42 protein-coding genes (1 of these 42 running past the window's edge) are annotated in these 57,671 nt (G+C 34.9%); 36 read left to right on the top strand and 6 right to left on the bottom strand.

The annotated features are described in order from the left end of the window. Positions 1–9 precede the first annotated feature (9 nt). The 11 genes from NLJ00_RS20965 to NLJ00_RS20915 all read left to right on the top strand — a co-directional run bounded on the left by NLJ00_RS20965 (position 10) and on the right by NLJ00_RS20915 (position 13,226). Positions 10–975, top strand: a complete 966-nt coding sequence (locus NLJ00_RS20965; protein WP_180856713.1) for a DUF4861 family protein — start codon at positions 10–12, stop codon at positions 973–975. 278 nt (positions 976–1,253) lie between these two features. Next, positions 1,254–2,444 (top strand): glycoside hydrolase family 88/105 protein, encoded by a 1,191-nt coding sequence (locus tag NLJ00_RS20960; RefSeq protein WP_256635284.1) that lies wholly within the window; start codon positions 1,254–1,256, stop codon positions 2,442–2,444. Positions 2,445–2,466: 22 nt separating this feature from the next. Continuing rightward, positions 2,467–3,687, top strand: coding sequence for a glycoside hydrolase family 88/105 protein (locus NLJ00_RS20955; RefSeq protein ID WP_180856711.1), 1,221 nt, complete (start codon positions 2,467–2,469; stop codon positions 3,685–3,687). A 485-nt stretch (positions 3,688–4,172) separates the two neighbouring features. Continuing rightward, positions 4,173–4,673, top strand: coding sequence for an IS110 family transposase (locus NLJ00_RS20950; protein ID WP_256635283.1), 501 nt, complete (start codon positions 4,173–4,175; stop codon positions 4,671–4,673). Then, complete coding sequence (locus NLJ00_RS20945) at positions 4,633–5,142, top strand: IS110 family transposase (protein WP_256635282.1); 510 nt, start codon at positions 4,633–4,635, stop codon at positions 5,140–5,142. The genes NLJ00_RS20950 and NLJ00_RS20945 overlap by 41 nt, the downstream gene beginning before the upstream one ends. A 49-nt stretch (positions 5,143–5,191) precedes the next feature. Continuing rightward, entirely contained in the window at positions 5,192–6,787 is a 1,596-nt protein-coding gene (locus NLJ00_RS20940; protein ID WP_256635281.1) for a glycoside hydrolase family 43 protein, read from the top strand. A gap of 26 nt (positions 6,788–6,813) precedes the next feature. Next, complete coding sequence (gene pelA, locus NLJ00_RS20935; protein ID WP_256635280.1) at positions 6,814–8,823, top strand: pectate lyase; 2,010 nt, start codon at positions 6,814–6,816, stop codon at positions 8,821–8,823. Positions 8,824–8,924: 101 nt separating this feature from the next. After that, on the top strand, positions 8,925–10,274 hold the full coding sequence (locus NLJ00_RS20930; protein ID WP_256635279.1) for a glycoside hydrolase family 28 protein: 1,350 nt from the start codon (positions 8,925–8,927) through the stop codon (positions 10,272–10,274). A 302-nt stretch (positions 10,275–10,576) separates the two neighbouring features. Next, a complete protein-coding gene (locus NLJ00_RS20925; RefSeq protein ID WP_256635278.1) occupies positions 10,577–11,320 on the top strand; it encodes a rhamnogalacturonan acetylesterase in 744 nt (247 codons plus the stop codon). Between the two features lie 40 nt (positions 11,321–11,360). After that, the gene (locus NLJ00_RS20920) at positions 11,361–12,656 is read left to right on the top strand and encodes a DUF4861 domain-containing protein (protein ID WP_256635277.1); all 1,296 of its coding nucleotides are present in this window, start codon (positions 11,361–11,363) and stop codon (positions 12,654–12,656) included. A gap of 393 nt (positions 12,657–13,049) precedes the next feature. Continuing rightward, the gene (locus NLJ00_RS20915) at positions 13,050–13,226 is read left to right on the top strand and encodes a histone H1 (RefSeq protein ID WP_026729959.1); all 177 of its coding nucleotides are present in this window, start codon (positions 13,050–13,052) and stop codon (positions 13,224–13,226) included. A gap of 107 nt (positions 13,227–13,333) precedes the next feature. Here the strand turns inward: NLJ00_RS20915 and NLJ00_RS20910 are convergent, their stop codons facing one another. The 3 genes from NLJ00_RS20910 to NLJ00_RS20900 all read right to left on the bottom strand — a co-directional run bounded on the left by NLJ00_RS20910 (position 13,334) and on the right by NLJ00_RS20900 (position 16,627). Then, positions 13,334–14,644, bottom strand: a complete 1,311-nt coding sequence (locus NLJ00_RS20910) for a hypothetical protein (RefSeq protein ID WP_256635276.1) — start codon at positions 14,642–14,644, stop codon at positions 13,334–13,336. A gap of 68 nt (positions 14,645–14,712) precedes the next feature. Next, positions 14,713–15,615, bottom strand: coding sequence for a hypothetical protein (locus NLJ00_RS20905; protein WP_256635275.1), 903 nt, complete (start codon positions 15,613–15,615; stop codon positions 14,713–14,715). Positions 15,616–15,721: 106 nt separating this feature from the next. Next, positions 15,722–16,627, bottom strand: coding sequence for a helix-turn-helix domain-containing protein (locus NLJ00_RS20900; RefSeq protein WP_256635274.1), 906 nt, complete (start codon positions 16,625–16,627; stop codon positions 15,722–15,724). A gap of 253 nt (positions 16,628–16,880) precedes the next feature. On the opposite strand from NLJ00_RS20900, the gene NLJ00_RS20895 reads away from it, so the two are divergent. Further along, a complete protein-coding gene (locus NLJ00_RS20895; RefSeq protein ID WP_256635273.1) occupies positions 16,881–17,939 on the top strand; it encodes an NAD(P)-dependent alcohol dehydrogenase in 1,059 nt (352 codons plus the stop codon). Positions 17,940–18,067: 128 nt separating this feature from the next. Here the strand turns inward: NLJ00_RS20895 and NLJ00_RS20890 are convergent, their stop codons facing one another. Then, positions 18,068–19,108 (bottom strand): GntR family transcriptional regulator, encoded by a 1,041-nt coding sequence (locus NLJ00_RS20890; RefSeq protein WP_053471981.1) that lies wholly within the window; start codon positions 19,106–19,108, stop codon positions 18,068–18,070. Positions 19,109–19,491: 383 nt separating this feature from the next. On the opposite strand from NLJ00_RS20890, the gene rhaT reads away from it, so the two are divergent. The 21 genes from rhaT to NLJ00_RS20785 all read left to right on the top strand — a co-directional run bounded on the left by rhaT (position 19,492) and on the right by NLJ00_RS20785 (position 53,474). After that, positions 19,492–20,541, top strand: a complete 1,050-nt coding sequence (rhaT, locus tag NLJ00_RS20885) for an L-rhamnose/proton symporter RhaT (RefSeq protein WP_256635272.1) — start codon at positions 19,492–19,494, stop codon at positions 20,539–20,541. A 25-nt stretch (positions 20,542–20,566) separates the two neighbouring features. After that, positions 20,567–22,708 carry a bifunctional aldolase/short-chain dehydrogenase gene (locus tag NLJ00_RS20880; protein WP_256635271.1) on the top strand — a complete coding sequence of 714 codons (2,142 nt, stop codon included), beginning with the start codon at positions 20,567–20,569 and terminating at the stop codon, positions 22,706–22,708. Positions 22,709–23,052: 344 nt separating this feature from the next. Then, positions 23,053–24,327: a TIM barrel protein gene (locus NLJ00_RS20875; RefSeq protein WP_256635270.1), complete on the top strand. Its 1,275-nt coding sequence runs from the start codon at positions 23,053–23,055 to the stop codon at positions 24,325–24,327. 70 nt (positions 24,328–24,397) lie between these two features. Continuing rightward, a complete protein-coding gene (locus tag NLJ00_RS20870) occupies positions 24,398–25,759 on the top strand; it encodes an FGGY-family carbohydrate kinase (protein WP_256635269.1) in 1,362 nt (453 codons plus the stop codon). 254 nt (positions 25,760–26,013) lie between these two features. Continuing rightward, a complete protein-coding gene (locus NLJ00_RS20865) occupies positions 26,014–26,769 on the top strand; it encodes a (Fe-S)-binding protein (protein WP_256635268.1) in 756 nt (251 codons plus the stop codon). Positions 26,770–26,948: 179 nt separating this feature from the next. Then, positions 26,949–28,352, top strand: a complete 1,404-nt coding sequence (locus tag NLJ00_RS20860; RefSeq protein ID WP_256635267.1) for a lactate utilization protein B — start codon at positions 26,949–26,951, stop codon at positions 28,350–28,352. Continuing rightward, positions 28,342–28,929, top strand: a complete 588-nt coding sequence (locus NLJ00_RS20855) for a LutC/YkgG family protein (protein ID WP_256635266.1) — start codon at positions 28,342–28,344, stop codon at positions 28,927–28,929. The genes NLJ00_RS20860 and NLJ00_RS20855 overlap by 11 nt, the downstream gene beginning before the upstream one ends. Positions 28,930–29,077: 148 nt before the next feature. Then, positions 29,078–29,539 carry a hypothetical protein gene (locus NLJ00_RS20850; protein ID WP_256635265.1) on the top strand — a complete coding sequence of 154 codons (462 nt, stop codon included), beginning with the start codon at positions 29,078–29,080 and terminating at the stop codon, positions 29,537–29,539. A 478-nt stretch (positions 29,540–30,017) separates the two neighbouring features. Further along, on the top strand, positions 30,018–30,557 hold the full coding sequence (locus NLJ00_RS20845) for a hypothetical protein (RefSeq protein ID WP_256635264.1): 540 nt from the start codon (positions 30,018–30,020) through the stop codon (positions 30,555–30,557). Positions 30,558–30,669: 112 nt separating this feature from the next. After that, positions 30,670–31,575, top strand: coding sequence for a carbohydrate kinase family protein (locus NLJ00_RS20840; protein WP_256635263.1), 906 nt, complete (start codon positions 30,670–30,672; stop codon positions 31,573–31,575). A 306-nt stretch (positions 31,576–31,881) separates the two neighbouring features. After that, complete coding sequence (locus NLJ00_RS20835; RefSeq protein ID WP_256635262.1) at positions 31,882–35,922, top strand: two-component regulator propeller domain-containing protein; 4,041 nt, start codon at positions 31,882–31,884, stop codon at positions 35,920–35,922. A 689-nt stretch (positions 35,923–36,611) separates the two neighbouring features. Beyond that, complete coding sequence (locus tag NLJ00_RS20830) at positions 36,612–38,009, top strand: hypothetical protein (protein WP_256635261.1); 1,398 nt, start codon at positions 36,612–36,614, stop codon at positions 38,007–38,009. Between the two features lie 45 nt (positions 38,010–38,054). Continuing rightward, complete coding sequence (locus NLJ00_RS20825; protein ID WP_256635260.1) at positions 38,055–41,087, top strand: SusC/RagA family TonB-linked outer membrane protein; 3,033 nt, start codon at positions 38,055–38,057, stop codon at positions 41,085–41,087. 12 nt (positions 41,088–41,099) lie between these two features. Next, complete coding sequence (locus NLJ00_RS20820; protein ID WP_256635259.1) at positions 41,100–42,701, top strand: RagB/SusD family nutrient uptake outer membrane protein; 1,602 nt, start codon at positions 41,100–41,102, stop codon at positions 42,699–42,701. Position 42,702: 1 nt separating this feature from the next. Next, positions 42,703–44,340, top strand: a complete 1,638-nt coding sequence (locus NLJ00_RS20815) for a glycoside hydrolase (protein WP_256635258.1) — start codon at positions 42,703–42,705, stop codon at positions 44,338–44,340. Between the two features lie 172 nt (positions 44,341–44,512). Continuing rightward, the gene (locus tag NLJ00_RS20810) at positions 44,513–46,099 is read left to right on the top strand and encodes a glycoside hydrolase (protein WP_256635257.1); all 1,587 of its coding nucleotides are present in this window, start codon (positions 44,513–44,515) and stop codon (positions 46,097–46,099) included. A 124-nt stretch (positions 46,100–46,223) separates the two neighbouring features. After that, positions 46,224–48,644 carry a sugar-binding domain-containing protein gene (locus NLJ00_RS20805; protein WP_256635256.1) on the top strand — a complete coding sequence of 807 codons (2,421 nt, stop codon included), beginning with the start codon at positions 46,224–46,226 and terminating at the stop codon, positions 48,642–48,644. Between the two features lie 190 nt (positions 48,645–48,834). Next, positions 48,835–50,202, top strand: a complete 1,368-nt coding sequence (locus tag NLJ00_RS20800) for a glycoside hydrolase family 27 protein (RefSeq protein WP_256635255.1) — start codon at positions 48,835–48,837, stop codon at positions 50,200–50,202. Beyond that, entirely contained in the window at positions 50,202–52,133 is a 1,932-nt protein-coding gene (locus NLJ00_RS20795) for a family 43 glycosylhydrolase (protein WP_256635254.1), read from the top strand. The genes NLJ00_RS20800 and NLJ00_RS20795 overlap by 1 nt, the downstream gene beginning before the upstream one ends. A gap of 315 nt (positions 52,134–52,448) precedes the next feature. Continuing rightward, a complete protein-coding gene (locus tag NLJ00_RS20790; RefSeq protein WP_053471963.1) occupies positions 52,449–52,853 on the top strand; it encodes a hypothetical protein in 405 nt (134 codons plus the stop codon). Between the two features lie 231 nt (positions 52,854–53,084). Next, positions 53,085–53,474, top strand: a complete 390-nt coding sequence (locus NLJ00_RS20785) for a helix-turn-helix transcriptional regulator (protein WP_053471962.1) — start codon at positions 53,085–53,087, stop codon at positions 53,472–53,474. 49 nt (positions 53,475–53,523) lie between these two features. On the opposite strand, the gene NLJ00_RS20780 is transcribed toward NLJ00_RS20785, so the two are convergent. Next, positions 53,524–53,856, bottom strand: a complete 333-nt coding sequence (locus NLJ00_RS20780) for a YegP family protein (RefSeq protein WP_056199036.1) — start codon at positions 53,854–53,856, stop codon at positions 53,524–53,526. A gap of 169 nt (positions 53,857–54,025) precedes the next feature. Here NLJ00_RS20780 and NLJ00_RS20775 point away from each other — a divergent pair, with 169 nt between their 5' ends. The 3 genes from NLJ00_RS20775 to NLJ00_RS20765 all read left to right on the top strand — a co-directional run bounded on the left by NLJ00_RS20775 (position 54,026) and on the right by NLJ00_RS20765 (position 56,360). Continuing rightward, positions 54,026–54,511, top strand: a complete 486-nt coding sequence (locus tag NLJ00_RS20775) for a copper resistance protein NlpE (RefSeq protein WP_256635253.1) — start codon at positions 54,026–54,028, stop codon at positions 54,509–54,511. A gap of 129 nt (positions 54,512–54,640) precedes the next feature. Then, positions 54,641–55,777, top strand: coding sequence for an XdhC family protein (locus NLJ00_RS20770; protein WP_256635252.1), 1,137 nt, complete (start codon positions 54,641–54,643; stop codon positions 55,775–55,777). Beyond that, positions 55,740–56,360, top strand: a complete 621-nt coding sequence (locus NLJ00_RS20765; RefSeq protein WP_256635251.1) for a nucleotidyltransferase family protein — start codon at positions 55,740–55,742, stop codon at positions 56,358–56,360. The genes NLJ00_RS20770 and NLJ00_RS20765 overlap by 38 nt, the downstream gene beginning before the upstream one ends. A 248-nt stretch (positions 56,361–56,608) precedes the next feature. On the opposite strand, the gene NLJ00_RS20760 is transcribed toward NLJ00_RS20765, so the two are convergent. Beyond that, positions 56,609–57,671, bottom strand: the 3' portion of a protein-coding gene (locus NLJ00_RS20760; RefSeq protein WP_256635250.1) for a cysteine desulfurase family protein. 89 nt of this gene lie beyond the right edge of the window; 1,063 of the gene's 1,152 nt are visible here — the last part of the coding sequence; its start codon lies beyond the right edge, outside the window; it ends in the stop codon at positions 56,609–56,611.

Below are 57,671 nucleotides of genomic sequence, written 5' to 3'. Positions count from 1 at the left end.
TACCATAAAATGAAAACAAAAATTACAGCCGCAGCTTTATTCTTAATTGGTTTTACATCAGTTAATGCTCAAAAATATGATATTAAAACGGCTAAAACGTATGCTGAAATTTCGGCAAAAACAGACGGACATTGGGAGGGACGCAAATACATAGGCGGAACAACTTTTAAAAACGTCGACAGATTAAAACTGGCACCAGAACATACAGATCATTCTTTTGATATTCGTTACGAAGGTCCGGGCTGGGAAAATAACCGAATTGGTTACCGTTTGTATTTAGACTGGAGAAATGCAATTGATATTTTCGGAAAGAAAACATCAGCTATAATTTTACCAAAAGTAGGTCAGGATAATTTTGATTCGTATCATGAAATGAGCGATTGGGGAGCTGATATCCTGAAAGCCGGAAAAGCAATCGGAATTGGTTCTATCGATCGTTATTTAAACAATGAAAAACTGCATTTCCGTGAAGTAGATTCTACGATTGCAACAGTTGTAAATAAAGACAACGAATCGGGCGTAAAAGTGAATTATTATGGATGGAAGACAGCATCTGATAAAATTGATTTTACTTCTACTTTAACCATAAAACCAGATCAGTTATATACAAAACATACGATTCAGGCATCCAAAGAAATTAAAGGAATCTGTACAGGAATTGTAAAACAAAAGAATACGGAATTGCTTAAAAAAGAAAGTAAAAACAAAAAATGGGCTTATATAGCTACATATGGCACACAGTCTTTGGTTCCGGACAAATTAGGACTGGGAATTTTTTATGAAGTAAACACAATCGAAAATATCGCTGATACAGATTTAGATTATTTATTGGTTTTTAAACCAACAACAAAAGCAAATTCTTTTTATCTTTTAGGTGCCTGGGAACAAGAACAAAACGGCATAAAATCGCAGGAAGATTTCGTAAAATATTTAGATGCACAATTAGAGGTTTTAAATAAAAAAGGGAAGATGTAAGTTATTTTTTGCCACAGATTTAAAGGATTAAAAAAGATTAAAAAATCTGCTGATCTGCAAAATCTGCGTGAAAAATATTTAACACATAGAAACATAGAATTTATGATGTTTTAAAAGAGTATAAAAAGTAGCTCGCTTCTAACACATAGCGTACTATGTTTGTTAATGCAAGTGAAACGCCTTTATTAAGTCCCAAAAACTATGTCTCTATGTGTTTAAAAAACAAGCAAAGAATAATCCATTTAATCTGTGAAATCTGTGGCAAAAAAAATATAAATATGAAGTATAAAAAAACAGCCGTACTATTATTTCTGCTTCTCCATGTTTTTGTAATTGCACAAAACAATCCCGAAAATGTACTGCCGGATAACCTAAAATGGTCTGAGAGAACTGCACTTTCTATTTTAGATAAATATCCCGAAGCATGGAAACTAGACGGAAATGACAGTCCGAAATGGGATTATAAAATGGGTTTTGTATTGTCTGGTTTTGAGAAATTATATCAGGAAACAGGTGATAAAAAATATCTCGATTATATCAAAAACTATGTTGACGGTATGATTGACAGTGACGGAAATCTTAAAAAATACGAAACTAAAGAATACAACATTGATTGTTTGAATCCGGGGAAACTGCTGTTCAATTTATATGATGTGACAAAAGATTCGCGCTATTTTGAAATTATTGGAAAATTGAGAAATCAGTTAGAAAATCAGCCCAGAACAGTGAGCGGCGGATTTTGGCACAAACAAATTTATCCGAATCAAATGTGGATTGACGGTTTGTATATGGCGGAACCTTTTTATACTCAATTTACTATCAAATATGAAAAAGGAAGAAGCTTAGATGATATTGCCAAACAATTTGAATTAGTTCACGATCATATGATCGATAAAAAAAGCGGACTGGTTTATCAGGCTTGGGATGAAAGCAAGGAAATTGCCTGGGCCGACAAACAAACCGGAACTTCCCCAACGGTTTGGGGACGCGGAATTGGCTGGTATATGACAGCATTGGTAGAAACGTTGGATTATTTTCCAAAATCTCATCCAAAATATAAAGTTTTGGTTCAGTACTTAAATGAAATTGCAGCGGCTGTAGATCAATACAAAAGCGATACAGGATTATGGTACCAAGTAGCAGATAAAACACAGTTATATGCCAATTATACAGAACCATCTGGTTCAGGAATGATCATTTATGCTTTTGCAAAAGGAGCACGCAAAGGATATTTGTCTTCCAGTTATAAAAAAACAGCAAAAAAATCATTTGACAGTTTTGTAAAAGAGTTTGTTAAGGTCGATAAAAAAGGAGAAGTAAATATTCTCAATGTGTCGGCAAATGTAGGTTTAGGCGGAAAACCTTTTAGGGACGGGACAAACGATTATTATCTTATTGCCAAAACAAAAGAGAATGGTGCGATAGGTTTGGGAGCATTTTTAATGGCTTCAATTGAATTAGAAAAATAATAGAATTAAAATATATTTTGAAATGAAAAATACTAAGAAACAAAGTTTTATGTCGGTTTTATTAGTTTGTGCTATTGCTTTAACAGGCTGTAAAGCGATTTCGCAGGAACCAGCAAAAAAAGAAATTGTTATTTCTAAAGACTTGAAATGGTCAGATAAAATGGCTTTAACCTTAATGAAACGTCATCCGGAAAGTTATATGCTCGACGATTCAAAAAAGCCAAAATGGGATTATGTTCATGCCTTGGTTTTGCATTCGATTGAAGAGTTGTACAAGAAAAATCCAGATCCGCGTTACAAAGCTTACATAAGAGGTTATGTTGATGAATTAGTTCAGGAAGACGGAAGCATTAAAACTTACGAATTCGATAAATACAACATTGATTTAGTTGTTCCCGGACGTTTGCTTTTTGATATTTACGCAGAATCAAAACAGGATAAATACTTAAAAGCAATGCAATTAGTTCGCAAGCAATTAGCAGAACAGCCACGTACAGCAAGCGGCGGTTTCTGGCACAAACAAATTTATCCAAACCAAATGTGGTTAGACGGTTTATACATGGGAGAACCATTTTACGCACAATACACAGCAACATTTGAAAACGGAAAAAGTTTTGATGATATAGCAAAACAATTTGAATTGATTCAGCTTCATGCAACAGATCCTAAAACTGGATTATTATACCACGGCTGGGATGAAAGCAAAGCAATGCCTTGGGCAAATAAAGAAACAGGAAATTCACCAAACTTTTGGTCCAGAGCTTTAGGCTGGTACGTAATGGCATTGGTTGATGTTTTGGATTATATGCCAAAAGACCACCCAAAAAGAGCAGAATTAATTAAATATTTAAACAATGCTTCTGCGGCTTTGGCTAAGTATCAGGATAAATCCGGATTATGGTATCAGGTTACAGATAAAGGTGGAGAAAAAGGAAATTATTTAGAAGCCTCAGGATCAGCAATGTTTACTTATGCATTTGCAAAAGGAGCAAACAAGGGATATTTACCGGCAAAATATAAAAAACTGGCCAACAAAGCTTTTGATGGACTGACTAAAATCTTAATCAAAAAAGTTGATGAAGACGGCGGAATTACTTTAACAAACTGCTGTCAGGTCGCAGGTTTAGGCGGAACTCCGTATCGTGATGGTTCTTATGAATATTACGTAAACGAAAAGAAAAAAGACAATGACCCTAAAGCGACAGGGCCTTTTATTTTGGCTGCTTTGGAGTTGAATAGATAGACGTTAATTGTTAATTGTGAGTTATGAATTTTGAATTATGAGTGAACGCACGCTTTGTCTTGCTGAGCGAAGTCGAAGCACCGCAAAGAAACTCCTCAAAGAAACTCCAATTGCAAATCACGATACAAACCCGACAGGTTTTAAAAACCTGTCGGGTTTAAATGCAAACAGTTTGTCATTTCGAGGGACGAGAAATCGCACTAGTATATCGACAAAGATTGACGACAATAGGAATGGAGTTTCTAGTGCGATTTCTCGTCCCTCCTTTAGATTTGTTTTTTGAATTTTTAAGTAAATTTATGATTGAGAAAGGAAGCAAAAGTAAACTATTCGTTCCTCTGAGTTTGTGACTCATATCTTGATTAAGACTTTAGCTTCCTTTTCATCAAAGACTCAGATAGAAATTTGGGCTAGTGACCCGTTATTAAGGAGTTGAGCTTATGATGAATTTCTCAAATCATTTGTTGAATCGTAAAAGCAAAGTTATGAAAAACATTATTATTGGCATTGATATCAGCAGCAAGACTTTAGATATTTGTGTAAAAGAAGAATCATTAAATTACTATTCTATTGAGAATAACGTTCCGGCTATAAAGCGCTTTTTTAAAAAATATTCAGATGAGAATGTAATTTTAGCAATGGAAAATACAGGCAGATACAATTGGAATCTTTTTGAAGTATTGGAAAAATTCAACTTTAAAGTTTATGTAATATCGGCTCTGCATATCAAGAAAAGTATAGGTCTTGTCAGAGGTAAAAATGATAAAATTGATGCCCTGCGAATTTGTAGTTTTATTGAGAAGAATTATCAAGAAAATAGAGAATGGAAACCAAGTTCGTGCTCCATTAAAAAAATAAAAATACTATTGACCGAAAGAGCTTTAAGAATAAAAATCAAAAAGCAGCTTATGGTTCAGCAGCATGATTACAAATTAATGAAAGGCATTGGACAAAGAGCTAAAAAGTCTAAATGTAAAACTCATTAAAAATATTGAGGGACAAATTAAGGTTATTGAAAATGATATTGAAGAAGTAATCCATAATGATGAAAACCTAAGCTGTCAGCAGAAACTGATAAAATCTGTTCCTGGAGTAGGTCAGATTTTATCATGGACATTAATATCAAAAACAGAAGGTTTTACAGTGATAACTGATCCTAGAAAAATGGCATGTTACAGCGGAGTTGTACCTTTCGATTTTCAATCCGGAACCTCATTAAAAAGAAGACCTGGAGTGTCAATGCTTGCCGATAAAAACCTGAAAACTATTCTACATCTGGCAGCAATGAGTGCAATTAGATTAGATAATGATCTGAGAAGATATTACATTAGAAAAATTGATGAAGGAAAAAATAAAATGAGTGTTTTAAATGCTGTGAGAAACAAAATAATCCATCGAGTTTTTGCAGTAATAAAAAACCAAACCTTTTATGAAAAAGATTTGGTTTTATCATAGAAATCGAAATGACAAAACGTTGAGGTAAAAAAATAAAACAAAACAAAAAATGAAAAATATAAAAATCATTTTCCTTTTCCTTTCCTTTTTCTCTTTAGAGAAAAATTCAGCACAAGTCTGGACACCGGATAATGGAGACGGAACTTATACCAATCCTATCATTCATGCTGATTACTCAGATCCTGATGTAGTTAGGGTTGGAGACGATTTTTATATGACGGCATCGTCTTTTAACTGTATTCCCGGACTTCCGATTCTGCATTCTAAGGATTTGGTAAACTGGAAAATTTTAAGTTATGCATTGTCAAAACAGCCGCCTTTTGAAACTTATGATAAAGTCCAGCACGGAAACGGAGTCTGGGCGCCAAGTATTACTTTCCATAACAACGAATTTTATATTTATTATCCAGATCCTGATTTTGGGATTTATATGATAAAAGCTAAAAAAGCCGAAGGTCCTTGGTCAGAACCTCTTTTAGTAAAAGCCGGAAAAGGATTGATTGACCCGAGTCCGCTTTGGGATGATGACGGAAAAGTGTATTTAGCGCATGCGTTTGCAGGAAGCCGTGCGCAGATAAAAAGTTTATTAGTAGTCTGCACGATGAATGCAGAAGGAACTATCGCTAATAATGATGAGGTTATGGTGATTGACGGACATGAAAGCGAAGGAACAATTGAAGGTCCAAAATTTTATAAACGAAACAATTACTATTACATTTTTGCACCTGCAGGCGGCGTTCCTACGGGCTGGCAGACAATTTTGAGATCTAAAAATGTGTTTGGCCCTTATGAAAAGAAAAAAGTTTTAGAACAGGGATCAACCCAAATAAATGGCCCGCATCAGGGTGCGTGGATACAGACACAAACGGGTGAAGACTGGTTTGTTCATTTTCAGGATAAAGGCGCTTACGGAAGAATTGTGCATTTGCAGCCTATGAAATGGGAAAACGACTGGCCGGTTATGGGTCAGGATTTTGATAAAAACGGAATAGGCGAACCGGTTACAACATTTAAAAAGCCAAATGTTGGCAAAAAATATCCAATTGAAAATCCGGCAACTTCAGATGAATTTAATGAACCAAAATTAGGATTACAATGGCAGTGGCAGGCCAATTCGCAAGTCAATTGGGGTTTTCCTACCAGTATGGGATATCTGAATTTATTTTGCGTAACAACAATCAAGGATAATAAAATATTTGATGCACCGAATTTGCTTCTGCAAAAGTTTCCTGCCGAAGAATTTTCGGCTACAGCCAAAATAACTTTCAATACCAGATTAAACGGCGAATCGACCGGACTAATTATCATGGGATTAGATTATAGTTATTTATGTTTTAAAAATGTAGAAGGAAAATTATATCTAAACCAAAAAACAGGAACTTTCAATAAAACGGTTTCAGAAACAGAAACAAAACCTATTTTGATTGCTAACAATACTGTTTATTTAAAAGTTAAAATTAAGAAAGGCGGAGTGTGTAGTTTCTTTTCCAGTTTAGACGATAAAAACTATCAATCAATAGGAACTGACTTTATTTCGAAAGAAGGAAAATGGATTGGAGCGAAAGTCGGGCTTTTTGCTTTAGGCGAAAAAATAACAAACGATTCCGGGAATGCTGCCGTTGATTGGTTTAGAATAACGAAATAAAAATGATCAAAAACTAAAAGAATAAAATGATTCCACTAAAAAAAATAGTACTGCTTTTTATTGTTGGTTTTAGTTTTGCAGTAAATGCGCAAAATACTTATAAAAACTGGCCGGATATTATTCGTAAAAATGATGCGTCCTGGTTTGGTACAGAAGAAGCGAAAAAGATTGCCGAAAATGTTTTGCTTTATCAAAGAGATATTGGAGGCTGGCCAAAGAACATTCAAATGCAGAATGAGCTGACTCCATCACAGAAAAAAGAGTTATTGGAAATAAAGAAAACTACAAAAGAAACCACGACAGACAATGGAGCAACGACCCAGGAAATGCTTTTTATGTCTAAAATGTATGCGCAGGTTAAAGACGAACGCTATAAAGAATCCTTTTTAAAAGGTTTAAATTATTTGTTAGAAGCCCAATATGCAAACGGCGGCTGGCCTCAGTTTTATCCCTTAAAAAAAGGATATTACACCCATATAACATATAATGACGATTCGATGGTTCGCATTTTAAATGTGATGAAAGAAGTTGCTGAAGAAACTGATTTTTACAGCATTAAACCCTCAAAAGATATTGTTGTCAAAACTAAAATAGCTTTTGATAAAGGCATCGACTGCATTATCAAAACACAATACAAACAAAACGGAGTTTTAACGGCTTGGTGCGCGCAGCATGATGAGGTTACATTACTTCCGGCAAAGGCGAGAGCGTATGAACTTCCTTCGCTTAGCGGAAAAGAATCGGCTAAAATTGTTTTGCTTTTAATGTCCATTCAAAAACCTTCACCAGAAATAATTACTGCTGTAAAAAGTGCCAATATCTGGTTTGAAAAAACAAAAATTACCAATCTGGAAGAAAAACGTGTTTTAAATGACGCCGGAAAAATTATCGATAAAAAAATGATTCCGGTTCAAAATGCTTCACCAATTTGGGCGAGATTTATGGAGTTGGACAATAACGAACCTTTCTTTAGTGATCGTGACGGAATCAAAAAGAAATCACTGGATGAAATAGGCGCAGAACGAAGAAATGGTTACGCCTGGTATACCGACGAGCCAAAAGAAGTTTTGAAAAAATACGATTCGTGGGCAGTTAAAAATGGTGTAAAAGTTTCGGAAACAGCATCAGAGAAAAAAAAAACTAACTTCTTAACGGTTGCTCAGGATGGCTCTTGTGACTTTACCAAAATACAAGATGCCATTTATTCAAGTCCGTCTTTTCCTTATGAAAAAGTGACCATTTTTATAAAAAACGGAATATATAAAGAAAAACTCAGAATCCCGGAATGGAATACCAATTTGATTTTATTGGGTGAAAGTAAAGAAAACACCATTATTACTTTTGATGACAATTTTTCGAAAATCAATTTAGGGCGCAACAGCACTTTTTACACTTCGACTGTTTTAGTTGAAGGAGACGATTTTTCGGCATCAAATTTAACCATTCAAAATGCTTCCGGAGATAAAGGTCAGGCAATTGCGTTATCAGTGGTAAGCAATCGGGCTAAAATTTCAAACTGTATTATTTTGGGAAATCAGGATACTCTTTATTTATCGGGAAAAAATGCCAAACAATATTTTAAAGACTGTTACATTGAAGGAACAACCGATTTTATTTTTGGAGGTGCAACCGCATTGTTTGAAAATTGTGTAATTCACAGCATTAAAAGTTCCTATGTAACAGCCGCTTCAACTCCCGAAGGAACAGCGTACGGCTTTGTTTTTAAGAATTGTAAGCTAACGGCAGAACCTTCTGCCAATGCCGTTTATTTAGGAAGGCCGTGGCGTATTTATGCCAAAACCGTTTATATAAACTGCGAATTAGGAAAACATATAAAACCCGAAGGCTGGGAAAACTGGTCAAAACCAGATGCAGAAAAAAACACCTTTTATGCCGAATACAATAACAGCGGAGAAGGATTTCAACCAGCGAAAAGAGTATCATGGTCGCATCAGCTTACAAAATCAGAAGCAGAGCAATATTCGATAGAAAATATTTTAAAAGATACAACGATACCTTGGTATCTTAGTTACTAAGTTTCTAAGATGCTAAGACTCTAAGTTTTGTTTGACTCCAGAATCTTAGCATCTCAGTATCTCAGAAACTTAGCATCTCAGCACCTTAGAACCTTAAAAAAATGAAATATCTTATCCTCATATTAATCAGCTTTAGCTCATTTGCCCAGAACAATGATTTTCCAACGGCAAAAGTTGATTCTATTGTAAACAGAATCCAGCTTCCGGTTTTTCCTGCTTATCAGGTAAATATTTTAAAATTAGGGGCAAAAGGAGATTCAATCACAAACAACAAAGCTGTTTTTGATAAAGCGATGGCATTGTGCAAAAAGAATAATGGCGGAACTATTATTGTGCCAAAAGGCATTTATAAAATAAACGGACCAATTCATTTTGTAAGCAATGTAAACCTTAAAATAGAAAAAGGAGCAAAGATCAAGTTTAGTGACAACCCGCAGGATTACCTTCCAATGGTTTTAACAAGCTGGGAAGGAACTATGCTATATAATTATAGTCCGCTTATATATGCCAATGAATGCTCCAATATTGCCATAACAGGCGAAGGAACAATTGATGGAGAAGGAGGAAAAGTATGGAAAAGCTTTAAAGCAAAAGAAGGTCAGGGTAAGGATTTAAGCCGTGAAATGAACCATAATAATATTCCGTTAAAAGACAGAAAGTTTGGAGAAGGTTATTTCCTGCGCCCGCAGATGATCCAATTTTTGAATTGCAAAAATATTTTAGTCGAAAATGTGAGAATCGAAAATTCGCCGTTTTGGTGTTTACACCTTTTAAAATCGCAAAGTATAACCATTCGCGGTATCAGTTATAAATCATTAAATCACAATAACGACGGAATCGATCCAGAATATGCCAAAGATGTTTTAATAGAAAATGTAACTTTTAATAACGGTGACGATAACGTTGCTATAAAGGCAGGCAGAGATCACGAAGGTAGAGCCAATACAGCGACTCCAAGTGAAAATATAATAATTAGAAACTGTAATTTTAAAGGACTTCATGGCGTGGTTATTGGGAGTGAAATGTCGGCTGGAGTTCAGAATGTTTTTGTAGAAAATTGCAAAACTATCGGATACTTAAAAAGAGGAATTTATATAAAAACCAATGCCGATAGAGGTGGTTTTATTAAAAATATATTCGTTCGGAATATTCAGTTGGATCAGGTTGAAGATTGTATTTATATTACAGCCAATTATCACGGAGAAGGAAAAGGATTTCAATCGGATATATCGAATGTTTCATTCTCGAATATTACTTGTAATAAAGCATCAGAATCCGGAATTGTAATTCAGGGTTTTCCCGATAAAAAAATCAAAAACATCTCACTGAAAAATATTGAAATTAAAGAAGTAAAAAACGCCCTCTCAAACGAAAATGCCGAAAATGTTTTAATGACAGATGTTTTTATAGGACAAAGGGCGACAGTACCTACGGCGGTTTCGAAACCTTAATTTTTTAGGTTCAAAGGGGCAGAGGTTCAAAGGGACAAAGGTTTTTTCTGTAGAGGTGCGCAGAAGTGCGTTTATTTTTAGGTACAAAGTTACAGAGGTTCAAAGGGACAAAGGTTTTTCTGTAGAGACGCACAGCAGTGCGTCTACGCAAAGAGTATCCGTAAAGATATGTCCTCCTGAGCGAAGTCGAAGGAACGCAAGTAACTCCGCATTTCAAAATCTAAAATCTAAAATCTAAAATCTAAAATCTAAAATCTAAAATCTAAAATCTAAAATCTAAAATCTAAAATCTAAAATCTAAAATGAAAAAATACATCTTAATCTTATTACTAATCACATCAGCTTGTTTCGCACAAAAAACAGCAATGTATTGTATTGGCGATTCGACAATGGCAAACAAAAAAGATCCGGAGCGTAATCCAGAGCACGGGTGGGCACAAGTTTTACAGCCCTTTTTTAAAGACGATATTGTTGTGGTTAACAAAGCTGTAAATGGCCGAAGCACAAAAAGTTTTATTAACGAAAAACGCTGGGATTCCATTTATAAAAAACTAAAGAAAGGCGATTATGTCTTTATACAATTTGGACATAACGATGAAAAAATAGAAGATTCTGTCCGTTACACTAACCCGCATACTGCATATAGATATAACTTAATTCGTTTTGTAAAAGAAAGCAGGGAAAAAGGAGCAATCCCTATTTTGTTAACTTCAATTGCGAGACGTAACTTTAATGAAAAAGGAGTATTAGTTCCCACGCACGGAGATTATCCTTTAGAAACCCGTTTAACGGCGCAGGAATATAAAGTGCCTTTAATTGATTTAGAATATTATACCGAAGTTTTAGAACAATCTTACGGGCCAGAAAAATCAAAACAACTGCATTTGCATTTCAAAGCAGGTGAAAATGCCTTTTATGATAAAGATAAGGCAGATGATACGCATCTTTCTTTATTAGGTGCCAAAACGATTGCACAAATAGTAGTAAATCAGATTAAAGTTTTAGATGATAAAACTTTAGAAAACCTTAAAAAAGGAATCAGATAAATAAATTTCAAATGCCTGAATTGGTTTAAAATAAAAAAAAATGAAAAGTACAATCAATCTTTGCACCTCGATTGCATTCTCTACACTAATTTTTGCGTCTTGTCAGGCGCAGCAAAAACTTTCTAAAGAAAATAGAATTGTTTTAAAAAACAATTCTGATATCGAATTATTTCAAAAAGCGATTGCTGTAAAAAGAAATCAGCTTACCATAAATAAAGATTTAGGAACTTATCCCGTATTGCTTTTTAAAAATGATACCATTCCTGCACAGGTTAATGATTTAAACGGTGACGGAAAATGGGATGAACTTTTTTTTGTAACCGATTTTTCTCCAAATGAAGAAAAAACAATACTGCTCAATTGGTCGCAGAAAGATCCTAAATATCCAATAAAAACAAGCGTTCGATTTGGAAAAAGAGAAGGGAAGAACCTTCCTGTTCATCCAGATACGCAGGAAATTTTAATGGCAGACCAGGTTCATAAAAAATTAGGTTATCAAAAATACCAAACAGATGGACCAACCTGGGAGAATGATAAAGTAGGTTTCAGACATTATATGGATGGAAGAAACTCAAAAGATGTCTTTGGGAAAAAATTGCCCGGAATAACGCCGGAAGATGTTGGAATTAACAGCAAAGGCGCCGTTGAAGATAATTATCATGTAATGTACGACTGGGGAAGAGATATTTTTCCTGTTGGAAATTCGGCAGGTTTAGGAGGATTTGCCTTATTGACTAATGACAATAAAATCAACAGACTGGGAATACTTGCTGCAGACACTTTAAATAATATTGAAAAAACAACTTTTAAAATCGTTAGTGAAGGTCCGGTTAATTCGGTTTTAAGTTACAACTATCAAAATTGGAAAGCCTCAGGAAATAAATATCAGGCACAGGAAACAACTTCGATCTGGCCGGGAATGTATGGCTATAAAAATACAGTTTCTCTGAATGGTTTAAAAGGAAACGAAATGCTGCTTGTAACGCTTTCTAACCTTAACAACCAAAACCCGCTGCAGGTAATTGAAGCTGGAGATTTTGTGTGTTTTATACAACATGATAAATTGACCTATGAACGTCAATGGATTTTAGGAACTGCTGTTATTATTCCCAAAAATGTTTACAAAGGATATATGGAAGCACCAAAAACAGGACAGCTGACAGATTCTTATTTAATAAAACTGAAAGCAAAGAACAAAGAAGAAATTAGTTATTATCCGATAGCGGGATGGGAATTAAGTGCAGATACAAACTTTAAGGATTCTGTTTACTTTACCAATTATGTAACCAATTTGGCAAAGCAGCTTTCGGCTAAAATTAAGATAAGTATAAAATAAGTTTGATATTAACGTCATTTAAGATATATAATAACAAAATCATAATATTTGACTTGTATTTTGAAGTTCTGCCCTTAAATAGACAATCAATTGGGGAAAAATTCCACACATTCTCAGTGGTGAAATAAAAATTTAAGCGAAAATCTTATACTTTAAAAATCATTTTATTTTTTTATAAACCTATTTTAAAACATGTCTAAATAAGCTCTTAAATTTTGTTTTGATAATAATTGTCTGATTAATAGTTTGTTGCAGAAAGATGATTTAGCAAAATGTGATTCGTAAATTTTAGGTTAATTTAAAGTACAAAAAACAATGATAATTTTAACAGCAAATATGTTGTAACTATCAATCAAACTTCTATTTTTGCGCCTTAATTTAATAATTATAAGCATGAAAGATCTATTAGTAAAAATCAACGCCGAAATTGACACATTCAAAGCAGAAGCTGAATCTTTAACTGAAAAAGGTATCAAAGCTGCAGGACCAAGAGCACGTAAAGCTACTTTAGAAATCGAAAAACTTTTAAAAGAGTTCAGAAAAGTTTCTATCGAAGAATCAAAAAAATAATACAACTAAAACCTCGTCAACTGGCGAGGTTTTTTTTGCTTTAATATATAGGTTTTAAAAACCTTAGTATCTCAGAATCTTAGCATCTTATTACCTCTAAAAAAAACTTACCATTGCCTTGGCCCAACAGCAATTAATTCTTTGGTTTTTAAATCATATATTTTAGTTTTATTACTGCATTGAAACTTAATTTGCAGTCGATTTTGTTCCATTAAATCAAACTGATACGTCCAACGATCTTTTTTGTCTTCTTTTAATTTTATGATTTCCTGACCTTCTTGATTGTACAAAGCATATACATCATGGGTATCTTCGTTTTTAACCGTAAAATAGTAAAAGTTTAATAATTTATTTTCCTTGAAAAAATTTCGTAACTCCTCACTTGGCTGATAATAATAATGTATTTCCTGCATCGCTATTAGATTAAATTCCGCAGGCAGGATAATTTTTCCGCTTTGATCTATAATACCTATTATATCTCCTTCTTTTCGAGGTGAAAAAGTAAAAAGTTTATCTGTAATTGCTTCTCTGCCAAAAGTATTGATATAAAAAGCAACTCTGTTTTTTACAGGTTCAAGAAAAGGATAGGCAAAAGGTGAAGCAGTTCCATCAAAATCAACAATCTGAATCCCTTTTTCAGTTTCAGAAAAATAATATTTATCATAAGCCATTAGCACATTTTTGGCAGTATTAGGTTTTATATTTAATGTACTGTCAATAACGGTATCATAATATGGATTTGGTTTTCCGGTTTCTGAATTGCTTTTCTGTGCCCAAATTTCATTTTTCTTTTTTACATATAAATAGCTTTGAAAATCTTTATATAATTTTAATAAAATCTTTTTATCTGTATTGAGATCGAAATATCCAAATTGATTGTCGCTATTAAGATAAATCATATTTTTATCAAGATGTGTTATTACAGGATAACTACAAATTTCACTCGCTTTATTATCATCTAAACGAAGTAATTTGTCTTCAAATTTTATAAGATTGGTCTGCTCGGGAATTGTTGGTTCACCTAAAAATTGTTTTTTAGTTATAAGGTAAAGCTGTTTATTATAGTGAAAAAGTGATTTTATACTTTCACCTTCATTAAAGGTATATATCAACTTGCCATTTACATTAAATAGAAAACTTTTGGAAGTCCATGTAATGGTGTCTAGCGGAGAATATCCAATATAAAAAATCTGCTTTGATGTTGGCGGGTAAGTTTCACCAACCAAATACCGATCTATTGCCTCATAGTTTGGCGGAATAAGAACTTGTTTAGTTGAAGTAGCCATTACGCCGCTTTTAGTACCTTTCATAAATATAGAATAGGGCGAATCTGAAAAAGGGGAATATTTTAATTTTGCTTTGCAGGAATTAAAAAGAATACAAGATAAAATCAGCAATACATAAAGTATATTTTTCATAGACTTACTTTTATTATAATGATATAATAAATTGTAAAAAGGTTGGGATTGGTACGTTTTTTATCCGGTTAAACTTCGTAAAAAACAGTCAGTTGTTTTAATCGGCTTTTTACCAAGTCATTTTTTAGAGGTTCGAAGTGAAATATTTCGGCATTATTTTTTTTAACCGTGATATAAAACGGCTGATTCATTTTTTGCGTTAGATGATAAATTGTTTCCAGTTCGGCAATATCTTCAAACCAGCTTGCCATTGCGTATAAAGAAGGGAAAGGCGTTTTTTGCAGCTTTGAGTATATTTCGGGTGCCATTTCTACAGGTAACGGACTACCGCCTCTAAAACGAGTTTTTTCTAGTAATGGATCGATGAATTTTTCAGCAGGAATATTCATTTTGTACCAAATAGATTCCGTAAAAACCGTTGGTTCCATTAGAGTATCTTTATCAAGAGGATGCGGCGTTAGTTTAAGGACGGCGTCAACAACATGCGTAGCCTCATGAAGCAGCACATAAAGAAACGCATCCATTTCACCGGCTTCGATACGGACTTCATAATCGGGATTTGTGGAGCGATCATAGCAAATAAGCTCTTTTGCGGTCGCCCATTGAGAAATTGTTTCGTTGAGTATACCAGCCCGAAAAGTAATATTAAATACTTTCAAACTATCTTGATTTTCAACAGGAGATGTAAGGGCAGTATTAGGCATGTTATCCATAAAACTAATACTATGCAAATTTGCCTTTAAGATTTTCTGATGCAGAGGCGGTAAAAAAGAGAATGCTTTTTCAACCTTTGCTCTTTCATTTTCAGTCAATTCGTGATTTACAGGATTCATTCCGGCATCGCGAAATTTTTTATAGATACTTTCGGGAGCATTTAAAACCCGTTTACTGACATTCTGATTCGTGGTCTGACCAAATGTTTTAAGCGACAAAAATAAGCAGAGAATAACGGTAAGGTAGTTTTGTATCATAGTTAATGAAATAGAAGTTTTTGTTTTGGATGCAAAATAAGATCTGGAAATCTGATTTTAAATACATCAAAACTATTAAAAAGAAATGTGGTTTAAGCTGAAAAAATCAAATATTGCTTTCCCTGCGATAGGTTTTTGGAGTTAATTGCTGACTTCTTTTGAAAAAATTGATAAAATGAGGAAGGTCATCAAAACCCAGACACCACGCAATTTCAGAGATATTCCAATCCGTATGCTGAAGGAGGCTTCTTGCTTCCTGCATAATTCTTTCGGCTATAAGCTGTGTAGTGGTTTTTCCTGTCACCTGTTTCAAAGCGTGATTGAGGTGATTGACATGTATGGATAATTGATGTGCAAATTCAGTTGGGTAACGAAATTCCATTCGCTGCATATGTGATTCGATAGGAAATTGTCTTTCCAGGAGTTCCATAAAAATAGAACTTATTCTTTGGGAACCATTTGAGTCGTTATATCGCTGGTAGGCGGCCGGCTCTAGTTTTAGTGCGGTAAGAATAAGCTGGAGCAGCATGGCTCGAAGTGAATCGTATTTATAACTGAATTCCAAGGTAATTTCGTTCAGCATCTGCTTGAAGATATTTTCAAACTGAACATATTGTTCCTCATTTAAATGAAAAAGCGGAACATTGCCAGGCTTGTAAACCGGATAATCTTTGATATTTACAAACTGATCAAAAAACTCATCGGTAAAAATGCAAAAATAAGAAGACTGCTCAGAATCGATATGTTCCCAGGAATAAGGAATATTAGGATTAGTGAATAATAAAGCACAATCAGACTCCATTGTTTTGTCGGCATAATACAGCTTTGTTCTGCCTTTTAATAAACTTATTTTATAGAGAGATTTTCTGTTGAAAGGCTTGCAATTGAATTTATCATCTGTATTGTGTTTAATGTAAAGCACATTAAAATTTTTGATGTCTTTATCAAACAATCCGGGCATAAAAACCCTGCTGTCATTTTTAAGATCCTTATGTAAATCAATTTCCTTCATTTGATTCCAAAATTATTATAATTGCTTTTTTAACAGTTACTTATAACCTTAAATTGCTTTATGTAAATATAGTACAAAGGTATAAAATCGAATACAAGTAAATTGGTAATATCAAATAGAAAGCTGTAAAATTCAAAGAAACGTTTGCTATTTGACATATTTGATTTTTTCAGCTTTTCATTTGAAATACACATCTTTAAAGATAGATACTGCCAATAACTTTGCAACGATTATAACACTAAACCTAAAAACAATGATTGCAGTAAAAGGATATGCGGCACAAAGTGCAAATGAAACGCTGGCTCCATGGAATTTCGAGAGAAGGGAAGTTGGGGCACATGACGTACAAATCGAAATTTTATATTGTGGAGTCTGCCACTCAGATCTTGCGCAAATTAACAATGAATGGTTTCCGGGAATTTTCCCAATGGTTCCCGGCCACGAAATAGTAGGACGTATCACAAAAGTGGGAGATCACGTTAAAGGATTCAAAATAGGTGATCTTGCCGGAATTGGTACTATGGTTAATTCATGCGGAGAATGCGGACACTGTAAAGACGGATTGGAGCAGTATTGCGGCGAAGGTGTTGTGCCTACTTATAACGGTCTTGATAAATTTGGAGACGGACAACCAACATATGGCGGTTATTCTAATTCTATTGTCACACACGAAAACTTTACCGTTCACATTCCGGAAACACTAGACTTAGCAGCAACAGCGCCTTTGTTATGCGCAGGAATCACAACCTATTCGCCATTAAAACACTGGAAAATAGGTAAAGGACACAAAGTTGCTGTTCTTGGCTTGGGCGGACTTGGACACATGGCTGTAAAATTTGCAGTTGCCCTGGGAGCTGAAGTTACTATTTTGAGTACTTCTCCACAAAAAGAAGTTGATGCAAAAAGATTGGGTGCACATCATTTTGTGGTAACGAAAGATGCGGCGCAAGTTGAAAAAGTAAAGAGTTCTTTCGACTTTATTGTGGATACAGTAGCTGCAGACCATGATTTTAACTTTTACCTGTCTTTACTTAATATTGATGGAGTTCATATTTGCGTAGGCGTTCCTGTAGAAGGAATTCATCTGGATGGAGCTTTAGGCGCTTTTTCATTATTAGGCGGACGTAAAAGTATTGTAGGATCTGCCTGCGGAGGAATAGCCGAAACTCAGGAAATGCTAAACTTTTGTGCCGAACATAATATTGTTGCCGACATCGAATTAATCGACATTAAAGACATCACCACAGCCTATGAAAGAATGCTGAAAAACGATGTAAAATACCGTTTCGTAATCGACATGGCAACTTTATAAAAGCATTAAATAAACTATCTAATAAATCTGCAATGAAAAAAACTTATTGCAGATTTTTTTGTTTTAGTCCTCTGTAAAAAAACTTAGTCCCGATAGCTATCGGGATAGCATCTCAGAATCTCAGCATCTTAAATAGAATTTCTATCAATAAAATTAAAAGGAACTTTAAACTGACCTTTTTCTTTATTCAAAATCATTCTTGCAGCAGTTTCTCCCATAATATTAAAATCAGTAGACATTACGGTTATGCCCAGTAATTCTTTTAATGGCGTATCATTATAAGAGATCACGCCGATATCTTTCCCTAAAACATATTCCTCATCGCGAATCTGTTTCATTAAATTCACCAGATCAGATTCTTCAATAGTAATAAATAAGTCCCCTTTTTTAAGAATCATATCATCATATACTTCGCTAAGAATTTCAAAGTTGATTTCGTGCTCCACGCAGAATTTTCTAAAACCATGCAGAATTCTTCTCGGATACGGATAAACAGCTTTATCAGGATAAACTAAAATTAATCTTTTGTATTTGGTGATTTTTGTTAAACCTTCTTTCAGTGCATTGTAAATGTCATTTTCAAAATCCTGATAAATTTTAATGATTTCACCTTCATGAGAAAGTTTGATATTATCCATTAAAACCAATTTCTCTTCCGGAATTCTCTGAATCGCTTTGGCAACTTCATCTGTAAAACTCAAATGTTTTAATTCATCTGTTTTAAAATGGGTCGTAATAACGTAATAATCGTAAGCCCCTTCAAATTTATCCAGTAAATTTAAAAACAGCGTTTCGTCACAATGGTAAATATGAAGATCAGTATGCGCATTAGCACCAAGAGTATCAATAAACGAGCTGTAGGTTTTCATTTTGTAAGCGCTCAGTTTATTAAACAAGAACAAAATATTTACTTTTGACTCCAGTTTTGTTCGGGTAATATAATATCCTTTTCCTCTAATCGAAGAAATGATTTTTCTTTCCTTTAAAATATTATAGGCTTTTTCAACCGTATCGCGCGACATGTAAAACTCTTCGCTGAAACTGTTTATAGAAGGAATTTTTTGGTTGATTTTTAAATTTCCGTTAGCAATATTCTGCAAAATCGAGTCAACAATTTGTTTGTATTTTGGAACCCTCGAATCTTCATCTATTTTAATTAATTTAATCATGCTGCTATTTTGCAATCTGTTTCAGGTTTTGGGGCATGAAACAATTTTTTTTAATTATAATTTTATAAAAAACAATCCTAAAAACTGCTTCATATATTGATTTTACTACTTTCCTTACAAACAATAATGATAAAATAAAAGTACTCTTTATTTTCAGGGTGTTATATCGACTAGAGGAAATAATAATTACGAAATCGATTGCTAAAGTAGCGTTTTTAAATTTATTTTTCCAATACAATTGCATTGATCTTTGCAATTAATGCGCACTTTTAACAAAAAATACACGAATCATAAAGGATAGTACAGGACAGTTTTCTTTTTTACATTATATTATTTTACAAAACGAAATTAACTATCGCAATTAACCACAAACAAATTATTAAATGGAATCATTATTAGGAATCATTTTTCATTCTATCGGAGGATTTTCTTCAGGTAGTTTTTATATGCCTTTTAAAAAAGTTAAAGATTGGGCTTGGGAAAGCTACTGGCTTGTAGGTGGATTTTTTTCCTGGTTAATTGTACCGCCAATTGCTGCCTATTTAACGATTCCAAATTTTACTGAAATTATTGTAACAGCGTCACCAGCCATCAAAACCTTTACTTTTTCAATGGGACTGATTTGGGGAATTGGCGGATTAACATACGGTCTTGGCGTTCGTTATTTAGGAATGTCACTTGGAAACTCAATCATTTTAGGATTCTGTTCTGCATTTGGAGCTTTAGTTCCTTCTATATATTATGATTTATATCCAACAGAAGGCAAAATTTCGTTTAGCGATATGTTGTCAACTACTGGCGGAAGATTGGTTTTATTAGGCGTTGCAGTCTGCCTTTTAGGAATTGCAATTTCTGGAAAAGCCGGAATCCTGAAAGAAAAAGATTTTGCCGTTGGGCACGAAGATAAAGACAAAGATTTCAGCCTTGTAAAAGGTTTAATCATTGCCGTAATTTCTGGAATTTTAAGTTCTTTTTTTAACTACGGAATCGAAGCCGGAAAACCAATGGCAGAACAGGCAGTAATAAATGGCTGTAACCCATTGTTTCAAAATAATGTAACCTATATTGTTTTGCTTTGGGGAGGTTTAACCACCAATTTTATCTGGTGTATCTATTTAAATTTTAAAAATAAAACGATTGGAGATTATACCAATAAAGCAACTCCAATTACAAAAAATGTGCTTTTTTCAGCACTTGCCGGTACAATGTGGTTTTTGCAGTTTTTCTTTTACGGAATGGGCGAAAGCAAATTAGGAAACGGGGCAAGCTCATGGATTCTGCATATGGCAACTATTATTTTAACAGCAAATTTTTGGGGATTCTATTTGAAAGAGTGGCAGGGTGTTTCGCAAAAAACATTCAGGACTTTTATCTGGGGAATCGGATTGATAATGCTTTCGATCATTTTAGTCGGAATTGGGAATTCTTTGTAAAAACTTGAAAAAATATATGATAACAATGTCAAATACAAATACAAAAAATATGAATTTTAAGCATGTGAGCTATCTTTGGGATGAAGCTAAAGCAGCAGCATTAGCAGGAGATGAAGTAGCGCTTTTCATTTATCGTTCGAACCTTTTAGGAGCCGATTTAAGATTGACTAACTATGGAGGAGGAAATACTTCTGTAAAAATTACAGACAAAGATCCCTTAACAGGAGCAAGTTCAGAAGTTATGTGGATTAAAGGTTCTGGAGGAGATATTGGTACATTGACAAAATCTGGCTGTGCAGCATTGTATTTAGACAGATTACGTAATCTTGAAAACGTTTACAGAGGAATCGAGTTTGAAGATGAAATGGTAGAATTATTCAACCATTGTATTTTTGATCTGGCTTCAAAAGCACCATCTATCGATACGCCTTTGCATGGTTTTTTACCATTCAAACATATTGACCACCTGCATCCGGATGCGGCAATTGCAATCGCTGCCGCAAAAGACGGAGCAAAAATCACTGAAGAATTATTTGACGGAGAAATTGGCTGGGTAGGCTGGCAGCGTCCGGGCTTTGACTTAGGACTTCAATTAAGAAGCTGTTTAGAAGAAGCTGCTAAAAAAGGAAAAAAACTACGCGGGATCATGTTAGGTTCTCACGGTCTTTTTACCTGGGGAGATACTGCATACGAAAGTTATATCAATACGCTGGAAGTAATCGAGAAATGCGCGACGTATTTAGAAGATAATTACGGAAAAAAACGTCCGGTTTTTGGAGGTCAGAAAATCGAAAGCCTTCCGGAAGCAGACCGCAAATTAAAAGCAGCAAAAGTAGCACCAATTTTAAGAGGTTTCTGTTCATCAGAACGCCAAATGATTGGACATTATACAGATGATGCAAGAGTATTGGAATTCATTAACTCTAATGATTTATCAAAATTAGCACCATTAGGAACTTCTTGCCCGGATCACTTTTTAAGAACAAAAATCAGTCCGCTGGTTTTAACATTAGATCCAAACGAAGATTTATCAGATGTTGATGCGGTAAAAGCAAAATTAGCTCCGGCTTTTGAAGCTTACCGTGCGATGTACAAAGACTATTATAATGCCTGCAAGAAATCAAATTCACCTGCAATGCGTGACCCAAATCCGGTGGTAATTTTATATCCGGGAGTTGGAATGTTCACTTTTGCAAAAGATAAAACGATGGCGCGTTTGGCATCAGAATATTATATCAATGCCGTAAATGTAATGAAAGGTGCAGAAGCCGTTTCAGAATATACTTCGCTGCCACACCAGGAAGCATTCGATATTGAATATTGGTTACTAGAAGAAGCAAAATTACAGCGTATGCCAAAACCAAAAGCATTGTCTGGAAGAGTAGCTGTAATTACAGGTTCTGCTGGCGGAATTGGAAAAGCTATCGCTAAGAAATTTGCTCAGGAAGGTGCTTGTGTAGTAATCAACGATATCAACGAAGAACGTTTAGAAGGCGCAACAGCTGAATTTATAAAAGCTTTTGGTAAAGATGCAGTTTCAAGCACTTTATTGAATGTTACAGATGAAAAAAGTACAGAATTAGCTTTAGACCAAGCTTCTTTAGCTTTTGGAGGTGCAGATATTATTGTAAACAATGCAGGAATCAGTATTTCAAAATCTATTGCAGAACATACTCTTGAAGAGTGGGACAGATTATATGATATTTTGGTAAAAGGACAATTTATTGTTTCTAAAGCCGGAATCGAAGTAATGCGCAAACAAGGTTTTGGTGGAGATATTGTAAACATCGTTTCTAAAAATGCAGTGGTAGCCGGCCCAAATAATCCTGGTTACGGTTCTGCAAAAGCTGCTCAGGCGCATTTAACACGTTTAATGGCTGCGGAATTGGGAGCTGATAAAATTCGTGTTAACACCGTAAATCCTGATGCTGTAATCTCAGACTCCAATATTTGGTCTGGCGGATGGGCAGAAGGTCGTGCAAAAGCATACGGAATCACGGTAGAAGAATTACCGGCTTACTATGCAAAACGTACGTTATTAAATGAAATCATATTGCCGGATGATATCGCAAATGCTTGTTTTGCGTTTGTTGGAGGTTTCCTGAACAAATCGACAGGAAACGCTTTAAACGTAGACGGCGGCGTTGCAATGGGCTTTTATAGATAAAAATTATTTAAGTTTTTTTATAAGTTTGTTTAAGCAAAAGTGGTTTTTTGTGGTCTAGCGTTCGAATTCTTTCGAACGTTAGATTTTTTTAGACATCCCATTTTTATAAGCAGACCAATTACCATAAAATAGTAAAGTTAAACCAGAGTTTAGTATAAAAATTTTAAGTATAAAAACATAGAACGCGAATGAAACGGATTCGCTATCGCGAAAACGCTGATTTACACAGATTTTTTAAATTTATTATGACAAAATCCGTTTTTTTCCGCGTCTTCGCGATAGCGAATCCGTAAAATCTGCGTCTAAAATTCATATATTGTAACTCTATTAAAATATCAATAACTATGTTAATCGGATCAAACCACATCGAATCTCATAACGAGGGATTATTAAAAAAACACCAAAACAAACTTGTTTTTACAGCATCAGAAATTGATAATACAGAGTCGATTATCCAAAAACTAATCGATTTTCAAATCGCAATTCCATCTTGGGCTTTAGGAACAGGAGGAACAAGATTCGGACGTTTTGCAGGAGGCGGAGAACCACGTTCAATCGAAGAAAAAATCGAAGATGTTGGATTGCTTCATAAATTAAACAATGCTTCAGGAGCCATTTCGCTTCATATTCCGTGGGATATTCCACAAGATTATAAAGCAATCAAAACATTAGCATCGCAGCACAATTTAAAGTTTGACGCCATGAACTCGAATACATTTCAGGATCAGGCAGATGCAGAACATACATACAAATACGGTTCATTACAAAACGTAAATAAGGCCGTTCGCAAACAGGCAATTGCACACAATATTGAAGTAATTAAACACGGAATCGAATTAGGATCTGAATCGTTAACCGTTTGGCTGGCTGATGGTTCAAATTTTCCGGGACAATTAAACTTCCGTAAAGCGTACCAAAATACCTTAGAAAGTTTAGAAGAAATCTACGATGCATTACCTTCAAACTGGAAACTATTTTTAGAATACAAATGTGCCGAACCTAACTTTTATTCTACAACAGTTGCAGACTGGGGACAATCCTATTCTTACGTGAAAAAATTAGGCGATAAAGCACAAACATTAGTTGATTTAGGACATCATTTACCAAATGCGAATATCGAACAAATCGTTTCCTTATTATTAATGGAAAACAAATTGGGCGGATTCCACTTTAATGATTCAAAATACGGCGATGACGATTTAACTGCCGGAGCATTAAAGCCATATCAATTATTCTTGATCTTCAATGAATTAGTTGAAGGAATGGACGCAAGAGGAATGAACCACGCCAAAGATTTAGGCTGGATGATCGACGCATCGCACAACATCAAAGATCCGTTAGAAGATTTATTACAATCTGTTGAAGCCATTATGATTGCTTACGCACAAGCACTTTCTGTAGACAGAAAAGCATTAGAACAAGCACAGCAGGAAAATGATGTAGTAAAAGCACAGGAAATTCTTCAAAACGCTTTCCGTACAGACGTTCGCGCTCTTGTTGCTGAAGCCCGTTTACGTTCAGGAGCAGCTTTAAATCCGGTAGAATTATACAGAAGCCTTTCTGTTAGAAAAAATCTTATTGGAGAAAGAGGACTAAAAACATTGGCAACAGGATTATAATTATGAGTTTTGAATTATAAGTTAATATCTGTAATTCACAATTCACAACTCACAATTTACAATTAAAAAAATGAATGTAGTTGCAATTTTTGATATTGGTAAAACAAACAAAAAGGTATTTTTATTTGATGAAAATTATAGAATTGTTTGGGAGAAATCAGTCAATTTTGACGAAACTGTCGACGAAGATGGTTTTCCCTGCGAAGATATAGAAGTGCTTAAAAACTGGATTTTTGAGCGTTTATCAGAAATAAAAGCTTTAACCAATTATATTTTAAAAGCCATCAATTTTAGTACTTACGGTGCTAGTTTTGTCTACATTGATAAAGAAGGAAAAGTTTTAACTCCTCTGTATAATTATTTAAAAGATTATCCGGAGGATTTAAAAAACGACTTTTATAAAAAATACAAAGGAAAAGAAGCGTTTGCCGTAAAAACAGCTTCTCCCGTTTTGGGAAGCTTAAATTCAGGAATGCAGATTTACCGTTTAAAAGAAGAAAAACCGGACTTGTTTAAAAAGGTGCAATATTGTTTACACCTGCCGCAATTTCTGAGTTTTCTTTTAACCAATGAAGCTTACGCCGATATTACAAGCGTTGGCTGTCATACCAATCTTTGGAATTTCAAAAAAATGAAATACCATAAATGGCTAAAAAGTGAAGGGATTTCAGGTAAAATTCCGCCGTTTTATTACGGAAAAGATGTTGTCAAAACAAAAGACGGGCTGGCAGTAGGAGCAGGGCTTCACGATAGTTCATCGGCGATAATTCCGTATACCATAAACTTTACCGAGCCTTTTGTTTTATTATCAACAGGAACCTGGAGTATTTCCTTAAATCCGTTCAACAATAAACCGTTGACTTTTGAAGAATTACAAAACGATTGTTTGTGTTATTTACAATACACAGAAAAGCCTGTAAAAGCCGCAAGACTTTTTGCAGGAAACGAACACGAAGTACAAACCAAACGTTTAGCAGAACATTTTAACGTTCCGATTGATACGTACAAAGACGTTTATTTTGATAAAAATGTAGTTTCAAATTTACGCGCGTTAAATTTTCAAATCATTTATCCTAAAAAATACAATTTTGATATTCTGAAAGAATGCCCTTTTCAAAAAAGAGACCTTTCAACATTCAAAAATTACGAAACGGCCTATCATCAATTAATGTTAGATTTGGTGGAGCAGCAGGTTTTTTCAACTAACTTAGTCATTCATAACAGCCCTGTAAAGAAAATATTTGTAGACGGAGGTTTCAGTAAAAATTCAATTTATATGAATTTATTAGCCGAAGCTTTTCCGGATGTTGAAGTTTATGCTGCATCGATGGCGCAGGCAAGTGCTTTAGGAGCAGCATTGGCAATTCATCAAAACTGGAATCCTAAACCAATCCAGAATGATTTGATTGATTTGAAGTTTTATAAACATTAACATAATAACGCAGATAAATAGATTAAGAATTAAAATGTGCGTTAAATTGAGATAGTATTGTCATTTCGACGAAGGAGAAATCTTCGCGAGAAGCTCGACAAAGATTGGACTTTAGTTGCGGAGTTACTTACGAAGATTTCTCCTTCGTCGAAATGACAAACAAACGAGTAGATTCATTCAGATTTAATTTTATAAAATCTGCGTGTATCTGTTTAATCTGCCAAATCTGCGGGCTAAAAATAAAATAATAAAAAATGAAAATCGGACTATTTATACCGTGTTATGTCGATCAGTTTTATCCAAAAGTTGGTATTGCGACATACGAACTTTTACAGAAATTAGGCTGTGAAGTTCATTTTCCGATGGGACAAACCTGCTGCGGTCAGCCAATGGCAAACAGCGGTTATGCACATTTAACAAAAGGCTGTGACGCTAATTTTATAGCCAATTTTGCGGGATTCGATTATATAGTATGTCCTTCGGGAAGTTGTGTGCTGCATGTAAAAGACCATTTGCATGACGAAAAAAATGAAGAAGCCGCGACAAAAATTAGAAACACCGTTTTTGAATTAACAGAATTTATAACTGATATTTTAAAAATTGACCATATTGACGGAAGTTTTCCTTTTAAAGTCGGAATGCACGTAAGCTGCCACGGACAACGTGGATTACATCTTTCTCAAATGTCGGAATTAAACGCACCATTTTTCTCAAAACCTGAACAATTACTGCATAATATAAAAGGATTAGATTTAGTTGCTTTAACGAGAAAAGATGAATGCTGTGGTTTTGGAGGAACATTTTGTGTGACCGAAGAAGCTATTTCTGTAAAAATGGGACAAGACCGAATTAAAGATCACGAAAGCCATAATGTAGATTATATTACAGGTGGAGATATGTCTTGTTTAATGCATTTAGATGGAATTTTGAAAAGACAAAAAAGCCGAATAAAAACCATTCATATTGCTGAAATATTAAATTCACTCGAAAACGAAGTAAATTTAAGATAATCATAAATTTCTTTTTCTACCATTAAGATATTAGATTCATAAAGCTTGACTTAATGCTAAAACAGAGAAACTATTTAAAATTGAAGCTTAATTTTCTTTTATCCTTAAGCATTTAAGTTCATAAAGTTTGGCTTAATTAACTTAATACCTTAATGGTAAAAACATTTAACTGACAAAAGATGTCATCAGAAAAAATAATACAGCACAGCGAAGCCGCAGCAAAGTTCAACAAAGATGTAGAACGTGTCAATTGGCATGATGAAACACTTTGGTTTGTTCGTGCAAAGCGTGATAAATCGGCACATCAAATTAAGGATTGGGAATTATTACGTGAAACGGCATCCCAAATAAAAGCCAATGTACTTTCTAATATTCATGATTATTTAGTTGAATTTGAAGCCAATGCACAAAGAAACGGAATCATTGTACACTGGGCAGCCGATGCAAAAGAACACAATGAAATCGTGCATTCAATCATGGCAAAACATGACGTAAAGCAAATGGTGAAATCAAAATCAATGCTTACAGAAGAATGTCATTTAAATGATTATTTAGCCGAAAAAGGAATAGAAGTTATCGATTCAGATTTAGGAGAATATATTGTACAACTTCGTAAAGAACCGCCAAGTCATATTGTTTTACCAGCCATTCATCTTAAAAAAGAAGATGTAAGTGAAACTTTCCACGAACATCTTGGAACAGAAAAAGGAAATTTTGATCCGCAATATTTAACCGAATCGGCACGTCATAGTTTACGAAATACATTCTTAACCAGAAAAGTAGCTTTAACCGGAGTTAATTTTGCCATTGCAGAAACCGGAGAATTTGTAGTTTGCACCAACGAAGGAAATGCCGATATGGGCGCGCATTTAGCTGATGTTCATATTGCCTGTATGGGATTTGAAAAACTGATCCCACAGCGCAAACATTTAGGTGTTTTCCTGAGATTATTAGCAAGAAGCGCAACAGGACAACCGATAACTACTTTTTCAAGTCATTTCAAGAAACCAAGAGACGGAAAAGAACTTCATATCGTAATTGTCGACAACGGAAGAAGCAAACAATTAGGAAGAGAAGATTTTAGAAATTCCCTAAAATGTATTCGCTGTGGTGCGTGTATGAATACTTGTCCCGTTTACAGACGAAGCGGTGGACACAGTTACCACAATGCAGTTGCCGGACCAATTGGTTCTATTTTAGCCCCCAATTTAGATATGAGCAAAAATGCCGACCTGCCTTTTGCAAGTACACTTTGTGGTTCCTGTACCAACGTTTGCCCTGTAAAAATTGATATTCACGATCAATTGTACAAATGGCGTCAGGTTTTGGTAAAAGACGGTTATACGCCAAAAGCAAAAACCATCGCCATGAAAACGATGGCAACGGTTTTAGCCAATCCAACGATTTTTAATATTGCAGGAAAATCAGGAAGATTTATAATGAAAAATGTTCCTGGAATGGTCAATAATAAAATGAATAAATGGTATGACCAGCGCGAAATGCCAGACGTTCCTGAGGAATCTTTTAGAGAATGGTACAAGAAAAATTCGAGAGAATCTAAAGCAAAAGACAATGAGCAGTAAAGCCGAAATTTTAAATAGAATAAAACTAATCCAACCCGATGTAGTGACAGATCTGCCGGATTTAAGTGTTTTAGGTTCAGAAGATTTTGATAACCTTGAAACCTATAAAACAGTTTTAAAAGGTATTGGCGGAGATCCTATTGAGGTTTCTAATTATAGTGAAATTATCAATTATATAAAATCACATTATAATCTTCAAAAGAGATTAATTACAACACTTCCAGAGCTTTCGGAAATCGCTTCATTAGACTGGAATAATGTTGATCCGCATTCGCTTCAGGATGTTGAATTAACGGTTGTAAAAGCTCATTTTGGAGTTGCAGAAAACAGTGCACTTTGGGTAACCGATGATATTTTAGGACAGCGAATTGCTCCTTTTATTGCACAATATTTAGCAATAATTGTTCATAAAAATGATATTGTCCGCACGATGCAGCAAGCCTATGAAAGAATAGGGAATCAGGAATATGGTTTCGGAACTTTTATTGCCGGACCTTCAAAAACTGCTGATATTGAGCAGTCGTTGGTTTTGGGTGCGCATGGTGCGCGTGGATTGATTGTTTTTTTATTGGATTAATATTTACAGTTTCATCATAAAATAAACTGTGTAAGTGTCTTTTGACTTTGCACAGTTTTTTTATTTAATAGATTTAAAATTTTTATAAAAGCGTGGTAGAGTTTTACGTTATATTTGTTTAGTATCGTATTAGGTAAAAAGAATAATTATGAAGGCAATAGGACTTAAAATAATTGGTATAATTTCAGCAGTTTTTATCATCTTAGGCTTTTTATTTTTTTTATTTCTACTTTTTGAAGGATATCTTATAAGAAAAGATATTAAGTTAAATGGAAAAGTCACAGTTGGAAAATGTATTTCACACCGCAAATATAAAGGAGCTAAAATTGATTATTTGATTTACAATGTTGACGGAATACGATATAAAGGTGAAGGCGGTTCTTCAATAGGTTCTTCTGAGAGTGTTGGCAGATTCTATAAGATTCGTTATTCTAAAAAATATAAAGGATCTATAGAAGCTGATTTTGATCAGGAAGTAACAGATACTACAGAAATCTTTAAAGCCGGCTTTACCAAAAGTGATATGTATGCTTTCGGTAATGATTCCATAGATGCTTGCGAAGCGTCACTTAAACAAGAAATTTTTGCAATACTCAATATCAAAGAATAAGTATGTTTTTATTGTATTGAATGTTTAGTCCCTACGGGACAAATTTTGAAGGCGTTATCGTGGAATGCTACCGATATTTAATCTCTCCGAGATATTTTATTGAAATAAATAACGTTACAGATTAACTCTGTTAGGAGTTTTATATGGGTAGAAAAAATAATAACATTACCCGTTAAGCATACCCCGTTAGGGGTTTCATATCGGTAGAAAACAATAGCATTACGAGTTAAGCATACCCCGTTAGGGGTTCAATATCGGTAAAAATAAAACGACAGTAGAAATACTCCGCTAGGAGTATATGGTCGGTAGAAAAAATAAAATTTAGCACATACCGCATACTCCGTTAGGAGTATTTGATTCATTACAAAAAAATAATAATTATATAAAAAGAGGATTTTTAAATCCTCTTTTTTTTAATAGTAGATTTGCTAAAATAAAGTTTTAACCTAGAAAAAATCTTAATTAGTAATTTATAAATATGAAGAAAATTTTATTGATCGTTTTAATTGTTTCCTCTTTCATTAGCTGTAAAAACAACGATGCTGAAAAGATAGTTGAGAAAAAAACTACGATCATTTCAAATAAACCTCAAGAAAATATTCAAGATGATAAAAACAATTACAAGGAAAATAATGAAGATAAACTTCTGGATTCTATAAAGACAAAATTTTCAAAAGTTTACGAGTTTAAGGAATTAAATGATGATGAAATAACAACTCAATGGCTAGGAATTACATATTTAGAAAATAATTGTATTGATTTTTATCTTTATAGCGATACTTCTCCTTGTACAACAGAATATTATGGGAAAGCTTGTGCCATTAAAAATGATACAATAAATACTGTAGAGAAAAACAATGTTGATAAACTCATATTTATTAAGGAAGAAAAAGAACATAAGCTTTCAATAATTTTGGACAACAAAAAGAATCAGGCAATAATAGATTATATACGAAAAGATTCCCTTGAAACAGATTGTCTTCCAGTTGATGATACCGTTATGAAATTAATGAAGTAATAAAAAAGAGGATTTTTAAATCCTCTTTTTTATTATACAATAACTAATTCCTAGGTCAGTTTTAATTAAAAGTATAACTTTATATTTCAGGATTAACAAAAACAAATTAGGAATGAGTAACGAAAAAAAGCTTAAAGCGATTGCGTACGGAGAAGTGCTGTGGGATGTTTTTACCAACGAAAAAAAGATAGGCGGCGCACCGTTGAATGTAGCTTTGAGAATGAAATCATTAGGCTGTGATGTTGCCATGATTAGCTGTGTAGGAAATGACGAAGACGGAAAAGCCATCATAGAAACCGTAAAAGATTTAGGACTCGAAACCGCTTCCATAATTACCTCAAAAGATTTCCCAACAGGATTGGTAAACGTAACTTTAGATCAAACAGGATCTGCAACTTATGAAATAAAATATCCATCGGCTTGGGATAAAATTATATTAAATAACGAAGCAAGAAAACTTACTAATGATGCTGATGTTTTAATTTACGGAAGTTTGGTCTGCAGAGATGAGGTTTCCAGAAAATCATTAGAAGAACTTTTACAAACAAATACTTATAAAGTTTTCGATGTCAATTTAAGAAAGCCACATTATACGTATGAGATTCTTGAAAAATTAATGAAATCCGCCAATTTCGTAAAGTTTAATGATGAAGAAATTTTAGAAATATCCTCAGCTTTAAATTTCCCACATACCGATTTAAAAGAGAATATGAATTTTATTTCTTCTTTGGCAGACGTAAAAGGAATATGTGTTACAAGAGGTAAAGATGGCGCTTTACTATTATGGGAAGGCACTTTTTATGAAAATAATGGTTATCCAATTGTGGTTGCTGATACTGTTGGTGCTGGAGATTCTTTCTTAGCCACTTTAGTAACCTCTTTACTTACGGATAAAAAACCGCAGGAAGCTTTAGATTTGGCTTGCGCAATGGGCGCTTTGGTTGCTGGTTCGCCGGGTGCAAATCCGAAAATTTCTTTGTCTCAGATTGAAGATTTAATGAGAGGAAAAGGAAACTAATCTTCATTTACTCGTAAAGTTTGTCATTTCGAGGAACGAGAAATCGCACTAGTATTTCCTCAAAGTGAATCGCCAATCTTTGTAGAGTTTCTAGTGCGATTTCTCCTTTCGTCGAAATGACAAAAAATGAGGAAAAGCTATAGCCGCACCAAGAAAAACATAGGTATAACTTTATTAAAAACAATCAACCGCTATAAAAATCCTATAAACAAAGGGCAAAATATAATTTTTATATTGTAATTTTTGTAAAATACTGTCAAATTAGCTTATAATTGTACTTTTTACAAGTATTTTAAAAATTACACTTTGAAGCATTTTGTTCTATATCTTCTGCTAATAAGCTTTTCATTTTCAGGATATTCGCAAGATTATCCCGTTAAGTTTTTGGATATATCTGACGGATTATCAAATAATTCCGTAACTACGATATTTCAGGACAGCGAAGGTTTTATGTGGTTTGGAACTTACGATGGCTTAAACCGATACGACGGCTACAATTTCAAAGTTTTCAGAAACCGAATCAACGATCCAAAATCATTATTATTTAATGCGATTTACAATATCGAAGGCGATTCTAAAAACAATATTTGGGTAGGAGGAAACAACGGAGTCTGTATTTACAACAAAACCTCGGCTACATTTCATTCTGTCGAATATACTTCTTCAAACAAAAAGAAAAAATCTTTAAAAGATATTGTACATCAGATGCGTTCCGTTTCTGATAAACTTTTTTTAATTGCTTCTCAAAATTTAGGATTAGTTGCTTTTGAAAATGGTTCGTTTATGGGAAAACCAATTCCGCTTACTGTTTTAGGAAACCAAATCAATGTCAATAATTACGACGCCATAGCTATTCAGGAAAATAAAAATAAATCGGGAAGCTGGGTTTATATTCGAAATGTTGGACTTTGCAATTACACTTATAATTTAAAGAAATTACAAGTCGTTTTTCCACTTTCAATTGGCGTAAAAGCAATGAAACTCTCTTTAGATGGAAATCTTTGGTTCGGAACAGACGAAGGGCTTTTTCTTTTTAATACCAAAAGTGGAGCACTTTCAGATAATTATTTTTCAGGCAAATGCAGTGTAACCGATATTCTTTCAGATAAAAAAGGAGAAATCTGGGTTACAACAGACGGCTGCGGAATTTTTCAGGTTATTGGAAGCAATAAAAAAGCCGTCCCTTATAATTCGGTTAAAAACAATCAATTAGCAAAAAGTAATTCGGTTTGGAGTTTATACGAAGATAAATCCGGTAACAAATGGTTTGGTTCCCTTCGAGGCGGAATCAGTATGCTGAGCGACACGCCAAAATATTTTAAAAGCATTAGATACAATGGAAAAGACCCCGCCGAAAACTTTATTCTGTCTTTTTGTGAAGATGAAAAAAAGAATTTATGGGTTGGGACAGACGGCGCAGGTTTAAAATATTGGGACCGAAAAAATAATACTTACATCAATTACAGCAATGCGCTTTCAAGCAGTTTTATTACCGGAATAGTCCGCGATAACAATAATGATATCTGGCTTTCTACCTGGGCTGGCGGCGTAAACCGAATCAATAAGCAAAACAATACCGTAACAAAATTTTCTTGTTACAATCCGTACACCAAACAAGTGGAGAAAAACATTTGGTTTGTCTACAAAGATTCAAAAGCAAATATTTGGGCAAGCGCCACTAATGAAGGTGCTTTGTACCTTTTTGACCGAGCCCAAAACAATTTTGTTCTTTTTGATAAAAATGTGACCAACCTGCAGTCTATTATAGAAACAAGCGACGGAAAGCTTTGGGGAGGAAATTATACGTCTTTATTTTCCATAGAAAAAAACACCAAAAAGATTACCAAAACCACAATAGGAAATCCTGTTCGATGCATTCATGAAGATAAAGACAAAAATCTTTGGTTAGGAACGCAGGAAGGCGGTTTGCTTTTGTTTGATAGAAAAACAAATAAATTTAAAAGATTTACATCTGATGACGGGCTTCCATCCAACACCATTTTAAGGTTATTTGAAGATAAAGAAGGAAATCTTTGGATGAGTACGTATAATGGTATTTGCCGATTTGATAAAAAGAGAAAAACCTTCCGTAATTTCTCTGTAAACGACGGACTTCAAAGCAATCAGTTTAGTTTTAATGCCGGTCTTCAGTTATCGACAGGAGAATTTCTTTTTGGCGGTATAAACGGTTTTAATATCTTTTTTCCCGAAGCAATAAAAGGATTCAATCAAAAAAACAATGTTTTGCTGACTGATTTTTATGTAAACAATCAGCCAATTGAAGAGAGCAAAGCAGAAATCACAACCGATTCTGAAAAAATAAAAGAAGTCGAACTGGCTTACGATCAAACTACATTGTCATTAGAATTTGTTGCCTTGGATTATAATAATGCCGACAAAATAAATTATGCTTATTTTTTAGAAAACTGGGATGAACAATGGAATTATGTGGGTCAGGCCCGAAAAGCAAATTACTCCAGACTTCCCGAAGGAAAATATACTTTTAAAGTAAAAACAACCAATTTTAAAGGAGGCTGGAACAAAGAAGTCAGCCTTGTTTCGATACAAGTTCTGCCGCCTTGGTACAGAACCTGGTGGGCTTATTTATTGTATATTTTGAGTATTGCCGGACTTCTTTTTGTTTATCTGGATTATCATAAAAACAAAGAAAAACTAAAATATAAAGTCAAAATTGCCGAACTGGAAAGCAAGAAAGAAAAGGAAATTGCCGAAAAGCAATCTTCGATGTTTACTTATATTTCGCATGAATTTAGAACGCCGCTTTCGCTGATTATAAATCCGTTGAAAAAAGCAGTTCAGAAAGAAGATGTTCAAAATGGTTCTTCAGGAAGTGATTTGGCAATTGCACACCGAAATGCCAGAAGACTTTTAAGTTTGGTAGATCAGCTTTTACTTTTTAGAAAAGCAGAAAATGATGCCGATTCATTACGTTTATCTCCAATAAATGTGAATAACCTTTGTAATGAAGTGTATCAATGTTTTGTAAATCAGGCAAAAGATAAAAATATCAATTATAATTTTACGATTCCAGATCATGAAATTGTGATTATTGGCGATTATGAAAAAATTGAGATTTCGTTATTCAACTTAATGTCAAATGCTTTTAAGTACACTCCAATTGGCGGTGAAATCAATCTTATAGTAACAGAAAGTGATGAGGAAGTTTTTCTTGAAATCTCGGATAACGGCGACGGAATCGAGAAAAAAGATATCGAGGTAATTTTCGAAAAATTCAAACAAATCAATTCAAAAGTTTCAATAGGAACCGGTTTCGGAATCGGGCTTTTTATTGTCAAATACTTTGTAGACAAACACAAAGGCAAAGTAAGCTGCGAAAGTGAAATTGGGAAAGGAAGCACATTTAAACTAACTTTTCTGAAAGGAAACAGTCATTTTGAAAATGTCGAAATTACAAATGAAGCTCCGCAAAGAAGCCAATTGTTTGATGAATTAATAATTGACGATGCAGAAGAAAACAATGCAGCTTCAAATACTATAGTTTCAGAAAGTGATTTCCAAAAAATCATGCTTACTGAAAAACGCACCGTTTTAATTATTGATGATAATGCCGAAATCAGAGCTTATCTGATAAAATTATTCTCGGAAAATTATGTTGTTTACAGTGCCGAAAATGGAGAAGAAGGTTTAAAACTGACCAAAAAACACATGCCGGATCTTGTAATCAGTGATATTACAATGGAAGAAATGGATGGTTTAGAATTATGCCGAAAAATAAAAGAAAGCAACGATTTGTCGCATATTCCGGTAATTCTGCTTACGGCATCAAAAAATCCTGAAACTCATTTGCAGGGAATAAATGATGGTGCCGATGATTATATCACAAAACCATTTGATGATGATATCCTAAAAGCACGTGTAGAATCTTTACTGCGAAATAGAAGCAACCTGCGAACTTATTTCTTAGATAGCATTACACTTAAGGAAAATACCCAAAAAGTTCCGGTAGAATATCAGGAAATGCTAAAAAAATGTATTGACATTGTAGAAGCTAATATTCATAAAAGAGATTTTACCATCAAAAACTTTGCGCTCGAAATGGGAATGAGCCACAGGACGCTTTATACCAAAATCAAAATCATTTCAGGACAGACTTTAAATGCTTTTATACGTTCAGTTCGTATTCGAAGAGCTGCGATGTTAATGCTGACTGAAGATATGAACATCACTCAGGCAAGTGCCGAAGTTGGCTTTGAAGATCCAAAATATTTCAGACAGCAGTTTGTAAAGCTCTTTGGAATGACTCCATCAGAATACATTAAAAAATACAAGAGTTCTTTCAACTCAGATCTCAATATTATCAAATAATAAGGTTTTTTGTCATTTCGACCGAAGGGAGAAATCGCACTCGTAACTCGACAAAGCATCTCTCCAATCTTTGTCGACAACCTTGTGCGATTTCTCCCTTCGGTCGAAATGACAAACGGAATTCTTTAAAAAAAAACATGAAATTTAATAATTACGTATTATGTAAAAATATGCTGGTATTTTTTCGTAGTCCTTAAAATTTAACTCAAAATAATGGTTAATTGCAAATTTGACCTCCTTTTTTTTCCATTTTACCCCTGCTGGAAAGTTTGAATTAAACATTTCTTTGCAGTAATAGTAATGAAGTTAGTCACATTACTATGTTATAATCATAAGTGTTTGTTTCGATAAGTTTTTTAGTAGTTTAAAGAATTGAGCCTTTTTTAAACATTAAGTAAGAGTTGGTTTTACAGTATAACTTATCATACCCGCAGCTCTTAAAAACTGCGGGTAAAATAACAAACAGCAAGACTTAAAAGATGAAAGAGTAAAGAAGAACGAAAAAAAGGAAAAAGATATACTAACAATTAACCAAACTCACCAATATGAAAATAACCAGATAACCAATTGCAGTCTGTTTAGCCTCAGGAACAGATAAGACCAAACTTAAAAAATGACCTACAAGTTTAAACCAACTTACGTTTTTTGAAAACGACAAACTAACTAAACCTAACTTTAAAAATTAAGAAATGAAAAAAAATGTATTTTTATTTTTTCTTACCCTTTTTGCCATCTTTTTTACCGGATGTCAAAATAACGAATCAGGATTTCCAAGTTCTGATAATCCTACGGTAGTGGTATCAACAAAAGAAATTTATGGTGCACCAAGCAGAAAATTTGAAATCAAAGCCGCTCTGGCTGACGATTTAGGATTAAAAAGCGTAGAGATTCAAATTCCGGAATTATCGCTTGATAAAGTAATCTCATTTGCCACAGATCCTCTTTTAAAATCATACGATTTGAGTTACTTTTTTGAAGTTCCGGCAAACAGAGGAACTTCTGAGGCATTCAAAATAAAATTAATTATTACAGACGTTTCGGGAAATGTTGTAAATGAAGAAGCAAACCTGCGTTTAGACGGAGAATTTGCAGCTCCGTCCATAACAATGGTTACGCCAAAAGAAGGTGCCGTTATCTTGTTATCGACAAGTAACCAAATGCCGGTAAATTTTGTAGTAAACGACGATTCTGGAATTGATTATGTTCAGGTAAAATGTGAAGCGCTTGGTATTGACGAAACGGTTACGTTAACAGGTTCGCCTCAATCATACACTTTTAATAAAACCTATACACTGCCTGTAACGGCTGCAGATTATGTATTGACTATTACTGCAAAAGACAAATTTGCGATTCCGAATACAGGAACTTTAAGCGTAAATATTGTAGCAACAAACGAATATCCAGCTCTTTATTTATGTGATCAGCCAAAAGGTACAAACCTTACGACAGATGCAGTTGGAGTTCCGATGTACTTCCACGAAAAAAGCGGACAGGATTTCGAATTCAAATACTACGCAGATAAAGACAATAAAGAAATTTATTTCTTAGGTCAGGAATCCGATTTTGCACCACATTGTTTTGGATTGAATACTTCTGGAGAATTAGTAGACGATGTTGCTTCAACGGCAATTATTCTTCCAACAAAAGGATATTATAGTATCAAAGTAAATCCAAATACTTTAAAATATACAGCCACAAAATATACACCTTCAAGCAAAGTCTGGGCAGATATCGCGAACGGATTATGGCATGATGATGAAGCTTTAAGAAGACCATTCGTGAGTGTTTGCGGCGGCGGAATTCAGGGTGCAGATTGGGATACATGGACAGCCTGGGTTCAAACAGGACTGCATTTAGCAAATAATCCAAACAACCCTTATCAATTAGTAGGAGAATATACTTTGACAGGACAAATGGAAGCAACTTTTACAGGTCAATGGTGGAGCCCATCATGGAGATTAATTAAAAATGGTATTTGTACCATGTCACCGGGCGAAAACGGAAATGCGAAATACCCAGCAGTGGCCGGAGTTTACAAAGTAGTTCTTGATACAGAGTTAGAGAGAGTTTTTATAACAAAGAAATAATTTGTTATCAGGCTTTTATAACATTAATAAATAAAACATCTAAATATGAAATTTAAATATATATGGTTTTTTATTGCCCTTTTGTGTACTGCTGTATCATTTGGACAAATAAAAATAAAAGGAACCGTTAAGGATAAAGCAAATGTACCAATTCCGGGAGTAAACGTAATTGTAAAAGGAACTTCAACATCTGCAGCGACTGATTTCGACGGAAATTATACAATCAATATTCCAAACAAAAATGCACAAATCGAGTTTTCATTTGTGGGTTTTACAACTCAATTAATAGCTGTTGGCGATAAAACGGAGATCAATATTGTGCTTCAGGAATCAAGCCAGGCCTTAGACGAAATCGTGGTTGTAGGTTATGCCGCTGTAAAAAAGAGCGATGTAACGAGTTCAATTTCTTCTATAAAAGGAAAAGAATTACAAACCATGACAGTAGGTAACGTAACGGAATCATTACAGGGAAAAGTTTCCGGAGTTCAGGTTACAGGACAAGGCGGACCCGGCGCACAGCCAAGAGTCCTGATTCGTGGAATTTCTACCGTAAACTTAAGTACAGATCCGCTTTATGTGGTGGACGGAATCCCAATGGGAACCAGCATCAATTTCCTAAGCAATAACGAAATTGAATCTATGGAAGTTTTAAAAGATGCTTCGGCAAGTGCTATTTACGGTTCTCGTGCATCAAACGGAGTTATCCTGATTACAACCAAAAAAGGAAAAGTTGGAAAAACAAGATTCAATTTTGATTTGAGTTCAGGTATGCAGATCATGAATAATCCCTATAATATGGCTGACGCCGAAGGTTATGCAACTATCATGAATACGGCTTACAACAATTCAGGTTATTCAGATTATCTGCCAAATCCTTCTCAATACAAAGGAAAAACAACAGACTGGTGGAGAGCTGGAATTAAAACCGGAACTCCTGTAACGAATGCTTCTTTTGGAGTAAGCGGCGGTTCAGACAAACATACTTATGCTATAAGTTTGAATTACTATAACTCAGAGTCTATGTACGGAATAGGCGGATGGGAAAGAGTGACCATGAGAATTGCAAATGATTTTAAATTCTCTGATAAATTCTCAGCCGGAATTACTTTAAACCCACGTTACGAAACTTGGGGCGCTCCGGGCAACTGGGCAGATTTTGATAAAATTGACCCAATTACGCCAATTTACAAACCTGCAGATCAGTTAACAGGATTAGAAAATGAATACAGTATTTATGCACGTTCTCCATCGTATGTATGGAATCCCGTTGCAGCTGTAAACCGTTACGATGATTATACAGATCAGTACAATTTAAATACAAACGGATACTTACAATACGAACCTATAAAAGGTTTAGTAATTCGTACACAGGCTTCTGTTGAGGTTGGAGATAAAATTTGGAGCAAATTTACTCCGGATTTCGTAATCGATGCCGCACACGAAAAAGCAGAAATCAACACTATCGAAAGAAGAGCAACAAACAACGTAGACTGGACATGGCAGAATACGGTAACCTATAACAAAACATTTGGAGGAAAACACAACGCTTCTTTAATGATTGGTAACACAATGGAAGAATACAACGGAAACGATGTTTGGGGTTACGGAGAAGGCGTGCCAAATAACTCAGATTCTATGAGAGAGTTAAATGCCGCAACAAAAAACCGTAACAGCGGCGGAAACAGCTGGTCAAGTTCTATAATGTCTTATCTCTCTCGTTTTTCTTATAACTACGATGGTAAATATTATTTCACAGGAACTTTTAGACGAGATGGTTCTTCAAAATTCATGGCCAATAACAAATGGGCAAATTTCCCTTCAGCTTCAGTTTCATGGAGAATTTTAAACGAAGGATTTATGGAGCCTACAAAAGATGTTTTAAGCGATTTAAGATTTAGAGCTGGATGGGGTAAAGTAGGAAATCAAAATTTACCAAGTGCTGTTTATCAGTCAAATATTGGTCAGGGATTTTATATAATTGACGGGCAGGTTGTCGATACTTCTTTCCCTTCATCAATGGCAAATAAAGATATTAAATGGGAAACGGTAGAAGATGTGAGTTTTGGAATTGATTTCGGATTGTGGAAAAACAAACTTTCAGGATCATTAGAATATTATCAAAAGAAAACACACGATATGTTATTCCTGAAACAGTTTCCAACCTACAGCGGATTCCCTGGATTTTCTACCATGTGGACAAACGTAGGTTCAATGCAGTCAAGCGGTATCGATTTATTAATTTCTTATAAAGATAAAAAAGGCGATTTCTCTTATGGCGTAGACTTAACTTTTACAACTGTAAATGTCGAAATGCTTTCTCTGTCATCTGAAGGAGAAAAATTATACGGCGCAAGCAACAGAACCTTAACTGTAAAAGGTGAAGAACCTGGATATTTTTACGGATATGTTGCAGATGGTTTATTCCAAAATCAAACCGAATTAAATTCTCATACAGACGAACACGGAACAAAATTACAGCCGTATGCACAATTAGGAGATATTCGTTTTAAAGATGTAAACGGCGACGGAAAACTGGACGATAAAGACAGAACTAAAATTGGTTCTCCTTGGGCAGATTACAATGTAGGTTTGAATTTAAATTTTGGATACAAAAACTTCGATTTAGTAGCTAACTTTTATTCAAGTATTGGAAATGATATCGTAAACCAAAATATTTCAGATTTATACAACGGAGCAAGTTTAACAAACAAAGTAAACGGATTAGATCAAATGGCTTGGCACGGTGAAGGAACTTCAAACTACATTCCGCGTTTATCAAAAGACGACAATAATGAGAACTATACAAAATTCTCCTCTCTGTATGTTGAAGATGGTTCTTTTGTACGTATGAAAAACCTTCAGTTAGGGTATTCATTCTACAACAAATTTGGTTTAGATAAATTGAGAATTTCGTTATCTGGACAAAATTTATGGACATGGACAAACTACTCTGGAGTTGATCCTGAAGTAGCCGGCGGAGATCCTAATACAGGAGACAGAGTAAAAGGATCAGGTTTTGGCGGATGGAATTATCCTGTACAACCAACAATCCTGATGGGTCTTAATGTTGCATTTTAATAAAAAACGATCATGAAAAAAATACTAGTATCCATAATAGCTTTAGCTGCATTTACAGTTTCTTGTGACGATTTTATCGAAAAAGAAGAAAGAGGAACGCAGACTTTAGAAAACTATTTTCAAACTGCGCAGGAATGCGAAAACTATGCTAATGAATTAACACAGCGTTTATTATTAGCAAAAGACTGGTGGACATTAACTGCACCAAGAGTTACCAATGAAATGTCTACAGATGATGCCTGGATGGGTAACACAGGACAGGACAGCGGCGCGCATAGACCTTGTTCGCAATACCTGATTACGCCCGATAATATGGGAGATATGAACAGTATTTATACCGCTCATTTTTACACCATTCAGTCAGCAAATATTGGTTTGGAGAAAATGGCAAACTCGCCAATTTCTGATGCACAGAGAAATCAATATATGGGAGAATCATTATTCGTTCGTGCTTATTGTTACTACGAATTGGTAAACCTTTTTGGCGGAGTTCCGTTATACACAAAATCTTTAGGAACGGGAGATTTAAATTTACAGCGCAGTTCTGCAGCAGATGTTTACGCTCAAATTGAAGCCGATCTTAAAGAAGCAGCATCAAGATTAGAAAGTGCTCCCGTAAAAAGAGACGGAAGAATAAACAAATGGGCAGCATATGCATTATTAGCGCGTGTAACTTTATTTGAAGAAAAATGGGCTGATGCCAAATTATATTCCAACAAAGTAATTACAGAAGGACCTTTTCAATTAGAAGCTGATTTCTTAAATATCTGGAATGTAAACAATCATAACGGAGTAGAATCAATTTTGGAAGCACAGTCATCATCTGTACAAGATAAAAGTTTAGGAGCCGCTTTACCTACATTAGCCGGAGCAAGAGGCGAAGACAAGAAAAATTTCCCAAGCAATGATGCTCAGGATGTTTTGGATGGCTGGGGATGGTGTATGCCAACCAGCGATTTAGAAAACGCTTATTTATCTGAAAATGATGAAATCCGTCGCAAAAGCACCATTACAAAATGGGGAGAACCTGCTTATGGAGATGAGACTTTAAACCCGACCCATAAATTCAGTTTAAACGATAATAAATCAGGACGTATCTGCCGTAAATATTATATTCCAATAGCGACACGTCGTGCATTAGATAAAAAAGACGGACACTTACCATTAAACATTCCGTTGATTCGTCTGGCAGAAATGTATTTGACAAGAGCAGAAGCAAATTACCATACAGGCGGCGATGCATTGGCAGATATTAATATCATCAGAGCGCGTGTTCAGTTAACACCAAAAACAGGAATTTCCGGTCCAACGCTTTTAAGACAAATCTACAAAGAGCGTCGTTTAGAATTAGCTTTTGAAGGATTACGTTTATTTGATATTCGTCGTGAAAAAGACCCAACAACAGGAAAACCGGTAATCGAATCTCTAATGGGACCAAACGGAACTTTTGTTCAGTACAACCTGAATTCTACAGATCCGTATGAAACTACAAACACCAGAGAATCACAAGACAAAGGAATCAATTTTAATCCGGCTAAAAACTTATTGTGGCCAATACCACAGTTAGAAATTGACTTAAGCGGCGGATTAATCACTCAAAATCCAGGGTATTAAGATGAAGTTTTTAAATAACAATAAAGTAAGTCTGCTGTGTGCAGGCTTGCTTTTCGCCAGCACTTTATTAGTAAGCTGCGATTCTGAAAATAATGGAGATTCAAATTCAGAATCAGGCACAACAGAATTAAAGGTAAATCTGGATATGCCTTTGCAGACAATGGAAAGCTTTGGAGCTTCTGATGCGTGGCAGTGTAATTTTATCGGGAAAAACTGGCCTTCAGATAAAAGAAACAAAATTGCCGATTTATTGTTCAGCAAAGATTTTGATGCTGATGGAAACCCAAAAGGAATTGGATTATCATTATGGCGCTTCAATCTTGGAGCAGGAAGTTCAGAACAAGGCGATGCCAGCGATATTAATGATGAATGGAGACGCACAGAATGTTTTACAACAGATGGCGTAAGTTATAACATGAACAAACAAGCCGGACAGGTTTGGTTTATGAAAGCGGCCAGAGAACGTGGTGTCGAAAAATTACTGGCTTTCGCCAATAGTGCTCCGGTGTACTTAACCCAAAACGGAAAAGCACACGCCACCATCAAAGAATTTTACAATTTAAAAGATGGAAAAATGCCAGATTTGGCTGATTTCTGGGCAAACGCTTTAGATAAATTAAAAACAGAACAAGGTTTAACAATCGATTATGTAAGTCCGTTTAACGAACCGCAATACGAGTGGGACGGAACAAATCAGGAAGGATCTCCGGCTACAAACGCTAACATTTACAACTTCGTAAACGTTTTATCTCCAAAATTACAGTCAAAAGGAGTTGAAGCACAAATCGTAGTTGGCGAAGCAGGAGCTTATGAATCTTTGTATAAAACAGTTTCGGGCAAAGAAAGCAGATCGAATCAAGTTGATTATTTCTTTGGAGCCAATTCAGCTAAAAAAATCAGCGGATTAAGCAACGTAAAGAAAACCATTTCTGCACACAGTTACTGGCAGGCATGGCCTTTAAACGAAATGGTTTCCTCCAGACAATTAGCAGCTTCCAGAATTCAGGGAGCAGGAAACATTAGCCTTTGGTCATCTGAATACTGCGTTCTGGAAAGTCCGGGAACTTCAGAATTACCGGGCGGAGCAGGAGCAGGAAGAGATTTAGGAATGTCTTTAGCACTTTGGACAGCGCGTATCATCAATACAGATATTGCAGTTGGAGGAGTTACGTCATGGCAATGGTGGACAGCGATTAGCCGCGGCGATTACAAAGACGGTTTAATTCACGTAGACGATGGCGCAAGCAACGGAGCCGGAAACTCAGATTATTGCAAAAACGATGGTTATATCAGAGATTCAAAAACACTTTGGGCGCTAGGAAACTTTTCATTCTTCGTAAAACCGGGAATGGTAAGAGTTCAAATTCCAAGTGTAGATAATGCCACTTCCGTGAATGATGTAATGGTAACCGCATATAAAGACGCAGCAAATAAAAAGCTCGTTGTTGTTGCCGTTAACATCAGCAAATCGGCGAAAGCCTATAAATTAAATCTTGCCGGAGGAGCTTTAACAGATAATAAATTAACGCCTTATACAACTTCTGAAACTTTGAGTTTGAAGAAAGGAACTGCTGTTGATGCTGCGGGATTTGAGATTCCGGCTAGGGCAGTAGTGACTTATGTTGGAACGTATAAGTAAGATATTTACGCATTACTGTTATTCGCAATTTTTGTCATTTCGACGTAAGGAGAAATCGCACTAGAGAATCTACAAAGATTGGCTATCACTGTGTGGTTACGCGTGCGATTCCTCGTTCCTCGGAATGACAAACGGAGCGGTAAAAATGCGATAATAAAAAACAAAAAAATAAATGAGAAAAATATATATCTCGCTTTTATTGATAACAAGTTCGCTGTCATTTGCACAGCGAACTGCTATCATCAGCACAGATAATGTTGTACAAACCATGGACGGTTTTGGAGGTTCTGATGCCTGGAGAACTCAGTTTGTGGGGAAAAATTGGCCGGAACAGAAAAAGAATGCCATTGCCGATTTACTTTTCAGCAAAGAAATTGATGCAGACGGAAACCCAAAAGGAATAGGACTTTCAATCTGGAGATTTAACCTTGGTGCCGGAAGTACAGAACAAGGAGAAAACAGCAAAGTTTCTGACGAATGGAGAAGAAGTGAATGTTTCCTAAACGCTGACGGAACTTACGATTTTTCGAAACAAGAAGGGCAGAGATGGTTTCTGCAGGCAGCCAAAAAACGAGGTGTCGATAAATTCCTGATTTTTACAAATAGTCCACCAGTTTCGATGACAAACAACGGACTATCTTTTGCATCCCAAAAAAATAAACTGAATCTAAAAGATGGTGCAATTCCAAAATTTGCCGATTTCTTAGTTCAAAGTATTCAGGGATTAGAGAAAAAAGAAGGAATCAAATTCGATTACATAAGCCCAATCAACGAACCGCAATGGGAATGGATGCCAAATAACGGAGACAAAAACAGTCAGGAAGGAACTCCGGCAACAAACGACGAAATTTATGCTTTGACCAAATCACTTTCTGAAAAACTCAAAGCCAATAAAATGAGTACAGAAATTGTAATTGCCGAAGCCGCCCAAATCAACTATTTGTATGAAAATGTAAATGCCGAAAACAGAGACAATCAAATTGATTATTTCTTCGGGAAATCAAAAACAAATATTTCCAAACTTTCCAATGTAAAAAATGTCATTTTAGGACACAGCTATTTTACAACATGGCCAGTTGAAAAACAAGTTTTAAGCCGAAAGTTAATCGCTGCCAATATCAAACAAAACCCGGAATTGAAATATTGGCAGTCTGAATATTGCATTTTAGAAAATCCGGGAGAAGCAGAAATTCCCGGAGGTTCAGGTGGAGGCAGAGATTTAGGAATGCAGACCGCTTTATTTGTAGCACGTTTAATTCACAATGATATTGCCGTTGCCAACGCCGCTTCATGGCAATGGTGGACATCAATTACCAGAGTTGATTACAAAGATGGTTTGATATACTTAGACGATGGAAAAAGCAACGGAGGAACCGAACCGAATTATGTTAGAAACGACGGAGAATTTCACGATTCAAAACTGCTTTGGGCTTTAGGAAATTATTCGCTTTTCGTTCGTCCCGGAATGCAGAGAATTGATGTTCCAAACCAAAACGAATTAGATGCAGCAAACGACGTAATGTTAACCGCTTATAAAGACGTTCAAAATAAAAAACTAATTGTAGTAGCAGTCAACTGCGGAAAATCTCCCCAAAAATACAAGTTCAATTTATCAAAAGGAGCCCTAAAAAACAACGAATTAACGCCTTACATAACATCTGAAAATTCAAACCTAAAAAGAACAGCAACTCAGAAAATTAATGATTTAGAAATACCTGCAAGGTCTGTAGTGACATTTGTGGGAGAACTTCAGTATTAGTTTTCAGTATTAGTTTTCAGTCTCAGTTTACGGTCACAGTGAGAAACTGAAAACTGAGACTGCGACTGAAAACTAAAAAAAAACTCAGAACCTTAGCATCTCAGCACCTTAGAACCTTAAAAAAATGTTTAGAAAAAAAATCATACTACCCGTACTTCTCTTCTCATGTATATCAGCATTTAGTCAGATATCATTTGGAGATTCACAAAAAATCAATGACAACTGGAAATTCAATCTTCAGGAAACTCCGGATGCAAAAAATACAACCTTTGACGATAGCAAATGGCAACAAGTAAATGTACCACACGACTGGAGCGTAAAAGGACAATTAAGCCCAACGCTGGCGAGCTGTACAGGATATCTTCCGGGCGGAATTGGCTGGTACAGAAAATCAGTAAATATTCCGCAAAGCAAAAGCGGCGAAAAAGTTTATTTATACTTTGAAGGCGTTTACAACAGAAGCGAAGTTTTCATTAACGGACATTCGTTAGGAAAACGTCCAAACGGCTACATTTCTTTCGCTTATGATGCCACACAATATGTAAAATTTGGAGGAGAAAATACAATCTCCGTTCGAGTTGATCACAGTCAAAGTGCCGATTCAAGATGGTATACCGGTTCAGGAATTTACAGAGATGTTTGGTTGGTGTATGCAAATCCGGTTCATATTGGGCAATGGGGAGTTTATGCTTATCCCGAAGTAAAAAACGGAACAGGAACTTTAAATGTTGAGGTTGATGTAGAAAACGGTTCAGCTTCAAAATCGAGCCTTACCGTTGTAAACGAACTGATTTCAAAAGACGGAAAATCGATTGCAAAATCTTCTTCAAAAGTGGAAGTTGCAGCCAATCAAAACGGAAAAATTTCAACGAAATTAAACGTAAAAAATCCGCAAATATGGGATTTAGAAAACCCGAATTTGTATCAGCTAAAAACAACCGTTTTAAAAGATGGTAAACAAATCGATCAAACCGTAACGAAAACTGGTTTTAGAACTTTTACATTCGATCCAAATAATGGTTTTACCTTAAACGGAAAATGGATGAAAATGAAAGGCGTTTGTCTGCATCACGATGCTGGAGTTTTAGGTTCGGCAGTTCCGCGCGAAGTTTGGGAAACAAGACTAAAAACACTTAAAGAAATTGGTGTAAATGCAATCCGTACAAGTCATAATCCGCAAGCTCCCGTTTTCTACGAACTTTGTGATGAATTAGGGATTTTGGTTTTAAACGAAGCTTATGATGAATGGGAATTTCCAAAACGTAAATGGCTGGAAGGCTGGAATTACGGAACTCCGGGATTTGAAGGTTCGTTTGATATTTTTGCAGAATATGCAGAAAAAGATTTAGAAGACTTTGTTCGTCGCGACAGAAATCATTTATCAGTTTTTGGATGGAGTATTGGTAACGAAGTTGATTATCCAAACGATCCCTATTCACATCCGGTTTTGGATAAAGGAAAAGACGGTTTCGGACAAGCAGCCTACGGCGGTTATAAAAAAGATGCGCCAGATGCTATGCGTCTTGGAGCAATTGCAAAACGTTTAGTTGCAGCCGTAAAAAAATACGATAAATCACGCCCAACAACTGCAGGATTAGCAGGAGTTGCAATGTCAAACGAAACAGAATATCCGGGCGCTTTAGACATTACAGGATACAATTATACAGAAAGCAAATACCAATCAGATCACGAAAAATATCCAAACAGAGTCATTTTCGGAAGTGAAAATGTTCATGATATGGAACCTTGGCTTGCCGTAAAAAACAACAAACATATTTTCGGACAGTTTTTATGGACAGGAATTGATTATTTAGGAGAATCAGGAAGATGGCCTTCAAGAGGATTTTACTCTGGATTAGTTGATTTTGCAGGCGTTATCAAGCCAAGAGGATATTTCCGTCAGTCATTATGGTCAGATAAACCAATGGCGTACATCGGAACTTATCCTTTAAAAAATGAAAAAGATATTTCTAAAGATGCATGGGCAATTTGGAATTACAAAGACGGAGAAAAAATTCGTGTAGTTTGTTATACAAACGCCGTAAAAGCACGTTTGGAATTAAACGGAAAAGTAGTGGGCGAAACCAAACTTTACGACGAAAAAACCGGAATTATCTATTGGGATATTCCTTTTGCTTCAGGAAAATTAGAAGTAATTGGTTTAGATAAAAATGACAAAGAAGTTAGCAGATATGCCATTACAACAACACAGCAGCCAGTTGAATTAACTATTACAGATAAAAATATTATCATTTCTAAAGATAAAGGCGTTGCCAAAATAATGGTTCAGGTAAAAGATCAAAACGGTTTACCTGTAATGCTTTCAGATAACGAAGTAACCTGCACGATAAGCGGCCCGGGAACTTTATTAGGACTTGAAGCAGGAAATAACAGTGACATGACAGATTACACAGATAATGTACAGCGTGTATTCCACGGGCATATTGCGGCTTATATTCAGGCAACAGGAGAAGCACAGCCAATTAAAGTAACTTTTACAAGTCAATGGTTAAAACCAGTTGAGGTTACGATTAATGTAAAATAGTTATTGAAAAAATGTTCCGTAGGAACAATTCATCGGTAGCTTCAAAGAGATTATAGTTGTTTATGTCCCATCGGGACATCTCATCGGTAGCCCGTTTTAGATTATGATTAGGAATGTCCCATCGGGACATCTGATTGATAACCCGAAATAATTCATTACATTTAAAATGTGTAATATACATTTATTTAACATGAAAATAAAAAATAAAATATTGGCATTCGGATTGATTTTAATATCAATTTCTGCTAATTCACAAAACAAAACCTTCCAAAAAGACGAATTCAAACAATGGGCACAAACCCCGCCAATGGGTTGGAACAGCTGGGATTGTTACGGACCAACCGTTGAAGAACACGAAGTAAAAGCCAACGCCGATTATATGGCAAAGAACCTAAAGAAATTTGGCTGGGAATATGTTGTGGTTGATATTCGTTGGTTTGTAGAAAATGACAAAGCAGGAGGTTATAACCAAACAGACCCGCGTTATGTAATCGATCAATACGGAAGATATTTACCGGCTGTAAACCGTTTTCCATCAGCAAAAGACGGACAAGGTTTTAAACCTTTAGCAGATTATATTCATAAAAAAGGACTGAAATTCGGAATTCATATCATGCGCGGAATCCCGAAAAAAGCCGTCGAAGATAAACTGCCAATAAAAGGCGCAAACGGAATTACGGCAGACCAAATTTATACGACAGCTTTGCAATGCGAATGGCTAAAAGACAATTATACAATTGTAGCAGACAAACCGGGAGCGCAGGAATACTACAATTCTATTTTTGAATTGTACGCACAATGGGGCGTAGATTTCATTAAAATTGATGATTTATCAAGACCGTATCACGAAGGAGAAATCAACTTAATAAGAAATGCAATCGACAAATGCGGACGTAAAATTGTATTAAGTACTTCGCCGGGAGAAACACCAATCGAAGCCGCACCGCACGTAACCACGCACGCTAATATGTGGCGCATGGTTGACGACGTTTGGGATACTTGGCCGCACATCACACATTTAATGGATGTGGCGCAAAAATGGTATCCATATATTGCACCAGGAACATGGCCAGATTGCGATATGATTCCGCTTGGGCGTATTTCAGTAAGAGGAGAACGCGGCGAAGACAGAATGACTCGTTTGACAAAAGACGAACAATATACGCTGATTACATTTTTCAATATCTTTAAATCACCTTTATTTTTTGGCGGAGATTTACCAAGTAATGACGCTTTTACTTTGTCATTATTAACCAACCAAAATGTGGTAAAAATGCACAATGAAAGCACAGCCGTAAAACAACTTTTCCAAAAAGATGGGCAAATTGCTGTGACTTCAAAAAATGTAAAAGACGGCAGTATTTATCTGGCTTTATTTAATATTTCAGATTCGGCTTCGCAAAATGTTTCGGTAAATCTTTCTGATCTTGGTATTTCGGGAGAAGCTGATGTTTTGAATATCTGGACAAACGAAAAATCCAAAACAACATCAACAAACATTGCAGCCGATTTAAAACCGCACAGTTCCGTTTTATATCAAATAAAAAGTAAAAAATAATGAAGAAAGCACATTTTAGCCTTGTATTATTTTTATCGATTTTTAATTTTTTGCAAGCCCAGAATACAAAAGGAATTCCGCCCGTAATTGCAGAGAAAGATTTAACAGCCTATTTGTTTGTTTATTTCACAGGAAATTCTGTTGAAGAAGAGGCCGTTCGTTTTGCCGTAAGTGCAGATGGTTATCATTATTATCATCTCAACGATAACAAACCCGTTTTAGACAGTAAAATAATCAGTTCAACCGGAGGAGTTCGTGATCCGCATATTTTAAGAGGCGACGATGGAAAAACCTTTTATATGGTTTTAACCGATATGACTTCTTCAAAAGGCTGGGACAGTAATCGTGCAATGGTTTTACTAAAAAGTACCGATTTAGTAAACTGGAAAAGCAGTGTAGTAAATATTCAAACCGCTTTTTCAGGAAATGAAAATCTAAAACGAGTTTGGGCGCCGCAGACTATTTATGATGCTAAAGCCGGAAAATATTTAATTTATTTCAGTCTGCAATATGCAGGAGGACCGGATAAAATTTATTACGCTTACGCGAATAAAGATTTCACAGCTTTAGAAAGTGCATCAAAATTATTATTTGTTCCAAAATCTGAAAGAGCCTGCATTGACGGCGATATAATTGAAAAAGACGGAGTTTATCATCTTTTCTATAAAACAGAAACGGAAACGGCAGGAATAAAAGTCGCTACAACAACCGATTTAACTTCGGGAAATTGGATTGAAAATGATAATTATTTGCAGCAGACAAAAGATGGCGTTGAAGGTTCAAGTGTTTTCAAACTAAACAATTCAGACGAATATATCCTGATGTATGATGTTTATACAAAAGGAAAATATCAGTTTACAAAAACCAAAGACTTAGAAAACTTTACCGTAATTGATAATGATATTTCGATGGATTTTAATCCGCGTCACGGAACGATTTTACCAATTACGCGTTCTGAATTAAAAAGAATTACAGACAAATGGGGAATACCCGCAAAATATCCAAAAGTAAACAATAACCCGGTTTTAGAAGGTTATTATGCCGATCCGGAAATTCTGTACTCCACCAAAACAAAAAAATACTATATCTACCCAACAAGCGATGGTTTTGACGGCTGGTCTGGAAATTACTTCAAGACTTTTTCTTCAGATAATTTAAAAGACTGGAAAGACGAAGGAATTATTCTCGATCTTAGAAAAGATGTAAGCTGGGCAAACCGCAATGCGTGGGCGCCTTGTATTGTAGAGAAAAAGATAAAAGGCAAATACCAATATTTTTATTATTTCACAGCGGCGCAAAAAATAGGCGTGGCAGTTTCAGATAATCCTGAGGGACCTTTTAAAGACAGCGGAAAAGCATTAATAAGCACAAGACCCGAAGGTGTAAAAGGCGGTCAGGAAATCGACCCTGATGTTTTTACAGATCCTAAATCTGGAAAAAGTTATTTGTATTGGGGAAATGGATATATGGCTGTTGCCGAATTAAATCCTGATATGATTTCAATAAAAGAGGGAACAACGAAAGTAATTACAGTTGATGACACTTTTCGCGAAGGAACTTATATAATTTACAGAAAAGGAACGTATTATTTCCTGTGGAGCGAAGACGATACCAGAAGTCCGAATTATAAAGTGAGATACGGAACTTCAAAATCGCCTTTAGGGCCAATCGAAATTCCGAAAAATAATATTGTCATTCAGGGAAAACCAGAAGTTGGAATTCACGCAACCGGACATAATTCCGTTCTACAAATCCCAAATAAAGACGAATGGTATATTGTTTACCATAGATTTTCTTATCCAACCGGAATTAAAATGGGAGACGCAGGAGGATTTCATCGTGAAGTCTGCATCGATAAATTAGAGTTTAATCCAGACGGAAGTATAAAAGAAGTAATTCCAACTCATGCCGGAGTCGACGGTTTAAAATAAATTTGTAACTTTATCCTTTCTAAAAAGCCATTCCTCACAAAGGAGTGGCTTTTTTTGTGCATTAGTTATATAAGTAAAACGCCATATTGAATTTTTAAATCATAAGGTAAAATTTATAATTAGATTTAATTACAACCTCTGGTTATATTCTATAAGCTGACTTGTAAGAAAAAAAAGCTGATTATGCGTAATATTGCGAAATGATGTGCTGTTTACCACTGCAGCATTTTCAAATGTATTCATTTAAGCCGAAAACAATTTTTTAGAAAACTTTCTCACCAGGTTTTCTTTAAAGAGATTTAATTATTTATCATTATGTTCATTTCCCTCACTCATGATCAGGTACAATTTCAGTACGGATCAAAACAATGGCAGTACAATTTTAATGAAATTGTAGAACTTGGACTGCTCAAAAAAAAGAAAACCTATCTTTTTGAAAACGGCGCTTTTACAGCCGTAACTGTTTTAGCCTATTACTGCATGATTTTCACCAATGTAATGGAGCTGTATTATTTAATTCCAACTTTATTGTGCTATTCTTTTTTGATTATTATGAGATTTAATAATAAATCAGAATTTGACTATTTTGTGATTGTAAAAGACATTTACAAAAAAGAAACTAAAGTAAAAATAAGCGCTTTAGACAGGCCAATAATTGGAAAACAAATCGACCAGTATTTAAATTTCGAATTCGAACGGATTTTAAAAACAACAAACTAATATAGCAATGAACCAACTATTAACGGAGATTTCCAGTTACGATCTGGCTTTTATAGTTATTGCTCTCGTATATGGTTTCATAATTATAATTAGAAAAAAATAAACAAATCCTGTTTCACCGACCTACAGAAACAGCATTTGTAATTACTTCAAAAAAATAAAGCTGCAATACCCCCCTAAGTTCAGTTGCGGCTGTTTAAGTTACAAACGCCCTCCCTCCAAATCAAACTTATGGCAACTTCAATAAAAAACAAAATAAAAAGCATTAGAGAGTTAAAAAATTACACTCAGGAATATATGGCAGATCAACTTGGTGTCACTCAGGCAGGTTATAGTAAAATAGAAAAAGGAAGAACAATATTATCCTATGTTAAATTAGTAGAAATAGCACGGATTTTAGAAGTAAGTGTAGAAGATATTATAAGTTTTGACAGTCAGAGATATTTCAACAACTATAATACCGTAAAAGGAAACAGTAACAACGGAAGCATATTAATTAATTCCAGTAATGATGAAGCACTAAAAGAACTCTATGAAGATAAAATAAAACTTCTCGAAAAACTTTTAAACAAAACAGAAGAAGAACTAGACCGTTATAAAATGAAGTTTGGTCACATATAAACTAAAAACGAGGCTCTATAGCCTCGTTTTTTTTGATATCTTTTTGGAATTATGCAGTCTGATCATCTGTATCTGCATCAGGAGCATTCTTTTTTACTGATTCGATTCCGTTTTCTCTGGCCGAAGTACTTTCATACATTTCACTAGCACCAATATTCTGTCCGTTGCTGGCTTTTAGGTTAAAATAGGGTTTGCCATTACTAGATTCTTTTCTGTCATAACGATTATCGTCCTGAGAGTTTGTTTTAACAGATTCAATTCCGTTTAAGGCCGCTGCTTTTGTCGAATAACCTTCGCTGGTCAAAATGGTCTGGCCGTTACCAGCTTTTAAATTGAATTGAAATTCACCATTGGTTCTTTTAGTAATTACAAATTTTCCCATGTAGTTTTTTATTAAGTTAACTAAAATATTTTGCTATTGATAAAAATACAAAACTTCATAATACAAATGCTATTGGAAGAAAAAATAATCATTTATAATTTGTTAAGTTAATTGATTTTTTAATATAAGAAAATTCCTTAAATTTGAAATGATATTAAAATTAAAGAATATGAAAAATGTATTGATTTTGCTAATAACTGCAATTCAGTTTTTATCTTGTAACAGCAAGAAAAATGAGGAAAAAACGAATACTGCAGTATCAGATTCAACAACTATAAAAGTTGAAAAAAACACAGCCGAAAATGTTTTGGTTTACGAAGGACTATTGCCTTGTGCAGATTGCAGCGGTATTCAAACCGTTCTTAAAATTTATCAGGGAAACGGAACAATGGAAGGGCAAAAATTTGAATTATCAAGTATTTACAAAGGAAAATCACCTGAAAAAGAGTTTGTTGAAAAAGGAAATTTTAATACAGAACGAGGTTTAGAAAACGATCCCGACGGAACCATTTTTGTTTTGAATTGGGATAAACCCGCCGAAAAACAATCGTATTATGGTTATTTGAGTTCAGACACAAAAAAGATCTATATGCTGGACCGCGACAGAAAAATAATAAAATCAAAACTGAATTATTCTTTAGATCTAAAAAAATAAATCAAGCCGATTTTTATTCATAATATTATAAACTTAAATAGCTTTACTGCCTTTAAGTTTATAATATTTTTTATTTTTAGAGAATGAAAGATCATCAACACAAATTTCTGTTGATGGGCATTTATTTTTATGAAAGAAATCAGCGAAATTCTTAAAGCATACACAGAAGCAAAATCGGCAGGAAAAAAAACAGCTCTCGCAACAGTCGTTAAAGTTGAAGGATCATCGTATCGCCAGCCTGGAGCACGCATGCTTGTTACAGAAGATGGAGAACTAACAGGAGCCATAAGCGGCGGCTGCCTTGAAGGCGATGCATTACGAAAAGCACTCCTGTCCATTCATCAAAAACAAAATAAATTAATTACCTACAATACGAATAATGAAGACGATATTGAAGTAGGTTTACAGCTTGGCTGCAACGGAATTGTTCATATTCTGTTTGAATATATTGATGAAGAAGCATCAAAAAATACGATACAACTTTTACAGCAATTAGAATTAGAAAGAAAAGGAGCCGTAGTGGTGACTGTTTTCTCTTTAAAAAGAAATGCTATTCAGCAAGGAACAACACTTTTTTACAGACAAGAAAATCAAATTCTAAATCATAATGATGAGGTTTTAGACTTAATTTCAGATATAAATCAAGTCTTGAAAACCAAAACATCAATTGTAAAAAAACTTCAAACAGAAAGTGAAAACGAAGCTTTAATAGAATATATAAATCCGCCAATTTCACTTGTTATTGCCGGAGCAGGAAATGATGTTCAGCCTTTGGTTAAAATGGCATCCATTCTAGGCTGGAAAATTACAGTTGGCGACGGACGCGCGACACATGCAATAGAAAAACGTTTTCCAAAAGCAGATAAAGTAAATGCAGTAAAACCAGAAGAATTTCTGGAAAATATTATCATTGATAATCAAACGTATTTTGTTTTGATGACCCACAATTACAAATACGATCTGGCAGTTTTAAAATTACTTTTAAAAACAGATTGCCAATACATTGGAATTCTCGGTCCAAAAACAAAATTAAACCGAATGTTCGATGATCTTCAAAATGAAGGAATTAATATAAGCGAAGAACAATTAGAGCGTATTTACAGTCCGGTTGGTTTAGACATTGGAGCCGAAACATCCGAAGAAATAGCACTTTCAATTGTATCAGAAATTAAAGCTTTTTCGGCAGGAAAAACCGGAACTTCTTTAAAATATAAAGCAGGTAAAATTCATGACGAAATTCATTATGAAAGATCAATTTCAAAATAAAACCGCTATTATAATTTTAGCTGCAGGCAATTCTTCAAGATTAGGAAGACCAAAACAGCTATTAGCATATAAAGAATCAACACTTTTAAAAAATACGATTTCTGAAGCTCTAAAAGTGCCCAATTCATTTACAATAGTAGTAACTGGCGCCAATCATAATGAAGTTGAAAAAGAACTTAATACAACAGAAATAAACATTTGTTTTAATCCCGAATGGGAAAACGGAATGTCATCGTCAATTGTAAAAGGACTAAATGAATTATTGCTTTTAAATCCCGATTGCGAAGAATGTATTTTTGCCGTTTGCGATCAGCCTTTTGTCACCAATTTAGTTTTTGAAAATTTAATATTCGAATATTATAAAACTGAAAAAGGAATTATAGCTTCGGCTTATTCCGAAACCTTAGGAACTCCGGTTTTATTTCATAGAAAATATTTCAATGAACTGCTTGAATTGAGTGGGCAGGAAGGAGCAAAGAAAATCATTAAAAAGTATTTAGAAGATACAGTTTCAGTTCCTTTTGTAAAAGGTAATATTGATATTGATACAGAAGAAGATTACAACAAGTTAATTTCTGAGTAGCTATATGTTTTAATCTCGCAAAGTCGCAGAGTCGCAAAGTTTTTAAGATTTATTTTCAATTGCCTCTAGCTTTAGCTGGAGGTTCTAAGCAAAAAACAGAAAAGGCTTTAGCCAAACTAACCGAAGTTTGGCTAAAGCCTTTTTAACCTTAATCTATTTCTTCCTCCAGTTAAAACTGGAGGCAACTAATAAAAAAACTTTGCGTCTCTGCGACTTTGCGAGATTATTTCTCAAAGCAAACAAAAAACTTAGTGCCTTAGCGTCTTAGTGGCAAATTCTCTCGCCAAGCTCAAAACCCGCTCAACAGCAATATCAATTTCCTCCAAAGTAGTAAATTTCCCCAAACTAAACCGAATCGAACTCAACGCCTCTTCATCAGACAATCCCATAGCTTTTAAAACATGCGAAGGCTCAGACGTAACCGCAGAACAAGAAGCCCCATTCGAAACCGAAATATTCCCCAAAGCCATAATAAGCTTTTCTGAATTTACACCCGGAAAACAAATATTCGAAGTATTGTAAATTCGGTTTTGAATATTTCCATTTACAAAAGAACCTTCAAATTGCAATAAACCTTTTTCCAGTTTATTACGTAATATTTCGATCCTGTTTTTATCTGTTTCTGATTCATTTACAGCTATTTCTGCAGCTTTACCTAAACCGATAATTCCGGGAACGTTAAGCGTTCCGCTGCGTAATTTGCGCTGATGTCCGCCGCCAAGAATTTGAGGGAGTAATTTTATTTTGGCTTTCGCCGAAACATACAAAGCACCAATACCTTTTGGACCATAAAATTTATGTGCCGACAATGCTAAAAGATCAATTCCAAGAGCTTTTACATCAATTGGAATTTTCCCCACAGCTTGAGTTGCATCACACAAAAACAACACATTTTTGCTTTTAAGAATCGTAGAAATTTCGCTGACATTTTGTATGACACCTGTTTCGTTATTAGAAAGCATTCCTATGAAAACCAGTGTTTTATCTGTAATAATTTCACTTAAAAGATTAAGATCTAAAATCCCTTCACGATTAACAGGTAAGTAACTGACTTCAAAGCCAATACTTTCCATAAAACGACAAGTTTCAAGAACAGCTTTGTGTTCTGAAGCTACCGTTACAATATGTTTTCGTTCCTGATCGGCCAGACCTTTTATCGCCAGATTTATGGCTTCTGTAGCACCCGAAGTAAAAATAATTTCATCAGCATCGGCATTAATCAAATCAGCAGTTTGCCATGCGGCATTTTCAACAGCCTCGTTTACAGATAATCCTGCAATATGCTGACTTGTAGAATTGGCATAAAAATCA

Source organism: Flavobacterium panici (assembly GCF_024499525.1).
GTDB classification, from domain to species: Bacteria; Bacteroidota; Bacteroidia; order Flavobacteriales; family Flavobacteriaceae; genus Flavobacterium; species Flavobacterium panici.
Note: the sequence above shows the minus strand (reverse complement) of the source record. Positions and strands in the feature narration are given on the sequence as shown.

What these genes read in the sequence shown, in the direction of transcription:
- NLJ00_RS20910 (WP_256635276.1), bottom strand. Translation starts at nt 14,644, where the DNA reads ATGAAAAATATACTTTATGTATTGCTGATTTTATCTTGTATTCTTTTT.
- pelA (WP_256635280.1), top strand. Translation starts at nt 6,814, where the DNA reads ATGATTCCACTAAAAAAAATAGTACTGCTTTTTATTGTTGGTTTTAGT.
- NLJ00_RS20900 (WP_256635274.1), bottom strand. Translation starts at nt 16,627, where the DNA reads ATGAAGGAAATTGATTTACATAAGGATCTTAAAAATGACAGCAGGGTT.
- NLJ00_RS20790 (WP_053471963.1), top strand. Translation starts at nt 52,449, where the DNA reads ATGTTCATTTCCCTCACTCATGATCAGGTACAATTTCAGTACGGATCA.
- NLJ00_RS20850 (WP_256635265.1), top strand. Translation starts at nt 29,078, where the DNA reads ATGAAGGCAATAGGACTTAAAATAATTGGTATAATTTCAGCAGTTTTT.
- NLJ00_RS20795 (WP_256635254.1), top strand. Translation starts at nt 50,202, where the DNA reads ATGAAGAAAGCACATTTTAGCCTTGTATTATTTTTATCGATTTTTAAT.
- NLJ00_RS20845 (WP_256635264.1), top strand. Translation starts at nt 30,018, where the DNA reads ATGAAGAAAATTTTATTGATCGTTTTAATTGTTTCCTCTTTCATTAGC.
- NLJ00_RS20950 (WP_256635283.1), top strand. Translation starts at nt 4,173, where the DNA reads ATGAAAAACATTATTATTGGCATTGATATCAGCAGCAAGACTTTAGAT.
- NLJ00_RS20820 (WP_256635259.1), top strand. Translation starts at nt 41,100, where the DNA reads ATGAAAAAAATACTAGTATCCATAATAGCTTTAGCTGCATTTACAGTT.
- rhaT (WP_256635272.1), top strand. Translation starts at nt 19,492, where the DNA reads ATGGAATCATTATTAGGAATCATTTTTCATTCTATCGGAGGATTTTCT.
- NLJ00_RS20965 (WP_180856713.1), top strand. Translation starts at nt 10, where the DNA reads ATGAAAACAAAAATTACAGCCGCAGCTTTATTCTTAATTGGTTTTACA.
- NLJ00_RS20860 (WP_256635267.1), top strand. Translation starts at nt 26,949, where the DNA reads ATGTCATCAGAAAAAATAATACAGCACAGCGAAGCCGCAGCAAAGTTC.
- NLJ00_RS20785 (WP_053471962.1), top strand. Translation starts at nt 53,085, where the DNA reads ATGGCAACTTCAATAAAAAACAAAATAAAAAGCATTAGAGAGTTAAAA.
- NLJ00_RS20880 (WP_256635271.1), top strand. Translation starts at nt 20,567, where the DNA reads ATGTCAAATACAAATACAAAAAATATGAATTTTAAGCATGTGAGCTAT.
- NLJ00_RS20960 (WP_256635284.1), top strand. Translation starts at nt 1,254, where the DNA reads ATGAAGTATAAAAAAACAGCCGTACTATTATTTCTGCTTCTCCATGTT.
- NLJ00_RS20815 (WP_256635258.1), top strand. Translation starts at nt 42,703, where the DNA reads ATGAAGTTTTTAAATAACAATAAAGTAAGTCTGCTGTGTGCAGGCTTG.
- NLJ00_RS20840 (WP_256635263.1), top strand. Translation starts at nt 30,670, where the DNA reads ATGAGTAACGAAAAAAAGCTTAAAGCGATTGCGTACGGAGAAGTGCTG.
- NLJ00_RS20765 (WP_256635251.1), top strand. Translation starts at nt 55,740, where the DNA reads ATGACGAAATTCATTATGAAAGATCAATTTCAAAATAAAACCGCTATT.
- NLJ00_RS20810 (WP_256635257.1), top strand. Translation starts at nt 44,513, where the DNA reads ATGAGAAAAATATATATCTCGCTTTTATTGATAACAAGTTCGCTGTCA.
- NLJ00_RS20895 (WP_256635273.1), top strand. Translation starts at nt 16,881, where the DNA reads ATGATTGCAGTAAAAGGATATGCGGCACAAAGTGCAAATGAAACGCTG.
- NLJ00_RS20940 (WP_256635281.1), top strand. Translation starts at nt 5,192, where the DNA reads ATGAAAAATATAAAAATCATTTTCCTTTTCCTTTCCTTTTTCTCTTTA.
- NLJ00_RS20770 (WP_256635252.1), top strand. Translation starts at nt 54,641, where the DNA reads ATGAAAGAAATCAGCGAAATTCTTAAAGCATACACAGAAGCAAAATCG.
- NLJ00_RS20775 (WP_256635253.1), top strand. Translation starts at nt 54,026, where the DNA reads ATGAAAAATGTATTGATTTTGCTAATAACTGCAATTCAGTTTTTATCT.
- NLJ00_RS20825 (WP_256635260.1), top strand. Translation starts at nt 38,055, where the DNA reads ATGAAATTTAAATATATATGGTTTTTTATTGCCCTTTTGTGTACTGCT.
- NLJ00_RS20890 (WP_053471981.1), bottom strand. Translation starts at nt 19,108, where the DNA reads ATGATTAAATTAATTAAAATAGATGAAGATTCGAGGGTTCCAAAATAC.
- NLJ00_RS20800 (WP_256635255.1), top strand. Translation starts at nt 48,835, where the DNA reads ATGAAAATAAAAAATAAAATATTGGCATTCGGATTGATTTTAATATCA.
- NLJ00_RS20925 (WP_256635278.1), top strand. Translation starts at nt 10,577, where the DNA reads ATGAAAAAATACATCTTAATCTTATTACTAATCACATCAGCTTGTTTC.
- NLJ00_RS20930 (WP_256635279.1), top strand. Translation starts at nt 8,925, where the DNA reads ATGAAATATCTTATCCTCATATTAATCAGCTTTAGCTCATTTGCCCAG.
- NLJ00_RS20805 (WP_256635256.1), top strand. Translation starts at nt 46,224, where the DNA reads ATGTTTAGAAAAAAAATCATACTACCCGTACTTCTCTTCTCATGTATA.
- NLJ00_RS20920 (WP_256635277.1), top strand. Translation starts at nt 11,361, where the DNA reads ATGAAAAGTACAATCAATCTTTGCACCTCGATTGCATTCTCTACACTA.
- NLJ00_RS20905 (WP_256635275.1), bottom strand. Translation starts at nt 15,615, where the DNA reads ATGATACAAAACTACCTTACCGTTATTCTCTGCTTATTTTTGTCGCTT.
- NLJ00_RS20870 (WP_256635269.1), top strand. Translation starts at nt 24,398, where the DNA reads ATGAATGTAGTTGCAATTTTTGATATTGGTAAAACAAACAAAAAGGTA.
- NLJ00_RS20855 (WP_256635266.1), top strand. Translation starts at nt 28,342, where the DNA reads ATGAGCAGTAAAGCCGAAATTTTAAATAGAATAAAACTAATCCAACCC.
- NLJ00_RS20875 (WP_256635270.1), top strand. Translation starts at nt 23,053, where the DNA reads ATGTTAATCGGATCAAACCACATCGAATCTCATAACGAGGGATTATTA.
- NLJ00_RS20780 (WP_056199036.1), bottom strand. Translation starts at nt 53,856, where the DNA reads ATGGGAAAATTTGTAATTACTAAAAGAACCAATGGTGAATTTCAATTC.
- NLJ00_RS20865 (WP_256635268.1), top strand. Translation starts at nt 26,014, where the DNA reads ATGAAAATCGGACTATTTATACCGTGTTATGTCGATCAGTTTTATCCA.
- NLJ00_RS20915 (WP_026729959.1), top strand. Translation starts at nt 13,050, where the DNA reads ATGAAAGATCTATTAGTAAAAATCAACGCCGAAATTGACACATTCAAA.
- NLJ00_RS20955 (WP_180856711.1), top strand. Translation starts at nt 2,467, where the DNA reads ATGAAAAATACTAAGAAACAAAGTTTTATGTCGGTTTTATTAGTTTGT.
- NLJ00_RS20830 (WP_256635261.1), top strand. Translation starts at nt 36,612, where the DNA reads ATGAAAAAAAATGTATTTTTATTTTTTCTTACCCTTTTTGCCATCTTT.